This is a genomic window from Oscillospiraceae bacterium, assembly GCA_015067255.1.
Lineage (GTDB): Bacteria > Bacillota > Clostridia > Oscillospirales > SIG519 > SIG519.
Genome location: SVMS01000007.1, coordinates 1 through 57,513 on the forward strand (window position 1 = coordinate 1; position 57,513 = coordinate 57,513).

Genomic DNA, 57,513 nt, shown 5'->3' on the forward strand with positions numbered 1-57,513 from the left:
AGCAAAAACCAATGTTAAATTTGCGGAATGTATAGAGGGTAGATTATTAAATGCGGGGGTAGAGGATGTAAAACTTGCCTTAGAGTGTGAATTACTATGTGCACCTAACAATTACAGACTACCCACCCATTTATGCGGCGGCAAAATCAAGATACAAAGTATTTGTATTTATCCAACCCACAGATTATGGGAAGATTACAAGAAAATATCGTAAAGTTCGTATAATACCACAAATACGAACACCAAAACACAGTAATAAAGCCACTTTAACGGCATTGTGTTAAATAGTTCGTATTTCAATACTTATAAGTTCGTAAAAAAGAGGGTTTTCCAATGAATAAAAAGACAATAGCACTAACCACAGAACAGTACAAAGAAATAATATCAACTATGAAAAAAGGCTTTTGCGGTTGCCGACCAAATGAACGCATAGCAACCGCTTTAATGCTTGAAGCAAATTTAGGGTTGCGAATATCAGATATTATTAAGCTACGGCTTACCGATATTGTAAAAGACGGCGAAAGATACAGACTATCCATAACAGAGCAAAAGACAGGCAAAGACCGTGTTTTTACTGTTCCGCTATCGTTATATCAATTTATCCGTTGTTATTGTTTGGATAACGGTATTAAGGACAATGACATTATATTTCCTTTAACCGAAAGAGCAATACAGAAGCAATTAAAAACAGTATGCGACTTTTTGGACTATAACGGCATAAGCACACACAGTTTTCGCAAATACTACGCAACTGAGATATACAAGAACAACGGTTATAATATCGCACTTGTTCAACAACTGTTACAACATAGCAGTACCGCCGTAACGCAACGATATATAGGCATACAACAAAAGGAAATCGAAACGGCTATTGAAAACCATTTAAAACTTGATATATAAAGAGGTATTACAAAATGAAAACAAAAACATTAACCACTTGGGAATTAAGAGAATTATGCAAACAAATAAAACCCGAAGAAATTACTTACCACTCTGATAACGGAAGTTTTGAGTTTAGTGAATTGGGTATTAAATTCGATTTAAGATTTTCTGATATAGATTTTTGCTTAAACCCCGATATAATTTATTTGATGAATGGTAAATCTTGTTTAATGATAAATAAAATTAAATCTATTCGTGAGCGTAAAACTGTATTCTTAGGAAGATGTTTTGATATTACTTGCACGGGTTTTATTGAAGAAAACAAAGAAACTACACATACATTGTTGATATGCTAAAAAAGCGGGGCAAAAACCCCGCTTTAATCTTAGCCTATTTATTATTTAATTCTTCCAAAACATTGTTATAAAGCTCTAATGCCATATCAAAATCATTTTTTACTTGTGTGTATTTACTCTCGTAATTCTTGTATGTAAAGTTTTGTTCTATGAGTAAATCATACATATTTTGATAAGCATTATAAAGATTTTCGGTTTGCTTTTTTATTTCCTTAATTTTATCATTACTGTATTCAATATCCTTTATACTCTCATATTGAATTTTTATATCTTGCATACTTGTTTTTTCTTTTGAAATTTCTGATAAGCATAATCCTGTTACATAATTAGTAAAATATTCTTCATCCCACGAATATCCGTGATTTGTCTTAGTAGAAGAAGAATAAAGTGTCCCTATAATATTAAAGTTCGATTTAGATTTAGTTATCATTTCACTAAAAGCCTGTGCTTCGGCAACACATACTTTAATATTTTTATTTTCGTTAGCTTTAGTAAAAATAAATGACAAAGAAATGATAAGAGCTATTGCAACTACTGCTATTATAGAAATGATAACAATTTTTTTGTTCTTGCTTATGTTTTTGTAACCACAATTTTGACAAATGTTGCCGCTTATTTCTGCATTACATTCTTTACAAGTCATAGTAACTTACCCCTCAATTATTTTATTTACTTCATCAACTGTTTCATTAAATGCCTTAGCACTATCAGCTACTTTCGATGATAGCGTATTATTAGCATAAGTAACATAATTATTAACGGTTAATTCAATATCAATTTCATCACTCAAAATGGTATTTATTTTCTCAAAACATTTTTTTACTTCGGTAAATTCTGGAATATCACCACATATATCCCTTGCTATACAGGCGGCTTTTTTTATGTTTAATGCTTCGGTTTTGGCTAAATTACAATAATATAATTCTCTTAAAGCTGAAGAAGAACTAACACCAAAATACTCAGCAATATTATCAAAAGATTTTTCTAAGCAAGAAAGACTTTCTTCGATTACAGTAAACTCAATTTCGTATTTATTTACAAATTTAGTGCAACGATTACAAATTCCAATATTCACCGTATGTTCAAGCGGTTTTCCCTCGGTCTGCTTACATTGTAAACAAGTTTTAGGATTGATACAATCCGCTTCTTTCCACTTGTGTTCTAAAGACTTACCTTTTTCCGAATTACATATTGAACAAAATTTGGGTTTATCACAAGTCGCACTTTTCCAATGATGATTACCCAAAACACACGAAAAGTTTTTATCTGCAATCAAGTTAAAATATTGTTTCACACTGACTTGTGATGTAATAAGAGTAACGGCAAACAAAAGAACAACAAGAGCACAAAAGCCACTAATTAAAATAATAATTTTCTTTTTACTTATTTGTTTTTTCTTAAATTCATAACCGCAATTTATACATTTTTTTGTTTTATCAGAAATAGTATGATTGCATTGGGGACAGTTAATTAAAGCCATACTAACACACGCTTTCTTTCATAACCCTAATAGTTCTTTTTTCTTTATTTCAAATTCTTCATTACTAATTATGCCGTTGTCAAGCAGTTCTTTATATTTCTTAATTTCATCAAATCTATCACTTGTATTAACAACTGTTTGATTTGCGCTTACAACATATTCATAATCCTTTTCGGGAAACCATTGTTCTAATAATGGATATGCTTTTGCACTTAATTTTAGTTTGTATGTACTGCCGTTTTGTTGATAATAAACTTCTACATATCTTTCATCAAAATGCTCTGAATAAGAATAAATACGACCTTTATTGTGTTGGCTTCCAATTATGGCACCGGCATCACCGCCTATTATTCCACCGACAATAGCACCTTTAACATTAACACCGTCATTCGTACTTTGTACTTTTGTCTCTGCTCTTTCTTGTCCCGCTAATTTATAGTGTTGTATTTCAGTACGATTTATTTTTATAATTCTAATATCTTCTGAATTAAATTTTGCTTCAATATCTTTTGGTAAATTAGCGTATGTAATATGCTTTTCTGTGATATGTTCTTCTGTGGGGAAGATATATAATATATCGTTTTCTTGCCAACAGTAAAAGTCATTTCTTAGAAGATACGATTTACCTACGGGCGCTTGTGCCGTGTATGAAAAACCAAAAACAGTAGTTTCAACATCTATTTTTTCGCAACCAATAGGTATATTTATCGTGTTGCGAAGTTCATTATACTTTTGTTCCATAATAGGTAAACATTTTGATAATGCACTTGCTTCTTGTTGTTGTGCGTTTTCAACCATTCTTTGATATGCCGCTTTTTCTTCTTGGTCGCTTGAATATTTTTTATAAGCCATATAAAAGCAGAATATGGCAAAAGGTATTGCAAATATAACAAAAATAATAGCACCCATATTATTACCCCTTGCAATTTATTTGACTAATATTATACCACAATTATAACGATAAATCAACATATCATTGACTAAAATCTATGAATTAGAAACCGCTTTTAATATATAATAATAAAAAGGCGGTGATACAATGAATGTCTGCGATTTTGGTGCAGTTTTAAAGCAACTACGCAAAAGCCATAATCTAACACAGGAAGAATTAGGCTTACGAATTGGACTATCCAAAGCGGTTGTTAGCAAATATGAAAATGGTATGGGTTATCCTACATTTGATATGCTAATACAAATAGCGGACTATTTCGGCGTAACTACAGATTATTTGCTCGGTGTAGCAAAGAATAAAACAATAGATGTATCAAGCCTTAACGAAACACAAATTGAAACAGTACAAAGAGTAATAGCAGAATTTAACAGAGATAATAACAGATAGACCACCTTGCAGATTTGATTTGCAAAGGTGGTTTTATTTTTGAAAGTTAATATTCAAAATCGCATATACAAAGAAAGAGCGGTTTTGTCCGCTCTCGCTCTGTGTGCTTGTTGGTGTGGTTGTGCTCTGTGCGGTTGTTTGTGCCCTTTCATAGTGGCAAGGATAACCACCGTTAAATCATTCGTTCCATTTGGAAATGTTTAAATTTTAACTTCTGAAATGTCAACAACAATGGTAACTGAAACAATATTAAACTGCGTGTGCTTGAGTTATCCTTGCAAATATAGTGTATCATAACAAAAACCGTTTGCACACTTCAAAAATCACATACCACCCTTCAAAAATTGCACATTTTAAGCGTTTGTGCAATTTTTGTGCAATTTCTCTTGATTTTATCAGATTTTGAGATAAAAAAAAAGACTTCCGCTTTTTACGGCGGAAGTCCTATAAACCTTGTATTTAAGCCTTTTTCAAAGCTTCTTCAACTGCAACTGCACAAGCAACAGTCATACCAACCATGGGGTTGTTACCAGCGCCGATAAGTCCCATCATCTCAACGTGAGCAGGAACTGAAGAGGAGCCTGCAAACTGAGCGTCGCCGTGCATTCTTCCCATAGAGTCTGTAAGACCGTAGGAAGCAGGGCCTGCAGCCATATTATCGGGATGAAGAGTTCTTCCTGTACCGCCGCCGGAAGCAACGGAGAAGTACTTCTTGCCGTTTTCATATGACCACTTCTTATATGTTCCTGCAACGAGGTGCTGGAAACGGGTGGGGTTAGTTGAGTTACCTGTGATAGATACGTCAACGCCCTCGTGAATCATAATTGCAACGCCTTCAAGAACGTCATTAGCGCCGTAGCACTTAACCTTAGCCTTGTCCCCGTCAGAATATGCTTTTTCACGAACTATTTTAAGCTCGCTTGTTGCAAAGTCATAATCTGTTTCAACATAGGTAAAGCCGTTAATTCTTGAAATAATGAAAGCAGCGTCCTTACCTAAACCGTTAAGAATAACTCTTAAGGGTTCTTTTCTTACTTTGTTTGCTGTTCTTGCAATACCGATTGCGCCCTCAGCAGCTGCAAAGGACTCGTGGCCTGCCAAGAAGCAGAAGCATTTTGTTTCTTCCTTAAGAAGCATAGCTGCAAGATTACCGTGGCCTAAACCAACGTTTCTTGTCTGTGCAACAGAGCCGGGAATACAGAAAGCCTGTAAGCCAAGACCGATTGCTTCAGCTGCTTCAGAAGCTGTTTTAATACCTTTTTTAAGTGCAATAGCACAGCCTAAAGTATATGCCCATACAGCGTTATCAAAAGCGATAGGCTGTACGTTTCTTACGATAGAGTCAACGTCAATTCCTTTGCTGTCGCAAAGTGCTTTAGCATCTTCAAGAGAAGAAAAACCGTATTCAGCAAGAGCTTTATCGATTTGCGCCATTCTTCTCTCTTTACCTTCAAAATTAGCCATTATGTTTTTCCTCCCTTTCTTATTCTTTTCTGGGATCTATGTGCTTAACAGCTTCGCTGTAACGGCCATAGGTTCCTATATTTTTCTCATAAGCTTCTTTGGGATCTGTTCCCTTTTTGATAGCATCCATCATTTTTCCAAGGTGGATAAACTTGTAGCCGATAACCTCGTTATCAGCATCAAGGCCGATATCAAGGATATAGCCCTCTGCCATCTCAAGATAACGAACACCCTTTGCTTTTGTTCCGAACATTGTACCAACCTGTGAACGCAATCCCTTACCCAAATCCTCAAGGGATGCACCAACAGGAAGACCGTCTTCAGAGAAAGCTGTCTGAGTTCTTCCGTATACTAACTGCTTGAAAATTTCTCTCATAGCAACGTTTATAGCGTCACATACAAGGTCAGTATTCAAAGCTTCAAGAATTGTTTTACCCTGTAAAATTTCACATGCCATAGCAGCACTGTGAGTCATACCGGAGCAACCGAGAGTTTCAACCAATGCTTCTTCAATTATTCCGTTTTTTACATTCAAAGTCAATTTGCATGTTCCCTGTTGAGGAGCACACCAACCAATACCGTGTGACAAGCCGGAAATGTCGCTTATCTGATAAGCTTTTACCCATCTACCCTCTTCGGGAATGGGAGCAGGTCCGTGCTTAGGTCCTTTTGCCACACTGCACATATTTTCTACTTCATGCGTGTAGTTCATAATAATCCCCTTTCAAAATTACATAAGTACGTTACCATTATACTATTTTGTCGAAAAAATTTCAACACATAAAAATTACTAAATAAAAATACATTATATATAATTTTTTGGTATCATTTTTTCTTATCCTTTTTAAATTGACTGTTTTTTATTTTTATGCTATTATAATGGTTATAGTTTTCACCCCGAAAGGATTGTTCAAAATGGATATTTTAAAAGCTCTGCAAACTGAATTTAATTTGCGTCCACAGCAAGTGGAAAACACCGTTAAGCTTATTGACGAAGGCAATACTATTCCTTTTATTGCCCGTTACCGTAAGGAAGTTACAGGCTCCCTTGACGATACTGTACTGCGTGACCTTTATGACAGACTCAAATATTTAAGAAGCCTTGACCAACGTCGTCAAGAGGTTGCCTCTTCCATTGAAGAGCAAGGCTTTATGACAGAGGAGCTTGCTCAAAAGCTTGAAAAAGCTGTTACCTTAGCAGAAATTGAAGATATTTACAGACCCTTTAAGCCAAAAAGAAGAACAAGGGCAACTGTTGCAAAGGAAAAAGGACTTGAGCCTCTTGCTCTTAAAATTTATGCTCAGGATGAATTGAAGCTTTCGCCTTTAGAAATGGCTGAAGAATTTATCAATCCCGATTTACAGGTAGAAACAGCCGAAGATGCTTTGGCGGGCGCTCTTGATATAATTGCGGAAATGATTTCCGACAATGCCGACTACAGAAAAGAAATCCGCCGCAAAACCTTTTTAAGCGGTACTGTTAAAACAAAGGCAACAAAAGAAGAGGACAGCGTATACAGCCAATATTACGATTATGAAGAGCCTGTACGCACCTGTGCACCTCATAGAATTCTTGCAATCAACAGAGGTGAGAACGAGGAGTTTCTCAGCGTAAGTATAAGCTGTGATGAGGGCGCAAATGTAGCCTATCTTAAATCTAAGGTAATTACAAACGAGCTTTCCTCCTGTACGCAGGAGCTTGAAAATACCGTTATTGATGCTTATAAAAGGCTTATTTTCCCTTCCATTGAAAGAGAGATAAGAAATGACCTTACAGAAAAAGCTTCTGAACAGGCAATTAAAATGTTTGCTCTCAATCTTAAAAATCTTATTATGCAGCCGCCTCTTAAGGGAAAGGTTGTCTTAGGACTTGACCCTGCATACAGAACAGGCTGTAAGCTTGCTGTTGTTGACGAAACAGGCAAGGTGCTTGAAACCTCAGTTATATATCCCACTCCCCCTCAATCAAAAATTGAAGAGGCAAACAAAAAGGTTACCGATATGATATTGCGCCACGACATTGACGTAATTGCCATAGGTAACGGTACAGCTTCAAAGGAAAGTGAAATTTTTGTTGCTAACCTTATAAAAACACTTTCGAAGCCTGTTTCTTATATTGTGGTTTCCGAGTCAGGTGCTTCCGTTTATTCCGCTTCAAAATTGGGCGCTGAAGAGTTCCCCGAATATGACGTTTCTTTAAGAAGCGCCGTTTCAATAGCAAGAAGACTTCAGGACCCCTTGGCAGAGCTTGTTAAAATTGACCCACGTTCAATAGGCGTAGGTCAGTATCAGCACGATATTAAAGGTGCACGTCTTTCCGAATCTCTTGCAGGAGTTGTAGAAAACTGTGTTAACAACGTAGGTGTTGACGTAAATACAGCAAGCTATTCTCTCTTATCGTATGTAGCGGGAATAAATTCCGCTATTGCCAAAAACATAGTTGCTTACAGAGAAGAAAACGGAAAATTCACATCAAGAAAACAGCTTTTAAAGGTTAAGAAATTAGGCGAAAAGGCATTTTTGCAGTGCGCAGGCTTTTTACGTATTCCCGACAGCGACAACGTGCTTGACAACACAGCAGTTCACCCCGAATCATATGAAGCTGCAAAAAGTGTAATATCCGAATTGTCAATAGACCTTGCTTCAGGAAACCTTTCGGCACTTGAAAATGCAGATATCCCCTCTCTTGCCGAAAAATGTCAGGTAGGTATTCCCACCATGACAGATATTGTAGAAGAAATGAAAAAGCCGGGCCGTGATATACGTGACAGCTTACCTCCTGTTGTTCTTCGTTCCGATATATTGGATATGAAGGATTTAACCGAGGGTATGGTTTTGACGGGAACTGTTAGAAACGTTATTGATTTCGGCGCTTTCGTTGATATCGGCGTTCATCAGGACGGCCTTGTTCACATTTCCGAAATTGCCGACAGATATATAAAGCATCCGTCAGACGTTCTTTCCGTAGGCGATATTGTAAGCGTAAGAGTCCTTTCGGTCGATTTGAACAAAAAACGTATCTCTCTTTCCCTCAAAATGCCGAAAGAAGGGAAAACCTTAGTCTAATATTATCAGTAAAGTGCTGTTTATTCAATTTATTTTTAGCTAATAAAACACTTTGCAAACAGAATATTTTATGGTATCATTATCATATCAATACTGTGTGTAATTATACTGTGGAGGGTATCAAACAATGGCAAGTTTATCATTGAAAAGCATTTTCAAAAAATATCCCGGCGGATTTGAAGCCGTAAAAGATTTCAATCTTGAAATCAAGGATAAAGAATTTATAATCTTCGTTGGTCCTTCTGGTTGCGGTAAGTCTACAACTCTCAGAATGATTGCCGGCCTTGAAGAAATCACCGACGGTGAGCTTTACATCGGCGACAAGTTAGTTAACGATGTTGCTCCTAAGGATAGAGATATTGCGATGGTTTTCCAGAACTACGCTCTTTATCCTCATATGACTGTTTTTGAGAACATGGCTTTCGGACTTAAGCTCCGTAAGGTTCCCAAGGACGAAATCAAAAAGAGAGTTGAAGAAGCTGCTCGTATCCTCGATATCACTCACCTTCTTGACAGAAAGCCTAAGGCTTTGTCAGGTGGTCAGAGACAGCGTGTTGCTTTGGGTCGTGCTATCGTTCGTGAGCCTAAAGTATTCCTTCTTGACGAGCCTCTTTCAAACCTTGACGCTAAATTGCGTGCACAGATGAGAACAGAGCTTTCTAAGCTTCACTTAAGATTAGGTACAACATTTATCTACGTTACTCACGATCAGACAGAGGCTATGACCATGGCTGACAGAATCGTTGTTATGAAAGACGGCGTTATTCAGCAGGTTGATACTCCTCAAAAGCTTTATGACAGACCTTGTAACTGCTTCGTTGCAGGCTTCATCGGTTCTCCTCAAATGAACAACATTGAGGCTGTTATCGTTGAAAAGGGCGGCGAGTATTTCTTCGAGTTCGGAGAGGAAAACTTCCCCATTCGCATCAAGCTTCCTGAGTCCAAGATTAACGATAAGGTTAAGGCTGCTGTTGAGAAGCCCGTTATTATCGGTATTCGTCCTGAGCACATTCATAACGAAGAAATGTATCTTACAACTTTAACAGACGGTATTGTTGATGTTGAGGTTGAAGTTACAGAGCTTATGGGTGCTGAAACCTACTTATATCTTGATTTGTTCGGCAACAAGATTACAGCAAGAGTTAAGCCTACAACTTCTATCCGTTCCGGCGATAAGATTAAAGTTGCTATTGAGCTTGAGAAGATTCACATTTTCGATAAAGAGACAGAGATGACTTTAGTTAACTAATCTCAATAATTCAAGAGCCAGACCTAAAAAGGTTTGGCTCTTTTTTTATGCAATATTGTATTTACTTTTACGCAATTTCGTGTTAGAATATTAAATGGTATATAATTTTTTAAATTTATCGAATTTTAAGCCTGCTTTGAAAGGAATGTATATATAAAATGTCAAATTCTGTCGGAATTTATGCTGCCGCAAATGAAGTTTTCGAAACAAGACGGCAAGAAAATAAAAAAGCGACTCTGCGCAACAGAGAAAAGGCTTATAAAAAAGTGCCTGAGCTTGCAAATATTGAAAAACAGCTTAAAGAGCTTGCTATAAAAGGAATTCGTGCCGCTATAGAGTCATCAAATGAAGCAGAAAGCAAAAAGGCAGTAAAGAAATTAAAATCTCAGAGTCTTGAGCTTCAGGCAAAGCGTGCAGAATTGCTATATTCAGCAGGTCTTAATCTTAATATTCTTGACGAAGTAGTCAGCTGTAAAAAATGTAACGATTCGGGCTATATAGGAGTGCAGATGTGCGACTGCTTCAAAAAGGAGCTAAGACATCAAAGATACAAGCGTTCAAATTTAGGCGCTATGCTTACTGAACAAACCTTCAAAAATTTCGACTTGAATTATTATTCCGACAAGGTTGACAAAAAGCTTGACACATCTCCCCGTGAGCATATGGAGCAGGTATTTAAGTACTTAAAAAAATACTGTGATAAGTTGGAAAAAAATCCTGAAAATTTATTTTTTACAGGTATGCCCGGCTTAGGTAAAACCTTTTTATCAACTGCAGTTGCAAAAGCAGTAATAGATAACGGGCTTGACGTTATTTACGAAACCTCAAACAAAATTTTCTCCACCTATCAGCGTGCTCAGTTTGAACAGGATGAGCAAGCAAGAGCAGATATTGAAGAATATATAAGCACCGATTTGCTTATTATTGATGATTTAGGCGCAGAGTTTACAACCTCTTTTACAGTAACAGCCTTATTTAATCTTATAAACTCAAGGCTTATAGCTAAAAAACCGATTATCATCAATTCAAATCTCACCTTAGACGAAATCGGTGACAAGTATGACGAAAGAATTCTTTCAAGAATAAGCGGAGAATTTACATCTATCTATTTCTTCGGAAGTGATATCCGCAGCAAGAAGCTTGCTACACGGGCAAAAAAATCCTAAAATACGCTATGAAGGGTGGGAACGGGCATAGAAAATTATGCCCTGTCTTTTGAATAAAGGAAAACTTATTGTAATTGACGGAGTTGACGGCTCCGGAAAGCAAACTCAAAGCCTTCTTTTAACAAAGGCATTGGAAGAACGAAAAATAAATGTCAAAAAAATTGAATTTCCCTGCTATGACGATGATTCAAGCGCACTTATAAAAATGTATCTCAAGGGTGATTTCGGAAGCTCTGCTGACGATGTTAATCCTTACGCAGCTTCTACCTTTTATGCGGTTGACCGTTTTGCTTCCTATAAAAAGGATTGGGGTACTTTTTATAATGACGGCGGAATAATAGTTGCTGACAGATATGTTACCAGCAACGCAATTCATCAGGCTTCAAAGCTTTCGGGTAAAGACAGAGATGACTATTTTTCCTGGCTTGAAGATTTTGAATATGTAAAAATAGGACTTCCCCGTCCCGATTTAGTTATTTTCCTTGATATGCACCCCGAATACACAAAAAAGCTTATCGAAAAGCGTTACGAGGGTGATATGAGCAAAAAGGACCTTCACGAAAAAGACGAGGAATATACCATGCGTTGTTATAACGGCGCTGTTTATGCCTGTGAAAAATTCGGTTGGTGCCATATAAAATGTGCTGAAAACGGCATAATAAAATCAATAGATGAAATTCACAGTCAGGTGCTTGAAAAAGTTTTGAATATTTTGGAGTGAACTGTTTTTGGATAAAAAAAATCAGCTTAAAAGTCTTTGGAAAAACTCTTTTTCCGTAACTCAAAGCTATACCAATCTTTTCTTTGACTATCTTTATTCCGATGAAAATGTTAAGTTTTTAGAGCGTGATGGCAAAATAGTCAGCGCTTTATACTCTCTGCCCTATAAAATGCAAGCATTTTCAAAGCCTGTAAAAGCAAGCTATTTATGCGGCGTTTCAACACAGCAGGAGTACAGAGGTCAGGGACTTGTTTCAACCTTAATTAAGGATACTTTAGCTTCTCTTTATAATGACGGTTTTGAGCTTTGCGCCCTTATTCCCGTTTCCGAAAGTCTTTACAGCTTTTATTCAAGATTTGATTTTGCTCCCGTTTACAAATATAAAATTATAAAAAAACCTAAAACACAAAATTCAACTCTTATTTTAAAGCCTATGAAAAACTATCAGCTTTGTTCTGATATTCATAAAAAGCAGCTCTTTTCAAGAGGTTTTTCCTTTGAGCTTGATGCTAATCATTTTGAATTTATATCAAAGGAATGTTTAATGTTTGATGAGCTTCCCTTGGAAATTTATGACGGCGACAAATTTTGCGGATATATTTTCTATAGGGATGAAGATAATATTCCTTTAATAAGAGAAATGCTTTTAGAAAATGCAGACGAGCAGGATGCAATCAATGCTCTTTGCCAGCTAAAAAACATTGAAGAGGTATCTCTTTGCTCTCCCTGTTGCGCTTCAGAAACGGAAGGGCTTGAAAATATGGGTATGATGCGTGCTTTAAATGCCGTAAAGCTTTTAGAAAAAATATATTTTGATAATCAACATATTGAAATTTGCGATAATATAATCAAACAAAATAACGGTACCTATATATTTACAAAAAACGGTGCTGTAAAAACTAACAAAAAAGCAAAAAACGTTATAAACGTGTGCGATATTCCTTCAATGATATGCAAAAACCCCTATATAAATATGTTATTAAACTAAGGAAAAAGAAAAATGAAAAAAGAGCTTCGAGATAAATACAAAAATTTAAGATGCCGTCCTTCTAAAAGAGAAGAGGACGAAAAAATCTTTTTTCATTTGAAAAGCTTTTTAAGCAAAGAAGTCCCTTCAGGTGTTCTTATTTATGTTTCCTCCCCTGCCGAAACAGATACGCATTCTATAATCAACTGGCTTTTGGAAAAAGGAATTTGTGTAGCAGTGCCCAAATGCGTTGGCAAGGATATGATTTTTTGCAAAATTGAAAGTCTTGAAGAGCTCACTCAGGGATATATGGGAATATACGAGCCCAAAGACCTTGACAAAAAGGTTGATACCTCCCTTTATTCAATATGCGTTGTTCCTGCTTTAAGCGTAGCTCTAAACGGAACCCGCTTAGGCTACGGCGGCGGCTTTTATGACAGATTTTTAGCCTCATACAAAGGAACAAAGCTTTCTGTTTGTCCCGATTGTTGCATATGCGACAATCTGCCTACCGAAAAGCACGATGTTAAAATGGATTTATATATTACACAGTCCGGAGTGAAAAAAGTTGTCTAATTCAAAAAATAAAAGCTATGCAAACTTAATAGTTCTTATACTTTTTGTTTTGCTTACAATATTCTCTGTTTTTTCTCACGAAATCCTTTCTAAAATACCTCTTTCAAGATATTATATATTAAGTCTTGTAACTGCTCTTGTTTTTCTTATTCCCGCAATTATTCTCAAAAACAAAGCAAGAAACAAAGCATCCTCTTTTTTCAGATTGAAAAACTTTAAATTGCGTTGGCTGCCTCTTACCTTTTTTGCATCTCTTGTAGCAACAATCGGCGGTGTAGCGCTCAATGCAGTTTCTTTAAAAGTATTACCTGACGGATTTAAAGCCTTATCTCTAAATCCTATTGCATCAGTCAGCTGGGAAAGCCCTTTACCTGCTATTCTTGCTCTTATAATTGTCCCTGCTGTTTTTGAAGAACTCTTTTTCAGGGGTGCTTATCTTTCAAGCTTTGGCAACGAAAAGCGTCCTATCATTATTTTTACAGGTGCAATATGCTTTGCCGTTATGCACTCTACTCCCTATAATTTTCTTGCTCCTCTTTTAGCAGGTTGTATTTACGGCACTCTTGTATATATTTTAGACAGCGTATATCCCGCAATATTTGCCCATTTATTCAACAATGCTATCACCTGTCTTTTTTTCAATCTCAACGAGAAGCTTTCAAACGCAGGTCTTGGCACTTTTCTTGCCGTTGCATCAATTGTTATATTCCTTATAAGTATATATGTTTCTCTTCGTGAAATTGAAAAATTTATAAAAATAACACCAAAAAAAGCACTCACCGTTTCTCAGAGAGTGCAAAAGCAAAAAGCAAAATACGTTATAGCTGACGTGTATTTTTTGATTTTGATTGTTTTATGGGCTTTGAAAATCGTATTGCAGTTATTTAAAATCCTTTAAGAAAAATCTGCCGGCTTATGCCGGCAGATAAAGCTTTATTAATCGCAGAAACAAATAAGGAATACTATAATCGCTACTACGATAAGGATAGTTGTGCAATCATCATCAAAGTTAAATAAATTTCTAAGACACATAAATTATCACCTCACTATTAGTCCTCAATAACATAGTATGATGCTACCATTTCTTTGCTACAAAGAATTTATATATGAAAGGATATCTATGACCTATGGAAAAAACTGTATCCAAAAAGAAAAAAATAATTAAATACATAATAATAAGCTTGTGTGCTGTTATGCTTATAGCTCTTGCCAGTGCTTCATTTTTAATATACGCTGACTATTCAGCCCTTGCAAATTCTTTTCAAAAAGTAACTTTGAACATTCCAAAGGGTGCTAATACCGACGATATTGCACAGCTTCTCAAGGAAAACGGCGCTATAAAATTCCCGAATGTATTTAAAGTTTACGTAAAGCTTAAAAAAGCAGGCGCAGGCTTTATGAGAGGTGAGCACGAAATTTCCTGTGATGCAGGCTATGACGGACTCATACAGGCATTGAGCCAGCCCGCTTCCAACATAATAACAGTTACAATTCCCGAGGGCTTCTGGCAGGCTCAAATTGTTGACAGATTTATCAACAAAGGACTTGGCACTAAGGAAGAATGGGAAAAAGCGCTTTCAGAAGATTACGATTATGATTTTCTGCCTGAAGAAATGGGTGAAAACCGTTTTGAAGGCTATCTTTTCCCCGCTACCTACAATTTTTACAGTGACGATTCACCTCAAATAATAATTGACACTCTTCTTTCCGAATTTGGAAAACGAATTAAAAAAATAGGTCTTGAGGAAAAAGCTCAGCAAATGGGCCTTACCTTGAGCGATGCTATAAAGCTTGCATCAATCATTCAATCGGAAGTACCCTCTTTAAAAGAGATGCAACGTGTTTCAGCAGTTTTTCATAACAGACTTAATATTGATATGAAGCTTCAATCCTGCGTTACCGTTATGTACGCTTTAGGAGAGCATAAAAGCTCTGTTTCTATTGCAGATACAAAGACTGAAAGTCCTTATAATACCTACTATGTCAAAGGATTGCCAAAGGGACCCATCTGCAACCCCGGTGAAGATGCTTTAAGCGCTTGCGTTTCTCCCGACCAGGATACAGTTGAGCAACAGTACTTATATTTTTACACCCCTAACAGCAAAGAGGTTGTTTACTCAAAAACCTATGCAGAGCATAAAAAAGCTATTGCTAAAAACAAAGGCGGAACAGGAACAAGCACTGTTAATTAACATCTTTTAAAATAAAGAAAGGTATTTTGCAATTTTTGCATAATAGGTTTAGTTTATGAACTATGTGAAAACGTCCTTACAAAGCACAGTTGAAATTAAATCTGTAATAAGCTTTCATTATTTTGAATATTGTAAAAAATATTCCTTCAAGGGTGAAAAACATAATTTTTGGGAAATTGTATATGCAGACAAGGGCGACATCAACGTAATTGATGCAAACAATGAATACAAATTAACCCAAGGCAGCTTAATTTTACACGCTCCTAATGTTTTTCACAATGTAATTGCCAGTCAGACAGAGGGTTCAAACACTATAATTTTCTCCTTTGACTCTGACTCCGAAATTCTAAATTCCCTTGCGGGAAAGGTTATTAAAATTTCAGTTGCACACAAAAAAATACTTGCAAAAATAGTTGATGAAGGCATCAATGCTTTTACTCCCCCATATAATGACCCTAATCAAAAAAAGCTTTGCAAGCGTGATGATATAAGCTTAGGTGCTGAACAGCTTTTTAAAATATATATTGAAGAGCTTATTATATCTCTTTTGCGTATGCAAAACAGCGGTGATGTTATATCTCACGGCACTTCTTCAGCTAAATCAGAGGAGCTTTTAGCTGTTAAAATAGAGGAATATTTAAAGGCAAACGTATACTCCTCTCTTTGCTTTGAAGACGTATGCTACCGTTTTTCAAGAAGTAAAACCAGTGTAAAAACAGCTTTTTCAAAGCACACGGGAAAAGGCGTTATGGAATATTATAATCTTTTGAAAATTGAAGAAGCAAAAAAGCTTATACGTAACGAAACGCTTAATTTTACTGAGATTTCAAATCTGCTCTCCTTTAATTCGGTGCATTATTTTTCACGTCATTTTAAAAAACATACGGGAATGACTCCCACACAATACTTAAACTCTGTTAAAGCTATGAGCAGAATTTGAAAACAAATAAGCTATGGGGAGGATTTATTCCTTATTCTCTATTTAGTTTGCTGTTGCAGTATCTGCGCTCTGACAGAGTACAAAGTATTAAAAGGCTGTAAAAAACTTTCGTTTTTTACAGCCTTTTTTTAGAGTATAGGAAAAAGTGTGCAGAATATGTCAATTTACTTATCTAATTTTCGTTTTATAATAACGCCCACGAAAGAAAATATCGCAGTTATAAAAAATCCAATTGCTATAATTATTGCGTCTGTTTTATCGGCTCCGAAATAAGTAAAAATATCAGAGCTTAAAGTATTTTCTTGAGAGGGAGTATAATCTTTTTCTATATAATCACAGCCGCTTCTCGTACATTTTAATACTTTTATATATTCGCCGTTCTTTTTAACGGTTTTTTCTTCAAGCTTATGCCCTAACGCCTTAAAAACCTCTTTCTTTGTATGGGTACTGTCATACTCACAAACATAAAAATTTTCACCATCATTTTCGCAGTCAGCCTTTACTACTATTCCTCCATAAACCCATTTGTGATTACAAACGGTAGTTTGCTGACTTGTTTGACTTTGAACATTCTCTTGCTCTTGCTCTTGTTCTTGCTCTTGTTCTTGCTCTTGTTCTTGCTCTTGACTTGTCTTTTCTTCCTCTTTTGAAGGAGCTTGTGAAGCTGTTTTCTCTTTAATTTCTATTTGTATATTCTCATATTCTACGTTCAAAAATCTATTTGCCGAATATAAGGCATCGCTTTTATCATTATTGAAGCCGCTGCAAGTAATAGTATGCTTACCGATTGCCGCATTTTCTTTAACATTAAGAAAAATAACTGCAAGCTCTCCGTCTGAAGAAAAGGCATACTCTCCCTCTTGAGAGCCGAATTTCAACTCAATATATCCGTTTTTCAAATCACTTGTATAATTTACGTATTCCGGTACATTTTCTCCAAAGCAAGCATTTGTCTGTGTTTTATCGTAGCTAAAGGTTTCAAGAGGAAAGCTTACCTTTAAATGTAAATACACAACAGAGAGGTTTTCTTTTACAGAAAGTGATATCTGCGCCTTTTCCCCAAGGCTTACCGCTTCACCTTGCAAATATACAGTTGTTTTTTCGGCAAAAACCGCAGTGCAAAAAACAATATTTAAAACTATAACAGTCAAAATACAAAATAGCTTTTTCACTTTCAGCAACCTCAATTTTATACATTTTTCGACAAATTTTTTATATATCGTCAGCAAGTATCCTTCTCTTTTTCCATCTTCCCATAAGAAAATAAATCATACTGGGGATTGCAAAGCCGTAGGGCGCAAGACCGTAACCTAAAACAAAGCCGTAAAAGCCCATATTAAAGTAAATTCCAAAAAGCCAGCTAAAGCCTATACGAAGCACAACCCCGTCTAAAATAGCCAGAACCATACCTAATTTTGCGTTTCCTATTCCTTGGATAAAAGCACCCGAGCCTCTCATTATTGTAAAAGCAGGAAACATCCATACAATAGCGGAAATAAAGGTACTTGAAAGCTCATGTACCGCTACATCCTCGGAAAACATCATGAAAAGCTCTTTTCCGAAGCAAATATAAATTGTTAAGAAAATAACTGTAAATATTACTGAAAAAAGCCACGTATACCATACAACGCTTTTTGCTCTTTTAATTTCTTTTGCGCTTATATTTTGCGCTATCATAGGTATTGCCGCATACTGCATTCCTTGAGAAACTTTGTTTGAAATATCGTCAATTCTCATTCCTACACCAAAGGTTGCCGACTGTACAACACCCAAACTGTTTACCATAGAATTTACATACAGCATAGAAATATTGATAAAGCCTGACTGTATTGCCATTGGCGTTCCCAAATCAACTATCATTTTTACATATTTTTTTACAGGCTTTAAGCTTGCAAGCTTAAAATCAAATCCAAAGTCCTCTTTATTTTTATGTAAATAATAAAGAGAAAACAGGAAAGATACTCCCTGACCTATGATAGTTGCCCAAGCAGCACCCGCCACTCCAAAGCCTAAAAAGCCTGTGAAAACAATGTCAAGCACCAGATTTACCACCGATGCAATAAGAATAAATAAAAAAGGCCTTTTACTGTCCCCCATACCTCGAAGCACAGCCGAAACCATATTATAGCCCGCCGTAAAAACAAGTCCTAAACCGCATATTATCATATAATCAGAGGACATTGAAATTGATTCGTCGGGAATTTTCATAATATCAATTACTTGATTTTTTAATATTAAAATCAATAAAGAGAAAATAACTCCTATTGATAAAATAATGGTAAAAAGCGTTCCTATAATTTCATTTAATTCTTTTCTTTTTCCCGAGCCCAATGCCTGCGAAACAACTACCTGTCCCCCATTTGAAAAGCCAAGACAAATCATAGTTGCAAAATTCAGTATAAGACTGCTCTGGGATACTGCAGAAAGCCCCGCTGTACCTACATATTTACCTACAATAATCATATCTATCGTAGAATACAGTACCTGCATAGCATTGGACAGCATAAAAGGTATTGTAAGAAAAAATAATTGTTTTGGAATACTGCCCTTTGTTAAATCCTTTGATAATTTAGCGTTACTCATTATATTACTATCGCCTTTTCTGTCAAGCATTAAATCCCCTTAGAGTAATTCTACCCTAAGGGGATTGTTCAAAAATTATAAATTATAATATTTATCAAACTCAGCGGGATGAGGAATTGCTGCCATTTGCTTACATTCTTCACGTTTTGTTTTGATAAAGTTTTTGATAAGCTCTTCGGGGAATACTCCGCCTTCTGTAAGATAAGCATAGTCTTTCTCAAGAGCATCAAGAGCCGCCTCCAAAGAGGTAGGCAAGCCTTTAAGCTTTGCTTTTTCCTCTTCGGGAAGATTGTAAAGGTTCATATCATAAGGTCCCCAGCCGTTCTCATGGGGGTCAATCTTATTCTTAATACCGTCTAAGCCTGCCATCAAAATAGCTGCATAGCAGAAATAAGGATTACAGGTAGCATCGGGATTACGAAGCTCAAAGCGACGTTTGTCAGCACTCTTAGCATAAGCAGGAATACGGATAACTGCGCTACGGTTAGAGGTAGCATAACCAACGGTAACAGGAGCTTCAAATCCGGGTACTAAACGCTTGAATGAGTTGGTAGAGGGGTTAGTAATAGCACAGAGAGAGCCGATGTGCTTTAAAAGACCGCCCATAAAGTAATGAGCTTCACGGCTTAAATGTGAATATCCGTTATCGTCAGAGAAAACGGGCTGACCGTCTTTAAGTAAAAGCATATGTACGTGCATACCGCTGCCTGCTTCACCATAGATAGGCTTAGGCATAAAGGTTGCAGTTTTACCGTATTTCAAAGCGGTGTTATGAATGATATATTTAATCATCATAGTAGCGTCAGCCATTTTGGACATCTGACCTAACTGAGGCTCAATCTCAAACTGACCTGATGCAGCAACCTCGGGGTGATGATAGTTTAATTTAATTCCTGCATCACCGATAAGCATACACATTTCGCTACGACACTCATAGGAGGTGTCAAAGGGTTTAGCTATATGATAAGCCTTTTGCTTAGCAACAACAACGCCTTTACCTTCAACAGCGCTGTTCCAATAAGACTGATTTGCATCTACAGAAACTCCGATACTGTTAGGCTGAACCTCCCAGCCTACCTGATCGAAAAGATAAAATTCAAATTCAGGAAGAATAAGCATAGTATCAGCTATGCCGCTGTCCTTCATATATTTTTCAGCCGCAAGGACAATATTACGAGGATATTGTGCTAAAGGACGGTTTTCAGGATTGTCGATAATCATAGCATTACCTGTCATCGACAGAGTAGGAATTTCACAGAAGGGGTCAATAACAGCTGTATCGGGGTCAGGAATAAATACCATATCGCTTTTTTCTACTACGGCATATCCATAGTTAGAAGCATCGAAGCCTATACCGCTTTTCATTGTATCCTCAGAAAAATTCTCAGCGGGAATGGTTACATGACGGTACTGACCGTTGATATCAACCATTTTAAAATCAACCATTTTAATATCATTTTCTTTAATTATAGAAATAATATCTTTTACACTTTTTCCCATTTAACAACACCTCTTTATTTTTATACAATTCAGTATATCAGCAATAAAAATCAATGTCAATTGTTAAAATACATAAAAGAAAAGCACTTATATATGAATTATGTTTATTGTTTGTAATTGATTTTCTAAGAAAAATATGGTAGAATATTCAAGGTGATGAATGATGGGTTTTAAAATCAAAGAACTATTGACTCAAATAATAAAATTCGGGTTTACAGGTGTTATTTGTTTTATTATTGACTACTGTGTTTTGCTGTTACTGACAGAGATTTTTGGGGTAAACTATCTTATTTCCTCTGCTATCTCCTTTGCTGTATCAGTTATAGTCAATTACATTTTAAGCGTTAAATTCGTTTTCAGTGTGGATAAAGAAGCTTCTAAGGGGCGCAATTTTATATTGTTTATTGTTTTCAGCGTTATGGGCTTAGGACTTAATCAGCTGCTTATGTGGCTTGGCGTTGACATAATGCTGCTGGATTACAAGCTTGTAAAAATAGGCGCAACTGCTGTAGTTATGTGCTTTAATTTTATTACAAGAAAGCTTTTTTTAGAAAAGAAATAATTTTTGCTCTCCCTGTTTTAAAAGGGAGAGCATTTTTTCTAAATATTAATATAGTAGTTTATTTTCAATATATCAATTTTACAAAAATGAAATTCAACCTTTAAAATTTAACTGTATTGCTTGAAGATTTATTCTTTTTTGATATAATGTTTGTAGTTTGTCGAATTTTATATAAGAAAGAAGAATTTTTGTGGAAGAGATATTTAAGCCTAAAATAATTTCCTGTATTAAAAATTATTCTAAAAGTCAATTGATAAAGGATATCGTTGCAGGAATTATTGTTGCTATTATTGCCTTACCTTTATCTATCGCCCTTGCCTTAGCTTCGGGGGTAAATCCTGAGCAAGGTATTTATACAGCGATTATTGCAGGCTTTGTTATTGCCCTTTTAGGCGGAAGTAATGTTCAGATTTCTGGACCTACCGCTGCCTTTGCAACTATTGTTGCGGGCATAGTTGCCAAAAACGGTATGGGAGGACTTGCCGTTGCTACTATTATGGCAGGTATTATCCTTATTGTTATGGGGCTTTGTAAATTCGGTAAAATGATAAAATTTATCCCCTTTACAATTACTACGGGCTTTACCTTTGGTATTGCCCTGACTCTTGTAATAGGTCAGCTTAAGGATTTCTTTGGCCTTACATATACAAAATCCCCCATTGAAACATTGGAAAAGCTTGAACAGGCTATTGTCTGCTTTAAGACTTTTAATTGGCAGGCTATGCTTATAGGCGTTATTGCTTTAGCTATTCTTATTATTTGTCCTAAATTTTTGAAAAAAATCCCCGCTTCGCTTATTGCCGTTATATTTACTGCTGCCATTGTAAAGCTTTTCAATATGAATGTAAATACTATCGGCTCTCTTTATGAGATTTCCGCAGGCCTTCCCTCTTTAAGCTTGCCCTCAGTTTCTTTTGAAACTGTAAAAAATGTTTTGCCCGATGCTTTTACTATTGCTATTTTAGCGGCTATTGAGTCCCTTCTTTCCTGTGTTGTGTCTGACTCTATGACAGGTACTAAGCACAACTCCAATACTGAGCTTATTGCTCAGGGCGCAGGAAACATTTGCTCTGCTCTTTTTGGCGGTATTCCCGCTACAGGCGCTATTGCACGTACTGCTGCAAACGTTAAAAACGGCGGTAAAACTCCTGTTTCAGGAATAGTTCACGCAATAGTTTTATTTATTATTCTTGCTCTGCTTATCCCTTATGCACAGCTTATTCCTATGCCTGCAATTGCCGCTATCCTTTTCGTTGTAGCTTACAATATGAGCGAGTGGCGTGAGTTTATCCATTTAGTAAAAACCTCGCCCAAAAGCGATATTTTTATACTGATTTTAACCTTCTCCCTCACCGTTATTTTCGATTTGGTTGTGGCTATCGGTATCGGCATTGTTTTGACAGCTATTTTATTTATGGCACGTATGTCTGCGGTAACCAATATCCGAAAATGGACTTATTCTATTGAAGACCAAAAAAACAGCATCAATGTTCCTTCCGATGTTTTCGTATACGAAATAAGCGGTCCTATGTTTTTCGGAGCTGCCGATAAAATTGCAGAGCTTCATACAACCGATGCAAAGGTTGTTATTCTGAGAATGAGCGATGTACCCGCTTTAGATGCAACAGCAGTACATAAAATTCAAGCTCTTATTGAAAAATGCAATAATAAAAATATAAGACTTTTATTCTCTCACGTAAATCAACAGCCTATGAAGGTTTTGAAGAAAGCCGGCATTTACAAGCAAGTAGGCTCTGAAAACTTCTGCAGTAATATTTATGTTGCTCTTGAAGAAGCCGAAAACTTTATAAATACAAAAGAATAATATATATCAAAAAGCTTTATCGGAAAATTACCGATAAAGCTTTTTTTACTGCTATTTTTTATTTTTTAAAACATTGTCGGGAAACACGGAAGCATTTATCAAATCAGCAGGGTCAACATCAAGAGCATCTGCAATATTAAAAAACACTTCAAGAGAAAAAGGACGCACAATTCCGGGCGCTTCGATTGAGCTGATATGCGAGCGACTGACATTTGCCTTTTCAGATAATTGTTCTTGCGACATTCCACGCATTTTACGCAAAGTGGAAATAGCAATTCCCAACTGAATATAACGGTCTCTGTTTTTAAATTGAACTTCTTTACTCATATGTGACTCTTCCTAACAATTATATTTTAAAGTTTTCACATTTATACAAAAACTGTTCGGTTGCTAAGCAGCCGAACAGTTTTTATTATTATAAGTTTACTTAGATAGCACTTACAACGCCGGAACCAACAGTTCTACCACCCTCACGGATAGCGAAACGAAGACCTTGCTCGATAGCGATAGGCTTAATAAGCTCAACGGAAATTGTAACGTTATCGCCAGGCATACACATCTCTGTTCCTTCAGGAAGCTCGATAACACCTGTAACGTCTGTTGTTCTGAAATAGAACTGAGGACGATAGTTGTTGAAGAAAGGAGTATGACGGCCACCCTCGTCCTTAGTAAGAACGTAGATTTCGCCCTTGAACTTGGTAAGAGGCTTAATGGAGCCAACCTTAGCAAGAACCTGTCCTCTTTCGATATCTGTTCTGTTGATACCTCTTAAAAGACATCCAACATTGTCGCCTGCTTCTGCATAGTCAAGAAGCTTTCTGAACATTTCGATACCTGTAACAACAGTCTTCTTAGGAGCATCCTCAAGACCAACGATTTCAATTTCTTCTGAAAGCTTGAGCTGACCTCTTTCAACTCTACCTGTAGCAACTGTTCCACGACCTGTGATTGTGAAAACGTCCTCAACGGGCATTAAGAAGGGAAGATCTGCTTTTCTTTCGGGAGTAGGAATGTACTCGTCAACATTTTTCATAAGCTCAAGGATAGGAGCGTATTTGGGATCGGAAGGATCCTGAGAAGCACACTCGATAGCTTCAAGAGCAGAACCTCTGATGATAGGTGTATCGTCGCCGGGGAAATCATAGCTTGAAAGAAGCTCACGAACTTCCATTTCAACAAGCTCTAAAAGCTCGGGATCGTCAACCTGATCGCATTTGTTAAGGAATACAACAATCTTAGGAACGCCAACCTGACGAGCAAGAAGGATGTGCTCACGAGTCTGAGGCATGGGGCCGTCAGCTGCGGAAACAACGAGGATAGCACCGTCCATCTGTGCAGCACCGGTGATCATGTTCTTAACGTAGTCAGCATGTCCGGGGCAGTCAACGTGAGCGTAGTGACGAACGTCTGTCTCATACTCAACGTGAGCGGTGTTAATTGTAATTCCTCTTTCTCTCTCTTCGGGAGCCTTATCAATCATATCATATGCTTCATACTGAGCCTTGCCCTGGAAAGCAAGAACCTTTGTGATAGCAGCGGTAAGAGATGTCTTACCATGGTCAACGTGACCGATAGTACCGATATTAACGTGGGGTTTACTTCTGTTAAACTTTTCCTTTGCCATTTTCAATATCTCCTTTTAATCAATTTTAATTTTTCAATTTATATTATTTTACATTCTTTTCAAGAAAAAAGCAAGCACTTTTTACAAATTAGTCGTTCTTTTTAGCGCGAGTGCTTATAATTTGCTCCTGAATATTCTTAGGAACTTCAGTATAGTGGCTGGGCTCCATAGAATACTGACCTCTACCCTGAGTCTTGGAACGCATATCAGTTGCATAACCGAACATTCCGGAAAGCGGAACGTGAGCTGTAACTTCCTGAGCTCCGCCTGAAATGGTTTCCATACCCTGTATCATACCACGGCGGGAGTTAAGGTCACCGATAACGTCACCGAGATATTCCTCGGGAGTAATAACAACAACCTTCATAATAGGCTCCATAAGTGCAGGATCTGACTTACGCATAGCCTCTTTGAATGCCATTGAACCGGCAATCTTAAATGCCATTTCTGATGAGTCAACCTCATGGTAAGATCCATCGTAAAGTGTTACTTTACAGTCAACAACAGGATAGCCTGCAACAACACCGGACTGCATAGCGCCGCGGATACCGGCATCAACAGCGGGGATATATTCCTTAGGAATAGCACCGCCGACAATCTTATTGATGAACTCATAGCCCTTACCGGACTCGTTGGGCTCAAGAATAATCTTAACGTGACCGTACTGACCTTTACCACCTGACTGTCTTGCATATTTCATATCTACGTCTGCAGATTTGCGGATTGTCTCCTTGTAAGCAACCTGAGGATTACCGATGTTTGCTTCTACTTTAAATTCACGAAGAAGTCTGTCAACGATAATTTCAAGGTGAAGCTCACCCATACCTGCAATAATAGTCTGGCCGGAATCTTCGTCTGTGTAGGTTCTGAAGGTGGGGTCTTCTTCAGCAAGCTTTGAAAGACCGATACCCATCTTCTCCTGTCCTGCTTTTGTCTTAGGCTCAATAGCAACACGGATAACAGGCTCCGGGAATTCCATTGATTCCAAGATAACAGGATGCTTCTCATCACAGAGAGTATCACCTGTTGTGGTATTTTTAAGACCAACGGCAGCAGCAATATCACCTGCATAAACCTCGGTAATATCTTTTCTGTCGTTTGCGTGCATCTGAACTATACGTCCGAAACGCTCACGGCTGTCTTTAGTAGCATTTAATACTGTTGCACCTGTCTCTACATGGCCGGAGTATACTCTGAAGAAAGTAATACGTCCAACAAAGGGGTCAGTTGCAATTTTGAAAGCAAGTGCTGAGAAGGGTTCATTATCGTCAGCCTTTCTTTCTGTTTCCTCACCTGTTTTCTCATCCACACCTTTGATAGCGGGAATGTCTACAGGAGAGGGCATATAATCAATAACAGCGTCAAGAAGCTTCTGAACGCCCTTATTCTTATATGATGTTCCGCAGGTTACGGGAACCATATCGTTGGCAATAGTAGCCTTACGGATAACCTTCTTGATTTCCTCGATTGTGAGCTGTTCGCCGTCAAGATATTTCATCATAATATCTTCGTCCTGCTCAGCTACACTCTCAAGCATTTCCTGATGGTATTTCTCAGCTAATTCCTTCATATCCTCGGGAATTTCTTCGCAACGGATATCCTTGCCTAAATCATCATAATAAATATATGCTTTCATTTCAACAAGGTCAATAATTCCCTTAAAGGTATCTTCACTTCCGATAGGAAGCTGAATCGGAACTGCGTTACACTTGAGTCTTTCCTTCATCATTGCTACAACTCTGTAGAAGTCAGCACCCATAATATCCATCTTATTTACATAAGCCATACGGGGTACCTGGTACTTATCAGCCTGACGCCATACGGTTTCAGACTGGGGCTCAACGCCGCCTTTAGCACAAAATACTGTAACAGAGCCGTCGAGAACACGAAGAGAACGCTCAACCTCAACGGTAAAGTCAACGTGTCCGGGAGTGTCAATGATGTTAATTCTATGGTTTTTCCAATAGCAAGTAGTAGCAGCAGAAGTAATTGTAATACCTCTTTCCTGCTCCTGCGCCATCCAGTCCATTGTAGCGGCGCCCTCGTGGGTTTCGCCTAACTTATAATTAACACCGGTATAAAAAAGTATTCTTTCTGTTGTGGTAGTTTTACCTGCATCAATATGAGCCATTATACCGATATTTCTATATAAGTCAATCTTATGAGTACGTGGCATAATGTCCTCCTATTAATATCTGTAATGTGCGAATGCTCTGTTAGCTTCAGCCATTTTATGAGTTTCGTCCTTCTTCTTAACGGCTCCGCCAGTGTTGTTAATAGCATCCATAATTTCGCCTGCAAGTCTTTCTCTCATTGTGCGCTCGCTTCTCTCACGAGAATAACGGGACAACCAACGAAGACCCAGGGTTGTTCTTCTTTCGGGGCGAACTTCCATAGGAACCTGATAAGTCGCACCGCCGACACGTCTTGCCTTAACTTCCAATGTAGGCATTATGTTTTCCATAGCCTCCTGGAATGCTTCAAGGCCATCTTTGCCGGTTTTCTCCTTTACGATAGCAAATGCATCGTATACAATTTTCTGAGCAACGCCTTTTTTACCGTCATACATAACGTTGTTGATAAGTCTTGTTACCAACTGACTGTTATACAGCGGATCGGGTAGTACATCTCTTTTTGCTATATTACCTCTTCTTGGCACTTTGCTTCCCTCCTTCATATTCTGATATCATAGGTACTCGAAAGTTTTACTTTCGGCAGTGCTCCGGTAATACAGACAAATATATCTGAATTACAGCAAAGCACATTTTGTCTTTGCGTAAATTTTTACGCTTTAATTTTTGTCAACTAAGCTTTCTTTGCGCGTTTAGCACCGTACTTACTTCTTGACTGCATTCTCTTGGCAACACCTTGAGTATCGAGAGTTCCGCGGATAATGTGATAACGCACACCGGGAAGGTCCTTAACTCTTCCGCCTCTGATCATAACCACGCTATGCTCCTGCAAATTGTGGCCGATACCGGGGATATAAGCTGTAACCTCAATGCCGTTTGTCAGTCTTACTCTGGCAATTTTTCTAAGCGCAGAGTTAGGCTTCTTGGGAGTCATGGTCTTAACAGTTGTACAAACACCACGTTTTTGAGGGGAGCTCTTGTCATTCAAATCCTTTGTTAAGGAGTTAAGACATTTCTGGAGCGCCGGAGCTGTGGATTTCTTTGTAGCTGTTTCCCTGCCCTTTCTAACTAACTGGTTAAAGGTTGGCATCAATACACCTCCTAAAAATTTTTTATATCAAAGGCAAAAGCCTTGATAACAAATTAAATGTTTTTAATATATGCAGCAACGGACGAACCTACTTCAATTTTGAACATTTCACCCAACGCCTGCATTGTAGGTACCTTTTCAACAGGAACTCCCTTTTCGTTGCAAAGAAGAACTATCGGCTCGGTATAGCCTTGCGCCGCATCCTCCGCTATAAAAACTTTAGTAGCTTCATTCTTCTTAAGCGCCCGAGTTACCTGCTTAATTCCTACCACGTGTTTTTCATTAAGCATATCTCTCTGTTTCCTATATAAAAAAGTAATTTTGGGCGCAAAAATCTCGTCTTTGCGCAGATGTAATTGATTTTATCGCATTTATTCTCATTTGTCAATAGTTTTAACAAAAATAATCTATAAATTCCTTTTTATCCCTTTTTTTCTTATTTGATATCCCAATCGTAATATTCTACCCAGGTTGCCGAATTAAGAATCAGGTCTTCATTTATTCCGTGAGCGTAATAGAAAAGCTGATATTCAGCACTTTCCCCGCCGCCCACAAATTTGCAAGTATCCAGCTTGTCATCGTATGTAATTGTCTGACGGTTGATTTCCTTGCCGTCACGCTCCACAATCATTCCCGTTCTACGATAAAACCCGTCATATGTATAACGGTACACATTTTTAGGCTCACCGACCCACTCAGAAATATCGGACAGCTTCTCCCCGTGCTCACCGTATGCGTAAGTATGGACAACAGTTCCGTGTGAAAAAACTTTTTTATTCTCCACGCATTGTCCTTTATCATTGTAGATGCGCTCTACTGTTTCAGTTTTACGACCATCGTTGTAGGTAGTAGCCTTATAGGTAAGCTGTCCCGCCGCATTGTAAGAATATGTAGAATCGGCTTGATAACCCTTTGAACCGTTTACTTTTTGTGATACTTTGTTACCCTTTTCATCGTAGGAACAGGTTGTGGTACTGTCATCGTCATCATACGACGAATCATATACACGCTTAATCATATTACCCTTTGCATCGTAGGTGCGGGTTTCTGTTTCCCCGTTACCATATTTATTTGTTCTTATTCTTGTTTGTAACAAACCATTAGCGTAGGTGGAGTCATACTGCTCCCAATACTGCGCATCACTGTTTTCTTCCGAGCGCTGAACTAAAAGCCGTCCCTCATTATCCCAGGTAAAATATATGGTGTGAATACCCCATACTGACGTCGCAGGATAGCCCTTGGCATCGTAAGTATGCTTACCCGGGTTTTCCCCTTTTGACCAAAGCGGTTGCCACACAAAATGGCGCAACAGCTCAGGGGCACGTTCATCATTGGTAGAACAAAGCAAACGGTAGGCTTCTCCGACCTTTCCCTCTTTAATAGCAGTAAGCGCCTGTTCATATTTTCCGTCCTTCTGCACAGTAGGACTGCTTGTATCTTCGGATACAGTTGACGACACATCGCTGATATCCGATGTGGTACTTGTAATATCACTGTTAATACCGTTATCAGAAGGCTTCTCACAGCCTGCTAATGCTGTAATTATCCCGCATACCAACAAAATCAAAAAAATTCGTTTCATCTCTTCATCTCCGAAATCAGACAATAGAAGAATTATAACATATTTTTACAAAATTAGCAAATAAAAAACGGCGGAAAATCCGCCGTTTTATTTAAAGCATAAGCTCACATATTTTATTGGAAAATTCAAGAGGATTGTCAATGGGTAAGCCCTCTATCAAAAGAGCTTGATTGTATAAAAGCTCTGCGTAGGTTTTGAGCTTTTCTTTATCTGAGGTATAAAGCTTTATAAGAGCTTCAAATACAGGGTGATTTGCATTGAGCTCTAAAACTCTGTTTGCCTTTGCTCCCATACCCTCTGTGGCATTGGGCATAGCGTTTAAAACCTTTTCCATCTCTAAGGAAAGCTCGCCCTCGGCAGTAAGACATACAGGGTGAGTTTTGAGTTTGTTTGAAACTGCTACCTTGCTTACCTTTTCCCCTAAAGCTTCCTTCATTTCTTTGAGCATATCGGCATTGTTTTCAGACAGCTTCTTTTGTGCCTCTTTTTCTTCCTCTGTATCTAAATCAAGATTATCACTGCTTACTGATTTAAACTCCTTGCCGTCGTATTCGTGAAGCACCTTAACGGCAAATTCGTCAATATCGTCTGTGAGATATAATACCTCAAATCCTTTATCCTTAATAAGCTCTATCTGAGGAAGCAAATCAATTTTAGCTACGCTCTCGCCTGTAGCGTAATAGATATATTTTTGTTCTTCCTTCATTCTTGAAGCATATTCTTCAAGCGTTGACATTTTATTCTCGCTTGAAGAGTGGAACAAAATTAAATCCTGAAGCAAATCCTTATTCATACCAAAGCTGTTATATATGCCGAATTTCAAATTAAGACCGAAGCTCTTATAGAATTCTTCGTATTTTTCTCTGTCATTTGCTAACAGCTTTTTAAGCTCTGTCTTTATTTTCTTTTCAAGGCTTTTAGCTATTATCTTGAGCTGTCTGTCGTGCTGAAGCATCTCTCTTGAAATGTTGAGGGATAAATCCTCAGAGTCAACAAGACCTCTTACGAAGCTAAAGCAATCGGGCAATAAATCGGCACACTTTTCCATTATAAGCACACCGCCCGAGAAAAGCATAAGTCCCTTTTCAAAATTCTTTGTGTAATAATCATAAGGAGCCTTTGAGGGAATAAAGAGTAATGCGTTGTAGGTTGCAGTACCCTCTGTTTTAGAGTGAATTACCTTTACAGGCTTTTCAAAATCAAAGAATTTTTCTCTGTAAAAATTGTTGTAGCTTTCTTCGTCAACCTCGTCTGCGCTCTTTTTCCAGATAGGCACCATACTGTTGAGTACGGTATCCTCTACAACCGTTTCAAATTCTTCCTTGTTATCCTCTTTAGGTCTTTGTGTTTCAATATACATTTTAATAGGATAACGGATATAATCGGAATATTTTTTAATTATACCTTGTAAACGGTAGCTTTCCAGATATTCGTCATAGCTTTCGTCCTCGGTATTTTCCTTAATTGTAAGTGTTATCTGTGTTCCAGCTTCTTTCATTTCACAGGGAGTAATTGTATATCCGTCCGCCCCGTCGGATTTCCATAAATAAGCTTCGTCAGAGCCGTATGCCTTTGATTTTACCTCTACCGTTTTACTTACCATAAAAGCAGAATAAAAGCCTACACCGAACTGACCTATTATATCAACAGCGGAATTTCCGCCGTTTTCATTTTTAAATGCAAAGGAACCGCTTTTTGCGATTGTTCCCAAATTGCTCTCCAATTCTTCCTTACTCATTCCGCAGCCGTTATCGGAGATAGTGAGTGTTCTTTCGTCTTTATTTGCAGCTATTCTTATATACATATCCTCTTTGGAAAGAGTTACGCTTTGGTCTGTCAAAGAACGAAAATACAGCTTATCAAGCGCATCGCTTGAATTACTTATAAGCTCACGAAGAAATATTTCTTTATGAGTGTATATTGAATTAATCATTAAGTCCAACAGTCTTTTAGACTCTGCCTTAAACTGTTTTTTTGCCATTTGTTATACTTCCTTTATATGAGTATTAGCACTCATAATATCTGAGTGCTAATACTCATTATAGTATGATTTTATTTTTTGTCAAGCCTAATTTTGTTAACTTTTGTTAACATTTACTCTTCAAAATATTTTTTCAGGCAGGTCATTATTTTCTTTTCTCTTCTTGAAACCTGTACCTGTGTCATATTAAGTATTTTAGCAGTTTCACTTTGAGTTTTTGCGCAAAAATAGCGCAGAGAAATAAGCTTTCTATCCTGCACATCAAGGGTATGTATGGCATTTTTTAAGGTTAACAGCTCTGTATTTTCATCACTTTTATCAATGCCTGTTGTTTCAAACAAGCTTCTTTCATCTTCATTATTGCTACTGTCAAAGGATAAGGGCGCAGTTGTTGCTTCAAGAGCTTCAATTATTTCGTCTGTTGAGTCTTTTGTAAGCTCAGATATTTCAGAAACGGTAGGCTCTCTGCCAAGCTGCTTTAAAAGATTGTTTTTTGCTTTGAGAGTTCTCATCTGAACCTCTTTAAGCTTTCTTGAAACCTTAAGAGCGCTGTTGTCCCTGATATATATTTTTATTTCTCCTGTTATCACAGGAAAGGCATAGGTTGAAAATTCGACCTCTTTTGAAAGGTCAAAGCCTCTTATTGCCTTTAAAAGACCTATTGAGCCTGCCTGTATCAAATCTTCTCTTTCAAAGCCGTAAATATTAAGTCTTGTCGCCGCACTGTAAACAAGCCCCATATTTTCACATACAAGCGTTTCCTCTGCCTGCGAATTTCCCGACTGTGCAAGAAAAATAAGCTCTCTTGTTTTATCTCTTGTTATCATTTAAGCTTCAGCTGCTTCGAAAGGGTTACGCTTGTCCCCTTGCCTAAGGTTGAGCGTACCCTCATTTTATCGGTAAAGCTTTCCATAATAGTAAAGCCCATACCTGCTCTGTCTCCTGTTTCACTGCTTGTGTAAAGAGGCTCTCTGGCTTTTTTTATGTCTTCTATTCCGCAGCCTCTGTCCCTTACAGTAACTGTTAAAATGCCGTTTTCGAAAAGGCGTGCCCTTATGTAAATTACTCCGATACCGTCCTTATAGCCGTGTACTACACAGTTGGTAACAGCTTCTGATATAGCTGTTTTTATTTCCGATATCTCATCAAGGGTAGGGTCAAGCTGAGAGGCAAAGGCTGCAACTGTTACCCTTGCTAAGCCTTCATTGGCAGAACGGCTTAAAAATGACATTTTCATTTCATTTATACATTTCATTTGTTTTTCTCCTTAATCTACCTTCATATATTTATTAACACCCGAAAGCACCAATACTTTTTTTACCTGCTTTGAAGTGTTTATAATTTTTACTCTTCCGCCTATGCTTTGCATATGCTTATATCTCCCTATTGCCACAGCTATTCCCGAGCTGTCGCAGAAAGGAACCTGCGCAAAATCCATAATAAGCACCTCGGGTTTAATTCTTGATGCTGTCGTATCTATTTGTTCCTTTATTCCTTTTGCGTTATGGTGGTCAAGTTCTCCCTGTAAAGCCACAGTAAGATTTTTTCCGCTATGAGAAAATTCAAGCTTCATAATTACGGCCTCCGCCTTTCTTTTCCTATACAGTTATTTTTATCCAATATAGCATATCTTATTCAAAAATTTTGTCGAAAAAATTGCATAAAAAAAGAGGACAGCTTTTTCTGTCCTCTAAATTTAGTCTATTGTGTATTTTCCTCTTATCAAAAGCACACAGTCCGAAGCGGCTCTTATTCCTCTGCCGTTTCTGTCAAACACGTAATAATGCTCGTTTGTAAGCCTTGCTCCGTTGGCACAGAAGCTACCGTCAGTATAATCGTAAATTCCTATTGAGCTTGAAGGTGAAACACAGCTTGCCGCTCCGCTTCTTATAATAATTTCCGTACCTTCGGAGGCACTCAACAGCTTTCCTTTTTGAAGATTTATAACCTTATATCCATACTTTTCGTCATTGTTTATGTAATTATCAAGCTTATCCTCTATATTTTGCAAAGCGCTCGAAGTACTTTGAGCGTTGCTTTGAGCTTGTTCAGCTGTGCTTTGAGCTTGATTTGCAGAGCTTTGAGCCTGATTTGCAGTATCCTGAGCCTGACTTGCTGTATTTTGAGCAGAAGATACATCTTGCTGAGCTTGCAGTATGCTTTGCTTGATATCTGTGATAGCCTGTGCAGAAGAAAGCGCAGAATTCAAATCCGAATTTTTGATATAGTTCTCTAAGGCTGTGGTAATGGCATTATCCACATAGCTTTTTGTAACTATCGGGTCCTCTGCAGAGCCGGGGTCAGCGGCAAAGCCTATGTATACCGCCGATACGGTTATAACAGTACAAACCGCAGCGGTGGTAATAACTCTGAATTTTCCTTTTAACAATCCGTATCATTCCTTTTCTTTTATTTTACGTTGCTGTTTCTATACCTGTTTCACATTTTAATCCAAAGCTTACATACAACGCATTGTCAACAAAAAGCATCGCATTACTGTCTAAAAAACCTATTTTTTCGCGAAGCCTTTTTTTATCAACTGTTCTTATTTGTTCCAAAAGGATTACCGAATCCTTTGCTATTCCGTATTTTTTGGCATTGATTTCAATATGCGTAGGCATTTTTGCCTTGTTAATCTGACTTGTAATTGCAGCCACAATAACAGTAGGACTATATTTATTGCCCACGTCATTCTGAATAACCAATACGGGACGGAGACCGCCCTGCTCACTTCCCACAACGGGGCTGAGGTCAGCGTAAAATATATCCCCTCGTTTTACTGTCAATTTGTTCACTCTCCGCTAAATTTAACTCGATGCGTCTGAGGGCTTCGTTGTCAACACAGAGTCCCTCTTCGGCTAACTCTGTATTTAGTATTGCCATTTTTTTATAGCCTTTAATCATTGAATTGATATTTTTTTTCATTTTCAGCAAATTAATAATCTTCATGGCAATCCCTCTCTACTATTTTATTTTAAATTCAGCTTTTTGACAGTATTTATATTAGTATTTATATTAGTATTATATTAAAAATAATCTGTTTTTTCAATAACAAAAATTTACCTTAAGGTGACAAGACTAATCCGAATCTGCCTCAAAGGAGCACATTTCAGTTCTTTTCACCCTATTTATTCTTGCAAGACTCAAGCCTTACTTTGCCTAATCTCCATAAAAAACTCTCGAAATCTTCTCCCTTTGAGGTCGAAGATTTTAAAAAGAGAGGATTTTTGTTCAAACAAGGCATAAAACGGAGTTAATCCTCAATGGATTAACGAGTATTTTAACGTAGGATGAGCGAAAATCCGCCTTTTTAAAACAAGTTCGGATTATTCTTGTCACCTTATATAACTTTCCTCCTCTATTACTTTGTCGTCTTTTATATAAATTCTCGGTATACGCTTTGAAATACAGCACACCGTTTCATAATTGATAGTTCCCAAAATATCGGAAATTTGCTCTACGGGTAATATATTTCCGTTCTCTTTTCCGAAAATCAAAACGTTGTCATCGTTGCGTACATCTTCAATTTTGCTTATGTCAGCCATTGTCATATCCATACACACAAGACCTATGATATTAGCAGGCTGTCCCTTTATAAGAACCTTTATTTTTCCCGAAAGACCTCTTGCAAAGCCGTCTGCATAGCCTATGGGAAGCACGGCAACCTTTGTTTTATCAGTTGTTTTATATGTTCTCGAATAGCTTATAGATGTATCTTTTTCAAAGCTTTTTATCTGTGCAACTCTTGTGCAAAGGCTCATTACCGGCAAAAGACCTATATTCTTTGTCTTTGAGCTTGGCAAAAGTCCGTAAAGGATTATTCCGGGACGCACCATATCAAGCTGCATTTCGGGGAAATTTATTATTGCCGCACTGTTTGAGCAGTGCTTATATTTAAAGCTGTAGCCTATTTTTTCAACAGCCTTCATAAAATATGAAAACTGCTTTTGAGTATAGTCACTCTCAGGCTTATCAGACTCTGCAAAATGAGTAAATATACCCTCAAATTCAAGATTTTCAAGCTCTAAAACTTTTTTTATTTCACTTACTGTTTTTTCAATATCCTCATCACTGCTACACATAAAGCCAAGCCGTCCCATTCCCGTATCAAGCTTTAAATGTATTTTCATTGTTTTGCCTTTTTTTATACAAAAGTCAGAAATTGTTTTTGCCTGCTCATAGGAAAAAACAGTCTGTGTTATTGAATATTCCAATAGCTCGTTGTAGCTTTCGGGATTTGTATAGCCTAAAACAAGGATAGGTATTTTTATACCGTTTACTCTGAGCTGTACCGCCTCATCGTTTGAAGAGACCCCAAAGCAAGTAACTCCTTGAGCTTCAAGCTCTCGGGCAACTGTTATGGCACCATGTCCGTAAGCATCTGCCTTTACTATTGCCATTACAGCGGTATCACTTTTAAGTCCTTTTTTTATTTGAATGTAATTATGCGCCAATGCCGATAAGTCTATTTCAGCTCTCGTTCTTTTAAACATTATTCTCTTCCTTAAACAAATTTGAATTGAGTGATGCTTACTGAAATTTTTTGAGAGTTAAGCATAAGCTCCGCCGTCAAGGGCATCAAGGTAGAAATATCAAATTTCAGCTCTGCATTTACTCCGTAAAGCTCACCCGCCAAGGTAATCTGAGTTTCATTTTTATTTTTAACAGGTAATTCTCCCACCGCTTTTTCCAATGACATAAGCATTTGAGAAACTGTGTCCATTCCTATACCTATTTCAGAGGGTAAAAACTGTGAAGGGATATTTAAGTTTTTATATTTGATTATCTTTTCACTGCCGTTTGTTTCTATAACTAAGCCCTTTAACGCTTCGGGAGTTATAAACTCTGCTTTGCAATATTCATTTCCACGTCTTTCAAACAAAAAGCTGTATTTAGTATCCTCAGCAGTAATACTTATACAAGCATCAAAGCCCGAGGCATTTTGATATTTTTTTGTTAAGTCCGTATTTTTTTCAACTACCCTATTGCAAGAGCAAAGCAAAACTAAAGTTAAAATAAGTATGTATACTGACCTTTTCACCAATATTACTCCTCCGCAAGCGGAAGAGCATTAGCCATTCGCTTTTTCAAGCTCAACCGCCTTAAATATCAGCGGAAGCTCATTTATAATATCGGTAGGTGTCATAGAATACTGTGAAAGCTTTTGAGCAGCACTGTCTCCCGCTGCGCTGTGAATATACGCAGCACATAAAGCACTGTCGAACCCGTCAAGTCCTTGAGCAAGCAAAGAAGCAATTATTCCTGCAAGCACATCTCCGCTGCCGCCCTTTGCCATACCCGAATTTCCCAAATAATTTATACACACCTGTCCATTCGGCTCCGCTATTATCGTATATGCGCCCTTCAGCACGGTTATTACATTTTCTTTTTGACAAAATTCTCGGACAATTCCTATTTTATCTTTTTCTATTTCTTCAATTGATAAGCCCGTAAGCCTTGAAAACTCAGCCATATGGGGAGTTATTACCGTTGCTTTGCTTCTCTTTAAAGAAATTTTATTTAAAGATGCAACGTTTAAAGCATCAGCATCAAGCACAAGAGGAATATCACTTTTTAAAAGATATTCAAGAATTTCTAAGCTTGTTTTAGCTTGACCGCTTCCGCACCCAAAAACACAGGCGTTGCTTTTTTCAAGCTGTTGTTCAAGCTTTTCTTTTATATTTTCATTTGTATATGAGCTGAAAACAGCTTCAGAAACCTTTATTTGCATAACGGGAAGAATTTTTTCGGGCAAGAGCATATTGAGTAAGCCCACTCCGCTTTTCAAAGCTCCGTTTGCACAAAAATACGCCGCACCGGTCATATACTCAGACCCGCAGATTTCAAGTAATCTTCCATAGTCGCCCTTATGAGTATTCCTTTTTCTCGAAGGTATTCTTTCTACAATGTCAGGCATATCAGAAAGAAATATATCAAGCTTTTGTAAATCTATAATTTCTTGTGGAATTGAAATATCCGCTACAATAATTTTTCCGCAATAATCCGCCGCAGGAAAAAGATAATGACAAGGCTTTGGCAGAGCAAAGGTTATTGTATAATCACATTTAATACACTTTCCGCCCAAAACTCCCGTATTACATTCTATACCGCTGGGGATATCCACAGCAAATTTAACAGCCTTTGAATTGTTTACAGCCGCAAACAGCTCTTCAAAAGCACGTTCAAGCGCTCCGTGAAATCCAGTCCCGAAAACTGCATCTATAATAATATCCGCTTCTTCAATATGCCTATAGCTTATCTCTTTAGCAGCAACATCTTTGGGAAGCCTTTCATATACTGATTTAGTAACCTCAGGCAAATTTTCAGCTTCCCCGAAAAAAAGAGCCTTTGTATATGCACCTTTATAAAAAAGCTGTCTTGCCGCCGAAAAACCGTCTCCGCCGTTTTTGCCGTTTCCGCACAGTATTATTATCTTTTTTCCGGAAACATTACCAACTGCATTTTCTACCTCACGGCAAATAGCATTTCCTGCGCTTTCCATAAGATAAGAGACGGAGGTGTTTGCTTTTTCTATAGCTTTTTTTTCTATTTCAAGCATCTGTTCCTTTGTGGCTATTTTCCTGTTCATAAAAGCCCTCTTTTACAATAGTTGTAATATATTAAATATCTGCTAAAAATTATACGAACAAACCGAGGAAACCTCGGTTTGTTCAGCTTTCAAATATTATTTATCCATAACCTTTCGGGGAATGTAAGTCTTAAAGCTTTCTATCATTCTCTCGTCAGGCTCGAAAACAAGAAGAGTTCTTCCTTTTTCGGTATCGTTAAAAATACCGAAATACTGACCCTCGGACTGAGGATGGCTTACAGCAAAAATCTTATTTTTTATGCCGGGTGCCTCTATCTCTCTTTTATGTTCATTGTTTACAGGAGCAATAATTTCAAACTCTCGACAATTCAAAGATGCGAGCTTCTTTCTTTTTCTTTGAGCAATTATGCAGTCAACATCAAGCTCACCGTTAGTGAGAGAATACTCATATTCAAGGCTTCTGGAGCTAAGCAAATACCACGCTCCGTAAAGCTCAGCAAAGCCAATAAAAATACCTAATGCGCCCAGGTATGCTGTTGCAAAAACAGCAATAACCAAAAACAAAATTATTGCCGCAACAACCAGCAAAAGATTGATTGCTATATCAACTGCGGTAGCTCTTTTTTTAACTATTTTTTCAAGAAAAACGTCCATCGTTTTCCACTCCCCTATCGACTGTCAAAACTTAATTATCAAGATAATTTCTGAGAAGCTCCTGCAAAAGCTCGTCACGGTCTATCTTACAAATAAGGCTGCGAGCGTTCTTATGATTTGTAATATAAGTCGGGTCCTCGCTGAGAATATAGCCTACCATCTGATTGATAGGATTATATCCCTTTTCCTTAAGAGCGTCATAAACCGTAGTTATAGCTCTTCTTAGCTCATTTTCCTTTTCTTGATTTATTTTAAATACAACTGTATTTCCGGACATTAAAAAAACCTCTATTCAATGATTATATAGATATTTTTTGTTACGGTTTAATAATAATACATTTTTTCTTAAATAGCAAGTATTTTTTACTAAATATACGTTAGCTTCTCAAAAATGCTCCTATTTTTTCAAGCTCCTTGAAAATTTTCTTCATAGCGCTGTCAACCTCTTCGTCAGAGAGTGTTTTTTCCTTATTTCTGAAAACAAGAGAATAAGCAACGCTCTTTTTGCCCTGTTCAATTTGCTTGCCCTTATATACGTCAAAAAGCTGTGCCTCTTCAAGAATATTATTAGCTCCCTTTCTTATAGCTGCTTCAATAGCGGCAACGGGAAGCTCGTCCTCACATACAAGAGCAAGATCTCTTGTTAATGCAGGGAATTTGGGAAGTCCTGTATAAACAGCCTTCTTTCTTTCGCAAGCATATAGCTCTTCAACATCTATTTCAGCGCAGTAAAGCTCTGCTTCAACGCCGTAGTTCTTAGCAATAAAAGGATGTACCTGACCTACTACACCTACGTACTTGCCGTTTACATATATTCCTGCGGTACGTCCGGGATGATAGTAGCTTATATCTGATTTTGCTTCGTAGCTTACCTTAACTATATTAAGCTCGTCAAAAATCTCCTGTAAAACGCCCTTGATATCAAAGAAGTCCATTTTATTTTTATACATTCCCACACAAAGAGTTGTTCTCTCATCGGGAAGCTTGTTGGAATCCTCATCGGGAATATATATCTTTCCAAGCTCAAAAAGTGCGGCGCTTTCATTTCTGAAATTGTAGTTTCTCGTCAGAGTTTCAAGCATTGAAGGAAGCATCATACGGCGCATAATACTTGTATCCTCGCCCAAGGGATTTAAAATTACAACGCTTTCTTTTTTAATCTGTTCCCCGTCAAGACCTATTTTGTCATAGAATTTGGGGCTTATAAAGGAATAGGTTGCTATTTCGTAAAGTCCGTTTGCAACAAAGCTGTTTATAATATCCTTTTCAAATTTCTGACGTTCGTTAAGACGTCCGCACAAAACCTTTCCCGAAAATACATTTGAAGGAATTTTATCATAGCCGTAAAATCTTGCTATTTCCTCAGCAATATCAGCTTTGTGCTGTAAATCGGAACGGAAGGTGGGAACATATACCTTGCCGTCTTTAACCTCTACGTCAATATTTTTAAGGTACTGAGTCATTTGCTCTGTTGAAATATCTATTCCCAAAAACTTGTTTATCCACTCTGCTTCAAGAGGGAAGCTGTTTCTCTCGGAAGAAGAATTATTTATATCTATAAGTCCGCTTACTACCTCACCTGCATTTAAAAGGTTTACAAGCTCGCAGGCACGGTCGAGGGCAGGGAGAGCGTTGTTGGGGTCAAGTCCCTTTTCATAACGGCTTGATGACTCTGTTCTGAGTCCTACTTTTTTTGCGCCCAGACGAACACAGGGAGCGTTAAAGCAAGCAGACTCAAATACAACAGTTACGGTAGAATCCTTAATTTCGGAATTTTCTCCGCCCATTATACCTGCAAGACCTATGGCACGCTCATTGTCTGCAATTACAAGAATAGAGTCCTGAAGAGTTCTCTCTACACCGTCAAGAGTATTCATTTTCTCGCCGTTTGATGCACATCTTACATTTATTTTCTTGCCTGTGATACATTCATAATCAAAGGCGTGCATAGGCTGACCATATTCAAGCATAACATAGTTTGTTATATCTACTATATTATTGATAGGACGTACTCCGCAGGAACGAAGTCTTGCTCTTAGCCAGGAGGGAGAAGGCTCAATTTTAACGTTTTTAACCACTCTTGCACAGTATCTTGTGCAAAGTGTAGGCTCTTTAACCTCAACGTCAATATAATCGGAAATTTTTCCGTCACTTTCCTTTACAACAGGTGTATGCAATTTCAAGGGCAGATTATAGGTTGCCGCTGTTTCTCTTGCAAGACCGATAACGGAAAGACAGTCGGGACGGTTTGAGGTTATTTCAAATTCCACAACAGTATCGTCAAGACCTAAAACCTCTGTTATATCCTGTCCTATACTGCACTCCTCCTGCATTATGAAAATGCCGTCCTCAATAGCATAGGGGTAATCATTTTTAGTAAGTCCAAGCTCCGAAAGAGAGCAGAGCATACCGTTTGACACTACTCCTCTGAGCTTTCCTGCTTTAATTTTTCTTCCGTCAGGCAAAACAGCGCCGTCCTTACAAACGGGAATTATATCACCCTCGGAAACATTGTTGGCACCTGTAACTATCTGAACAGGCTCATTTTCACCCACATCTACCTGACAAACTATCAGCTTATCTGCGTCGGGGTGCTTTTCTATTTTCAATATTTTTCCTACTACGATATTTTTTATCGTATCTCCAACACACTCAAAGCCTTCAACCTTTGAGCCTGTTATTGTAAGAGCCTCAGAATATTCTTTAGGGTCGGGGTTTATATCAACATAATCTTTAAGCCACTTTATTGATAATTTCATAGCTTTTTATCCTCTCTGTAATTTAATTAAAACTGCTTTAAAAATCTTACGTCATTTTCATATAAAAGACGCATATCGTCAATATTATAATGACGCATTACAATTCTTTCGAGGCCTAAGCCGAAAGCAAAGCCGCTGTACTCTTCGGGGTCAATTCCGCAGTTTTCAAGCACCTTAGGATGTACCATACCTGCTCCTAAAATTTCTATCCAGCCTTCGCCCTTACAAAGACGGCAGCCCTTACCGCCGCAAACGTAACAGCAAACGTCAACCTCTGCCGAGGGCTCGGTAAAGGGGAAATGGTGAGGACGGAAGCGCACCTTACTGTTCTCTCCGTAAAGACCTTTTATAAACACCTCAAGCGTACCCTTAAGGTCAGCCATTGTAATACCCTTGTCAACAACAAGCCCCTCTATCTGATGGAACAGAGGTGAATGAGTTGCGTCAACGGCATCGGAACGGTAAACTCTTCCGGGCGCAATTATTCTTATGGGCGGCTTTTTCTTTTCCATAACTCTTATCTGCATAGGAGAGGTCTGCGTTCTGAGAAGAATCTTATCATTTATATAGAAGGTATCCTGAGTATCTCTTGCAGGGTGCTCAGGAGGAATATTCAAAGCTTCAAAGTTATAGTAATCGTATTCTACCTCAGGACCGTCTGCCACCTCAAAGCCCATTCCCAAAAAGATTTCCTTTATTTCATCCATAACAGTTGTCAACGGATGTGGTTTTCCTGTTTTATTTAATTTTCCGGGCATAGTTACGTCAATTTTCTCGGAATTTATTTTTTCTTCAAGAGCTTTTGAAGAAAGCTGTTGCTTTGCTTTTTCAAGCTCTGTTTCCAAAAATGAACGGACTTGATTTGCCAGCTGTCCCATAGCGGGGCGCTCCTCTGCCGAAAGAGTACCCATCTGCTTTAAGATAGCGGTCATTTCTCCTTTTTTACCTAAAAATTCAATTCTGATGTTTTCCAAATCTTCAAGACTTTGCGCATTTGAAAGAGCCTGCTCGCCCTTTATTCTGATAGCCTCAAGCTGTGCCTTCATAAACTTCAACCTTTCAAATTTAATAAAAAAGCCTTTTCATCCCAAATGGGACGAAAAGGCTGAATTTCCGTGGTACCACCCAAATTCCTGCTTAAAGCAGGCACTTTAAAAGCTTTTAACGGAGCCAAACCGTTGCCGCCTACCAGAAAACCTTCAACAGCACCGTTCACGAGCGAACTTCACTTAAAGCTCATATATGAATGCTCACAGCCGACGACATTCACTCTCTGAATATTCCTTCTAAGCTACTTTCCCGATCACAACGTTTTTTTCATTTTAACACTATTTTTAAAAAAATGCAAGTCTTTTCTTTACAAAAGAAAATAATTATGTTACAATAGTAATATTAAGTGAAGAAAGATATGGTGAGCTATATGGCTGAAAAATCAAGTATAAATTCCCTTATGTACCGTGGTTTCCCTTTGGTACGTTGCGGAAACATATTATATTACGGCAATCTCAGTGATAAATATATTATTATGCTTCAGGTGCTTGACTCCAAGAAAAATGACGACCTTGAGATAAGCGGAAAGGTTTCCGTTGAGCTTCAGTATACCGACCCTGACCTTAAGGCTAAGGACAGAGTTGTTAAGCGCAGTGAAAAATTAGGTCTTTACAATGCTATTGATATAGGCTCTATATGGCTTGAAAGAGCTCTTAAGGGGAAAATTTAAGTGAGGTTTGCGGCTGTCATTTTTTGACTGCCGCCTTTTTCATTATGAATGTATACGATTTTGATAAAACTATTTATAGGGGCGACAGCTCAACTCAGTTTTACTTTTTTGCTTTAAAAAAGAAAAAAAGAGTACTCCTTTATCTGCCTTTGCAGTTTTTTGCCTTTATTATGATGTCTTTAAAAATTTTCAGCAAAACCAAAGCAAAGGGATATTTCTTTTCCTTTTTTAAATGCTTTAAAGACATTGATGCTCTTGTAGCTGAGTTCTGGAAAGAAAAGAAGGATAATATTTATAAGCGTTATTATGTATCCCACAGGGCTGACGATGTTATTGTTTCCGCATCTCCTCAGTTTTTGCTTGACCCTGTAAAAAGCATTTTAAACGTAGAGCGTATTATTGCTTCCCCTGTCGATAAAAAAACAGGCAAGTTTTTCGGTCCTAACTGTTACGGTGAAGAAAAGGTTACAAGGTTTGAGGAATTTTATAAAAAATCAGAAATCGAAACCTTCTATTCCGACTCTTTTTCCGATACTCCTTTAGCCAAGCTTGCAAAAAAAAGCTATATTGTCAGAGGCGAAGAGGAAATCCCCTGGGAATACGCAAGATAGAAATGTGTTTATATAACAACGTTAATTTTTAAGTCGATATGCAGACTAAAGTCTGCCCGATATTTTTACTATCGTAAAATCGACATGTTTAAGCATAGCTCAAACTCGATATGATATAAATCTCGCTTTTGCATTTTGCAAAAGCATATCGAGCAAAAGGCAGTATCTACCGCACCGCCCCTCTCCGTCCCTAAAAAAATGCAGTATTTCCCTCTATTTTAAGAGGTTTTGCGAAAGTTATGACTTTTTGCGAGAAATTTGCGAGATAGGTGTGAGAAGCATTAAAACCCTCCCCAAGAAGACTTGGGGAGGGTTTGTCTTCGGTTTAGGTGGTCACTAATTTTCTAAACGAATATAGTCCAATTTGCATAGTGCATAGCGATATTTGTAACCATTGTCAATGACATAAATGGAGCCATTTTCAATATCAACGATATGACGTGCTCCATCTTTTGTTGTAATCTTAACTTCGTCATAAGACCAATGGTGTGATATTGAAATAGATTGAATATTGCTTCGATCCAGTATCCCGTTTGAAGTGGTGAATCTTAACGAATTATCACATACAATGCAGTGCAAAGATTTCCCCCACGAATTACTGTGAAGATAATCAGCGGTGATGCATTTCTCAAAAAAGGCGCTTGCATTATTTCCCAATGTAACTTTACCGTCACTTACAATATGGGATATAAGCTCGTCTACGTTGTCAAACCACACGTTATCACTTTCGGTTTCGATATATTCCGATTCTTCGAAAAACACGACAGTGTTAATCCAAGCATAATCCGGAATTTGTTTTCGGAGTAAGTAAACAGCTCGACCAAGCTGTTTGAATGGTGACTTGTGGACTTTGGTATGTATTTCATCCGTCCAACGGTCGCGTTTATATTGGATGAAGTTGCCGTTGCGGTCAACAAGTCTACCTTTCCAGCACTTGATCTCTATAGCAAATAGCTTATTCTTATAAAGAATCAAGCAGTCGATTTCCGCATTACCCTCTATTGTCTGAATAATAATATTCTTTTTGATTTCGCAATCAGGCAAACGAGATTGAATGGCATAGACGAATTCGTCCTCACCCAAATCTCCGTACTTTTTTGCCTGCGTTGTATGCGGAAGCGAAGGTTCACCCATTCTCGCAAAGCCTATTTTGATTTTATGAAAAAAGCTTCTAAGTCCCATACGATCAACCTAACTAAAAATTTTTACATTTTATTATATCATATTCTTATCTGTTTTTCAATGGCGATGCAATTATCTCTGGACTTATCAGATCTTTGTGGTATCCTTTGTGTTAAAAAACACAAGGAGAATAAAAATGAACCAAGAAAAACAAAGAGAAGCATATCAAAAGATGCTCAAAAAACGCCCCGATATCTTAACTCCGATGAAAGCGGCTCGTTGGTCACCCGTAGGCAAGAATACAATCTACGCCGCACTCAAAAACGGTGAGATAGAATCCTATACCTATAAAGGCGGTTATATCTTCACCAAAGATGCTCTGATTGATTACCTCGTCAGGACCACAAATGATAAAGGCAAATGATATACCCTCCGAGGTGATAAGAAATGTTGAGTAGCTTACTGTAAGTGCTGTCGGGCGAATAGGTGCGGTGTGTCTTGCATATTAGTAAACGTAAATGCGCGTGGATGCTAAACAACGGCTTCATCAAATGTCAAAACACTGGCAAGCACATAAGACTAACGCAAAAACTCTTCAAACAGAGCGGTGGCAAGTAACCCTTACCGCCAATTAAATTTAATATGGTTTAAAAGAAAATTTGCTATTTGTATTCAAATATGATATAATGATTATATGAAATGGGGTGATGCTGTGAACGATATTTTTGAAGAATATTTGCGCGAAAAAGAACCGCAAAAAAAAGAAAAAAGTTATGCTTGGCATACCGCAATCGGTCTTCAAGCAGTTGATGGACTTAACACAAGTGAATACTTGATTGAAACCGCCAAAAAGAACATTGACGGCGATATAACTTTTGAAGAAGCTAATGATTTAATTCACAGTTATTATAAAGAAAATATTGCGCATACAGATACTGACAGAACCGAAGAAGCTGACAAGGTTTCGGTTCGCATAGCGCAGTTATTATCAGAAAAATCTTTCGTTTTTTCACCGGCGCAGTATATTTCAATTCATTCACAGTTGTTTAGGGATATTTATAAACACGCAGGCAAAATCAGAGATTATAACATAACTAAAAATGAATGGGTACTTGACGGTGATACCGTTATGTACGGTGGCGCTTTGGATTTAAGAGCGACCTTGGATTATGATTTTTCGGTTGAAAAAGAGTTTTCGTATAAGAATCTTGGGGTGGAGGAAATCATAAAGCATTTAGCAACTTTTGTCTCTCGCCTTTGGCAAATTCATATCTTCTCCGAGGGTAACACAAGAGCGACCGCGGTTTTCTTTATAAAATACCTTCGCACGTTAGGCTTTGACGTTACCAATGATATCTTTGCTGAAAATGCTTGGTATTTTAGAAATGCTCTGGTACGTGCAAACTATACCAATCTTAAAAAAGGAGTACACGAAACAACCGAGTATTTGGAACTATTTTTGCGAAACCTATTGCTCGGTGAAAACAATCCGCTCAAAAACCGCGATATGCACATTAGTTGCTCGTTATCTTCCCCAAAGTGCAACGAACGAAACGAAAATTGCACTTTGAATTGCACTTTGGACGAAACGACAGTTTTAAATTTACTAAAATCTGATGGCAAACTAACACAAAAGAAAATTGCCGAAAGCATTAAAAAATCTGAAAGAACCGTTAAAACAATTACTGCTTCTCTTGAAAAGAAAGGCTTAATCACCAGAGTAAACGGTAAACGTTTCGGATATTGGAAAGTGAATATCGATTAACATCTTCTATTTCTCGGCTTCGAAACGAACTAAGATCTCAAAACACACGGATAACCCAAAACCTCGGCCAAAATGTGAAACTTTCATATTTTAGCCGAGGTTCTATTTTATCAGTTAAAAGCATTGCGATATTTTTACGAATATGATATATTTTTTTATTATATATTAACTTTCTATAATTTCGGATATTAAGAAATTGGAGATTTATATCGATGCGTTACTGCGTAACGCAAAAAAAGAGACCTTCTCACAGCAAACACTGTGCGAAGGTCATTTTTTAATCGACATCAATAAATTAAACAGCTCTCTGTACCTTATTTGAACGAAGGCAACGGCTGCAAGCATGGATGTGCTTAACTTCTCCGTTTACAACAGCACGTACCCTTTTAACATTGGGCTTCCATGTTCTGTTACTTCTTCTATGTGAGTGAGAAACTTTGATACCGAAAACAACGCCTTTTCCACAAATATCACATTTAGCCATTATTTAACCCCCCTACTACTTTTCAATAACGATGCAAGTTGTATTATAACAGATAAATTATCAAAAAGCAAGCATTTTTTTATTCCCAAATAAAATTTTTCAAAAAACACTTGCAAAACGCTTAAATGTATGCTATTATTATAGGGCTGATTTTGTGCTTTTAGGCATTTATCTGCATCATTATTAAATAAATTATTATTTATATATTATTTTGGAGGTTTAAAAAATGACTGTTTGGCAGTGGGTTTTAGGAATAATTGATATTGTACTTTGTGTGGCGCTTGTTGTTGTTGTTTTGTTCCAGCATGGTAAGTCTGCAGGTCTTTCCGGTACAATTTCGGGAAGTGCAGAAACTTTCTTTGGTAAAAACAAAGGCAGAAGAATAGATGCTGTTCTTTCAAAATTAACAGGTATTTTGGCATTCCTTTTCGTTGCTGTAAGCGTTATTCTCGCCGGAGTTTCAATGCTTTCTTAGTCAACGCTCGGTTATAAGCCGAAAAAGATTTATAATTCCTTTAATATTTAAAAAGATTTCTGTCGGATACTTTTTTGTGTCCGACAGATTTTTTTGTGTATCACTTTTCTGTGAATTGTTTAAAAAAACATTGATTGCTGAATCTCCCATATATCCTGCTATATCTTTTGTCTGCACATCTACTGCAACCAAAGCAAAGCTCAGTACCATAAGCATAAAGCTTATTGTTAAAGAAAGAAGATACGCTTTTATTTTTCCTTTCATTTTTCACATCTCTCTTTTATCTCTTCAGAAAGTGCTTTGCCTATCAGCACAGCGCTTCTTTTTGTTTCCTCTAAAGTGTTTCCGCAGGATCCTATCTCAAGTAACAAATATCCTTTGGAAAGATGCATATTGTATCTGCTGTCCCTCAGCATAATAGGTCTTGTCAGTCCTGAACAGCTTTTATCAAGCCTGCCTTGAAGAGATACCGCAAGACGCAAATTATTTTTCCAGTTATCGTTGGGAAGCGAAGCTGTTCCCGTACCTATAACAATCATAACCTGTGCCATTGTAATACCGTCCTTTTCTATAATGGGGCGGTATTTTGTTTTATTCTGAGCTATTAAAGAATCCCTGTGGACATCAAGAACAACTTTAATAGTGGGATTTTTCTTTAAAATTTCCTCTGCTGTTTTAAGCGAACGGCCGTATGCCCCCGAATAGCTTTCGCTGTCGTGTAAAACGGTGGAATGAATAACTCCTATGCCGTTTTTCTCAAGCTCCTGCGCCAATACAGCACCCACCGCAACTACATTTTCCGAAGTATCTTCACTGCGAAAGCTTGCAGCTGCATCATATTTTTCAGCTCCGCTTAAATTAAAGCTTTCTGTTGCGTGAGTATGCAAAATCAAAACCTGCGGACCTTGCTCAGAAGCCTTCAGACCCAAATCCAGCTTTCTTTCAAAAATAGCCTTAATATCAGGCTTTTTAGTGCTGTTATCCTTTATTAAAACATCGTTATATATTAAATAGCCATCACTTGAGGAAGGCTTAAGGGTAACAACAGATACGGGCAGTTCTGTCTTTTGGTCGTCATATTTTTTAAAATACGGCTGTGAAAAGCTTTGCTGTGCATAAGTAAAGCTTTCTGCTTCTTCATAAAACCTAAGCAGTGAAAAAGCAGACTCTGCTAAAACCTTCGGCAAAGGAGCTTTTGATATATTCCCCGTCAGCCACGCTCCCGGCAAATTGCAGTAAAATCCGTTTAATACAATATTTTTTAATGTTTGTATTTTCATTCCCGAAATGAGTACAACAACAGGTAAAATTAACGTAAGTGCATAAAATAAAACTTTTTTCAAATTATATCTCTTCCTTTATTTTAAATAATATATAATATGAAAAAATTTTATTCTTATGCCAACAAGCTTTCCATTTCTTCAATTGAAATATCGCTGTTTACAGCCTTATTTATACTAAAGCCTACTATTTTCGAGATTTCCGTAATAATAAAATCTATATCCTTAGGTGTTACAAAAACGTTTTCATCGTAAGGTGTAAGTGCTTCTCTTATCGCCTCGTTTTCTTTTTCATCGGGTTCTTTTCCGCTGAGCCTCGACATAACATCTGCCGTCAGAGTTGCGGCATCTACAACTGTGGGCACTCCTACCGAAATAACGGGTACGCCTAAGCTCTCTTTTGATATTTTTGCTCTTTGATTGTCCACTCCGCCGCCGGGAACTATTCCGCTGTCGCTAAGCTGTACTGTTGTAGCAAGCCTTGACATTCTCCCCGAGCATAGAGCATCAATAACAATAACTGCCGCAGGATTTATTTTATTTACTATTCCCTTTACTATTTCCGCGGTTTCCACTCCTGTCTGTCCTAAAACTCCGGGCGAAATTGCGGCTACGCTTCTTAATTTCCTTTGTTCATAATATTCCTTTGCATAAGCTTTAAGATGTCTTGTAACAATAATATTCTCTATTGCTTCGGGACCTAAGGAATCGGGAGTAACCTTACTGTTTCCCAAGCCTGCTATAAGCACGGTGTCATCTTTTTTCAGCTCTATAAGCTTCGAAAGCTCACTTGCAATAAGCTCAATAAGCTTTACAAATCTTTCACCGTCGCTGAAAACATCATCAAATTCTATTGTTATATAATTACCAACAGGCTTATTTAAAAGCTCTGCTCCCTCTTCATTTACTATTCTGACTCTGTTTATTTTAAAACCGTCAAATTCCTCGCAATCGTTCTCAACACCCTTGAGAGTCCCTTGTCTTTGAACTCTTTCCTGTTCTTCTAATGCAAGGTCGGTACGTGAAACCACATTTTTTTTGCCCATTTTAAAGCCCTTTCTTTATATAGGTAGTTTTTTGTTTAGTTTTCACTATTTTACAAGCAATTATTCATATAATAGTGATAAATTTATAGTAGATTTTATTATTTTAAAGTGCTAAAATATTCCCAATTAAAAACTTTTATGACAGGGAAGGATAAAAATGGACAAATTTAAAAAATGGTTATCTAAGTTTTTTATTGACGGATTATCAGGTATGGCGTTAGGTCTTTTTTCGACGCTTATCGTAGGCACAATAATCCAGCAGATAGGAACTCTTATAGGCGGAAATATAGGTGACATTATTTTCACCTTAGGTAAGGTTGCCGCTTCTGTTACAGGTGCAGGAATAGGTATAGGCGTTGCTTATAAGTTTAAAGAGAGCGCTCTTGTTGTTTTCTCCTCTGCCACTGCAGGTATGATAGGCGCTTTTGCATCAAAAATAATTGCAGGTACTATTGTTGAAGGCTCCGTTGTTGCTTTTGCAGGTCCCGGTGAACCCTTGGGCGCATTTATTGCGGCATATGTTGCTATTGAAATAGGTCATTTAGTATCGGGTAAAACAAAGGTTGATATTCTTATTACCCCTCTTGTTACAATAGCGGCAGGCTCTGTGGTAGGCCTTTTGTTAGGACCTCCTATTTCAGCTCTTATGAATGGTTTAGGCTCAATTATAAACTGGGCTACTGTTCAACAGCCCTTTGTTATGGGTATTGTTATTTCAGTTTTGATGGGTATTTTCCTTACTCTTCCCATAAGCTCTGCGGCAATCGGCGTTGCTCTCGGTCTTTCGGGTATTGCGGCAGGTGCGGCTACTGTTGGCTGTTGCTGTAATATGGTAGGCTTTGCAGTTGCAAGCTTCCGTGAAAATAAAACCTCAGGTCTTCTTGCTCAGGGAATAGGTACCTCAATGCTTCAAATGCCAAACATTGTTAAAAAGCCTATTATTTGGGTGCCTGCAATTGTTGCCAGTGCAATTTTAGGTCCTGTCAGCACTATGCTTTTCAATATGACAAGCAACAGCGTCGGTTCAGGAATGGGCTCTGCAGGCTTTGTAGGTCAGATTATGAGCTTCCAGACAATGATTGCTACAGAAAATATCTGGATAGTTCTTATTAAAATTGTTGTAATTCAGTTTATTCTGCCCGCTGCTATCTCTCTTTTAGTAAGTGAATTTATGAGAAAAATGAACTGGATTAAATTCGGCGATATGAAGCTTGATATGCAATAAAATTATTTACAAAAATTACTTATAATAAAAAATTAACCTTTGCAAAAAATACTATTGCAACGAAAAAATCGTAGCAACAGTTTAACGCAAAGGAGTGTAAACAATTATGTCTAACAAATCATTAGTTCCTCAGGCTAAAGAAGCCCTTGACAGATTTAAGATGGAAGCTGCAAATGAAGTAGGCGTTACCTTGAAGCAAGGCTACAACGGCGACCTTACAGCAAGACAGGCTGGTTCTATCGGCGGTCAGATGGTTAAGAAGATGATTGAATCCGTTGAAAACGGAATGAAATAATAAGATAACAAAAATCGCAGTTTCGATTTCGGAACTGCGATTTTTCACGTTGCCGAACTATAAGTGTACAAACTATTGTTTTTTGAAATAAATCCAATTGACTTTTTTGAATAGCAATAATATAATTAATAAAAAGAAAATATGTATATTCAAGCGGTAAACAAAGGAGATAAAATGGAAAAGTTAAGAACAACAATTATAGGCTGCGGCAATATATTTACAATGCATTCAACCTCTGTTGCAAATTTGAAAAACGTTGAGCTTGTAGGTGTGTGCGACATCAAAAAGGACAGAGCCGATGCCGCCGCAAAAAAATATAATACTAAAGCCTTTTACGATTACAAAGAGATGCTCGATACCTTAAAGCCCGATATAGTGCACGTATGCGTACCTCATTATCTGCATCCCATCATCTCCCGTTATGCCCTTGAAAAAGGAATAAACGTTTTATGCGAAAAGCCCATGTGCATAAAATATGAGGACGGCATAAAAAACATTGAAATTGCCGAAAAGAATAATATCCTTTACGGAATTATCTTCCAATGCCGATACAATGATGCTTCCGTGCTTGTTAAAAAAGCTTTGGAAAGCGGAAAATTGGGAAAGGTTATTTCCGCAAGATGCGTTTTAACCTGGTGCAAGCCTGACAGCTACTATTCTCTTTCCGACTGGAAGGGCACCTGGGATAAAGAGGGTGGCGGCGTTATCATTGACCAGGCAATCCACTCCCTCGACTTAGCAAACTGGTTTATAAACGATGAGCCTGTTACGGTGCAGGCAAGCCTCTATAACAGAAACCACGAAATAATGGAGGTTGACGACTGTGCCGAAGGCTTTATAAAATATAAAAACGGCGCAACCTTAAGCTTCTGGGCGATGAACAACTATGGCTGTGATGAGGATATAGAAATCCGTCTTTGCTGTGAAAACGGAAAGGCTACCCTTTCCTATGACGATGCAACAATAACATATAATGACGGAACTGTCGAAAAAACAACTCAGGATATGACAGATGCCCTTGAATACGAAAACGGAAAAGATTACTGGGGCTTCCAGCACTATAAGCAGATAAAGCAATTCTATGAAAGTGTAAGAGGCAACGAAAGGCTTGAAATAAGCGCAAAAGAGGCTTTGAAAATTCAAAAGCTTGTATGCGCAATTTATGATAACGGCAGTTTTACAAAGAAAAGCGATAATAAAATATAAGGAGCTTTATTATGATTTTTGAAAAAAATGACAAAATAGTTTTTGCAGGCGACTCGGTTACCGATATGGGAAGCGTTTGCCCCTGCGGTGAAAGACTGGGAAAAGGTTTAGGAGAAGGCTATCCAAATATAATTGACTCTCTTCTGGCAAGCTGTTATCCCGAGCTCAATATAAGAGTTATCAATTCGGGAATAAGCGGCAACACAAGCCGAGACCTTCTTGCACGTTTTGATACTACTGTGCTTAATCACAAGCCCGATTGGATAAGCATCTGCATAGGAATAAATGACGTATGGCGTCAGTTTGACTCTCCTTGTATTCTTGATTTTCATATCAGCCCTGAGGAATACGCTGAAAATTTAGAAAAAATGATAGTTTCATCAAAAGCAGAGTGTAAGGGCGTTATAGTTTGTACTCCCTATTACATAGAAAATCTCAGAGAAGATAAAATGCGTGCCCGTATGGACGAATACTCTGCAATTTGCAAAAAGCTTGCAGAAAAATATGGCTGTATTTTTGTAGATTTTCAGACAATGTATGAAAACTACTGTCAGATATGCCACTCTTCAAGTGTAGCTTGGGACAGAGTGCATCCCAATCAGATAGGTTCAACTCTTATGGCAAAGGAAATTCTGAAGCATTGCGGCTTTGATTTCAATCACAATTGAGGCTGCTTTTATGACTAACCAAATTGACATTCTTATATTTGCAGGTCAAAGCAATATGCAAGGACAAACGGAGTGCTGTCCTACGCCAAACGAAGCAGGAAACGCACTTGCAAAATTATAAACTAAAGAGCTGTTTTTTACAGCTCCTTTCTTTTATTAAAAATAGTGAAAATTTTTAAAATGAACTATATTCAAAGAAAGTATGCAAACAAAAAACAGCACCTGATTCCATAAATGGACTCGGGTGCTGTTAATTTTCGATTTCTAATATATCGTCTATGCCGCAGTTAAGAGCTAAACATATTCTTTCCAAAACATAACTATCATATCTCTTCACCTTGTTTTTATAATGATTGTAGTTTGTCGAAACGCTGAAAAGCGTTTCAATAAGCCGATTTTATCGGCTTTGTGAAATCAAATTCTATAAAATTTAATTTCACAAGACAATCATTGCAATGGTTATTGTCAAATTTTCTTTGAAAATTTGCTTCCAAATCATTGATTTGGTGTCGAAACAGTATTTCGTATTACTGTTTCGACTAACTATAACCATTATAATAGTTATCAATAATTTGATACTGTATTCCCGTGCGTTTTGAAAGCTCATAGCGACTAATATTAAAGTTTGCAAGTGCTTTATCCAAACAAATTCTAATCACAAAATCACCTCACATATATATTTTAACCAATATATATGCACTTGACAATTTTCTTATATAAATATATACTTATATAAAGATATAGGTAAAAAATAATAGAGCGGTAATAAAATGATGTTTGTTGGAATAACCCGTCGTATTGACGAGCTTGGTCGCATTACAATTCCTTCGGAGATACGCAAAACTTATCAGCTGGGAAAGAATGATGAAGTAGAAATCTTAGGGACCGAGGATGGTATTCTGTTACGTGTCCCCAATATACAAATAACAAAATTAAATGAAGAAAAAGACTAAAGGAGAAGGCTCAAAACGAGCGCTTCTCCTTTTTATTGTGAATTTTCTATTGGTTTTCCGTGTTGTTTTTTCTTTTTTGATTTTTTTCTTTAGGCTTTTCAACCTTTAAAAGTCTGTAAGGGTGAGCCTCGGTGCAATCCCCGTAATCCTGAAACTCAAAATCTCTGTCAAATTCCGTTTCATAATTTCTGTTTATTCTTTTCATTGTAAAGCCTCCCTTTTAAACCTATTCTATGTTGTTGCAAAAAAAATATACAGTTAAATACAAAAATTTGCTTCTTAAATTAGCTAATCGAATTGAAACAACGCTATTTGCTTGTTCAACTAACGATATCCTTTTCGTATACTTGAAGTAAAGAAATAATGCTATACGCTTAGGAGTGACGAAATGGACAAGAAAGCATTGGGCAGTAAATTGAGAGAAGCCCGTAAGTCTAAGGGGTATACACAGGAAGTGCTTGCAGAAAAGGCAGATATCGGTGTTATGTACCTTGGAGAAATAGAACGTGGTATTAAGATGCCGAGTATGAATATCTTTATTAAGCTAATCGAAGCTTTGGATATTTCAGCAGACTACGTGTTAAGAGATGAGCTTTCCTCGGGTAAAGAGTATGTGTTTGACGAGATTACAAATAAACTGGCAGGCTTAACTCCGCAACAGAGAAAGACCGCTGCGGATATTTTAGATGCATACCTACGCAATTTATAGAAGATGCCGTTGAAAAGATGCCGACAACGGCATCTTTTTTTATCTTTTTCAAGAAATTTTTATTTAACAACACAATTCGACAAAATTTTCATTATACAAGTGATAACATTGGCGTAAAGCATATAAAATATGCTATTAGCTAATATGAAAGAGGTAATAAAATGATGTTTGTTGGAATATTCCGTCGCATTGACGAGCTTGGCCGCATTACAATTCCTTCAGAAATACGCAAAACTTATCAGTTGGAAAAGAATGATGAGGTTGAAATTATAGGAACTGAAGAGGGTATCCTATTACGCGTTCCCAATATACAAATAACAAAATTGAATAAAGAAAATTTTTAATTCAAATAATGCATAGATGTATCGAAATTTCACAAGGCTTTTACTTATCTTTTTCATTGTAAAGGTTATATACCCGTAGCAATTTTTAAAAAAGCTATTGATTGTTTTAAAAATAGGAGTATACTTATTATATAATGTCGAAAAGAGGTGGCGTGTGCTTGTATACATTTTCTGTATTCAAGCTATTAAAATGAGCTTAAGTGAATTTTTCGGTTTCGGCGGATATTCCCGTGAGGCAGAGGGCTATATGTCCCCGGAGCATCTTATATCTGTTACCGTGCTTGTTGCAATAATGATTTTATGCGCCATAATTTTTGGACTGAAATATAAAAATAAAGAAATAAAGCAGAAAAACAAGGTTCTTATAGTGTCTGCTTTTCTCATTGATGCCTTTGAGATATTTAAAATAGTTATCCTTTCCGTAAGACACGAGGACGCTTTCTATTTTGTTCGTGTTCTTCCCTTATTTTTGTGCAGTATTCAGCTTATAACTATTCCGTTGGCGGCATTTTCAAAGGGCAGAATAAAGGAAGCTTCTCTTGATTTTGTAACCGTGTTCGGAGTTTTGGGAGCAATACTCGGTACATATTGTGCAGGAAATAACTACTCTGCATACCCTGTATTTTCTTTTGACAATCTCATTTCGGGAATTACTCACTGCATTTCCGGCTTTGCCGCCCTGTATATTATTATTTCGGGTATGGTAAGTATGCAAAAGAGAAATATCGTCATTACAAGCGGCATTTTAGGCGCCTTTTGCGTTGCCGCCTATATTGCCAATATTTTTGTAGACTGTAATTATATGTTCCTCTCCCGCGGCGACGGCACCCCTTACGATATCGTCTTTAATTTGGTTAAGGGTAATCAGATACTCTATCCGCTGTGCGTAGTGCTTTTGTTTGTAATATATATCATAGCTTTCTATTATATATTCTATGCACTCACCAAAAAGCCAAAGGCTAAAGAAACAAAAGAAGCTCAACCCAAAAAAACTGAGCGTGAATATTCAAATGTATAAATACTTTGCGGTGGTGTTTCGCCACCGCTTTTTTATTGTGGAAAATTTTTTCAAAAAAACTCTTGACAGCAGTATTTTTTTATGTTATTGTCTTAGTGTACTATCTGTAGTAGTACACCTGTTGCAACGGGAAGGAGATATTTAATGATTAAAATAGATAAGCAGAGCCGTGTTCCTATTTACGAACAGCTTATAGAGCAAGTAGAACAGCTTGTTCTCAGCTCAATATTGGAAGCTGATATGCTTATACCGTCAGTGCGTTCTTTGTCTCTTGAGCTGTCGGTCAATCCCAACACAATACAAAAAGCGTACAACGAACTTGAGCTTCGGGGAATAACCTACAGTGTCCCAGGTGTTGGGCGTTTTGTATCGAAGAATGCCATTGAAATTCTGAAAAAAGATAAGCTTCAAAGCTTTGAAAAGCTCAGAGCGACGGTTGAGGATTTAAAGCTATCGGGAGTAGCCTTGGAAACGGTTATAGATAAGATAAAAGAATATTACGGAGGTAATGACAATGATTAAAGCTGTTGATGTAACCAAAAAATTTGATAGCTTTGTAGCTCTTGATAATCTCAGCTGTGAAATCCCTGAGGGCTGTATTTACGGTCTTGTGGGCAGTAACGGCGCAGGAAAAAGTACATTTTTAAGACTTATAACAGGCATTTATAAGGCTGAAAACGGATACATTGAAATAGACGGACAAAAGGTTTTTGAAAATCCTCTTGCCAAAAGCAGCTTTGTTTTTGTGCCTGATGAGCTTTATTTTTTGCCGCAGGCAAATATGAAAAGAATGGCAAGGCTTTATTCTAATATTTATGACAGCTTTTCCTATGAGCGTTTTAATAGCTTAACAAACAGCTTCGGACTCAATCCCAAAACACCCATAGGCTCATTTTCAAAGGGTATGAAAAGACAAGCGGCAACTATTTTAGCTCTTTCCTGTATGCCTAAGTATCTTTTCTTTGACGAAACCTTTGACGGTCTTGACCCCGTAATGAGAAACCTTGTAAAAAATGTTATTTATTCAGATGTCTGTGAAAGAAAAACAACTGCAGTTATAACAAGCCACAGCTTACGTGAATTAGAGGACACCTGCGACCAGTTAGCTCTTTTGCATAAGGGCGGCATAGTTTTCGAAAGTGATGTTCAAAACCTTAAAACTACACTCTTCAAGGTACAGGTTGCCTATGAATTTGAATATGATAAGAGCTTTTTTGACGGCATAGAAATTCTTGACTTTTCCAAAAAAGGAAAGGTATCAAGCTTCATCGTAAGAGGAGACAGACAAGAAACTCTTGACAGACTTACAAAGGACAAGCCTTTACTTGTTGACGTTTTACCTCTTTCCTTAG

The 57,513-nt window shown here is 37.5% G+C and carries 64 protein-coding genes and 1 pseudogene (1 of these 65 only partly in view); 30 read left to right on the plus strand and 35 right to left on the minus strand.

Annotated features, from left to right (window positions below; all coding sequences use genetic code 11):
• The first annotated feature begins 333 nt into the window (after window positions 1-333).
• Together E7480_02665 and E7480_02670 are read left to right on the plus strand one after the other, a co-directional pair.
• Window positions 334-900 (plus strand): integrase, encoded by a 567-nt coding sequence (locus E7480_02665; GenBank protein ID MBE6903489.1) that lies wholly within the window; start codon window positions 334-336, stop codon window positions 898-900.
• A 14-nt stretch (window positions 901-914) separates the two neighbouring features.
• Entirely contained in the window at window positions 915-1,238 is a 324-nt protein-coding gene (locus E7480_02670) for a hypothetical protein (protein ID MBE6903490.1), read from the plus strand.
• 34 nt (window positions 1,239-1,272) lie between these two features.
• Here E7480_02670 and E7480_02675 read toward each other — a convergent pair whose 3' ends face one another.
• The 3 genes from E7480_02675 to E7480_02685 are packed head-to-tail and all read right to left on the minus strand — an operon-like array spanning window position 1,273 to window position 3,627.
• Entirely contained in the window at window positions 1,273-1,881 is a 609-nt protein-coding gene (locus E7480_02675) for a hypothetical protein (GenBank protein MBE6903491.1), read from the minus strand.
• Between the two features lie 6 nt (window positions 1,882-1,887).
• A complete protein-coding gene (locus tag E7480_02680) occupies window positions 1,888-2,718 on the minus strand; it encodes a hypothetical protein (protein MBE6903492.1) in 831 nt (276 codons plus the stop codon).
• An 18-nt stretch (window positions 2,719-2,736) separates the two neighbouring features.
• A complete protein-coding gene (locus E7480_02685; protein ID MBE6903493.1) occupies window positions 2,737-3,627 on the minus strand; it encodes an SHOCT domain-containing protein in 891 nt (296 codons plus the stop codon).
• 130 nt (window positions 3,628-3,757) lie between these two features.
• On the opposite strand from E7480_02685, the gene E7480_02690 reads away from it, so the two are divergent.
• Window positions 3,758-4,057: a helix-turn-helix transcriptional regulator gene (locus E7480_02690; protein ID MBE6903494.1), complete on the plus strand. Its 300-nt coding sequence runs from the start codon at window positions 3,758-3,760 to the stop codon at window positions 4,055-4,057.
• Between the two features lie 459 nt (window positions 4,058-4,516).
• Here E7480_02690 and E7480_02695 read toward each other — a convergent pair whose 3' ends face one another.
• Window positions 4,517-5,521 (minus strand): GGGtGRT protein, encoded by a 1,005-nt coding sequence (locus tag E7480_02695; protein ID MBE6903495.1) that lies wholly within the window; start codon window positions 5,519-5,521, stop codon window positions 4,517-4,519.
• Window positions 5,522-5,540: 19 nt separating this feature from the next.
• Window positions 5,541-6,233 carry a hypothetical protein gene (locus E7480_02700; GenBank protein ID MBE6903496.1) on the minus strand — a complete coding sequence of 231 codons (693 nt, stop codon included), beginning with the start codon at window positions 6,231-6,233 and terminating at the stop codon, window positions 5,541-5,543.
• A 203-nt stretch (window positions 6,234-6,436) separates the two neighbouring features.
• Between E7480_02700 and E7480_02705 the strand changes: the two genes are divergently transcribed.
• The 9 genes from E7480_02705 to E7480_02745 all read left to right on the plus strand — a co-directional run bounded on the left by E7480_02705 (window position 6,437) and on the right by E7480_02745 (window position 16,398).
• A complete protein-coding gene (locus E7480_02705) occupies window positions 6,437-8,587 on the plus strand; it encodes an RNA-binding transcriptional accessory protein (protein ID MBE6903497.1) in 2,151 nt (716 codons plus the stop codon).
• A gap of 127 nt (window positions 8,588-8,714) precedes the next feature.
• Complete coding sequence (gene ugpC, locus E7480_02710; GenBank protein MBE6903498.1) at window positions 8,715-9,836, plus strand: sn-glycerol-3-phosphate ABC transporter ATP-binding protein UgpC; 1,122 nt, start codon at window positions 8,715-8,717, stop codon at window positions 9,834-9,836.
• Between the two features lie 158 nt (window positions 9,837-9,994).
• Complete coding sequence (locus tag E7480_02715) at window positions 9,995-11,002, plus strand: AAA family ATPase (protein ID MBE6903499.1); 1,008 nt, start codon at window positions 9,995-9,997, stop codon at window positions 11,000-11,002.
• Window positions 11,003-11,039: 37 nt separating this feature from the next.
• Window positions 11,040-11,723, plus strand: a complete 684-nt coding sequence (locus E7480_02720) for a thymidylate kinase (protein ID MBE6903500.1) — start codon at window positions 11,040-11,042, stop codon at window positions 11,721-11,723.
• Between the two features lie 7 nt (window positions 11,724-11,730).
• A complete protein-coding gene (locus E7480_02725; GenBank protein MBE6903501.1) occupies window positions 11,731-12,711 on the plus strand; it encodes a GNAT family N-acetyltransferase in 981 nt (326 codons plus the stop codon).
• Between the two features lie 12 nt (window positions 12,712-12,723).
• A complete protein-coding gene (locus E7480_02730) occupies window positions 12,724-13,266 on the plus strand; it encodes a 5-formyltetrahydrofolate cyclo-ligase (protein ID MBE6903502.1) in 543 nt (180 codons plus the stop codon).
• Window positions 13,259-14,164 carry a CPBP family intramembrane metalloprotease gene (locus E7480_02735; GenBank protein MBE6903503.1) on the plus strand — a complete coding sequence of 302 codons (906 nt, stop codon included), beginning with the start codon at window positions 13,259-13,261 and terminating at the stop codon, window positions 14,162-14,164. Before E7480_02730 ends, E7480_02735 begins: the two co-directional genes overlap by 8 nt.
• 229 nt (window positions 14,165-14,393) lie before the next feature.
• Entirely contained in the window at window positions 14,394-15,458 is a 1,065-nt protein-coding gene (gene mltG / locus E7480_02740) for an endolytic transglycosylase MltG (GenBank protein ID MBE6903504.1), read from the plus strand.
• Window positions 15,459-15,513: 55 nt separating this feature from the next.
• Window positions 15,514-16,398 (plus strand): helix-turn-helix transcriptional regulator, encoded by an 885-nt coding sequence (locus E7480_02745; protein MBE6903505.1) that lies wholly within the window; start codon window positions 15,514-15,516, stop codon window positions 16,396-16,398.
• A 572-nt stretch (window positions 16,399-16,970) separates the two neighbouring features.
• Here E7480_02745 and E7480_02750 read toward each other — a convergent pair.
• From E7480_02750 to glnA, 3 genes and pseudogenes are all read right to left on the minus strand, one after another.
• Window positions 16,971-17,111 (minus strand): annotated as a pseudogene (locus E7480_02750) (sanA protein).
• 499 nt (window positions 17,112-17,610) lie between these two features.
• The gene (locus E7480_02755; protein ID MBE6903506.1) at window positions 17,611-19,011 is read right to left on the minus strand and encodes an MATE family efflux transporter; all 1,401 of its coding nucleotides are present in this window, start codon (window positions 19,009-19,011) and stop codon (window positions 17,611-17,613) included.
• Between the two features lie 45 nt (window positions 19,012-19,056).
• Entirely contained in the window at window positions 19,057-20,481 is a 1,425-nt protein-coding gene (gene glnA, locus E7480_02760; GenBank protein ID MBE6903507.1) for a type I glutamate--ammonia ligase, read from the minus strand.
• A gap of 160 nt (window positions 20,482-20,641) precedes the next feature.
• Between glnA and E7480_02765 the strand changes: the two genes are divergently transcribed.
• Window positions 20,642-21,043 carry a GtrA family protein gene (locus E7480_02765; GenBank protein ID MBE6903508.1) on the plus strand — a complete coding sequence of 134 codons (402 nt, stop codon included), beginning with the start codon at window positions 20,642-20,644 and terminating at the stop codon, window positions 21,041-21,043.
• Between the two features lie 190 nt (window positions 21,044-21,233).
• Window positions 21,234-22,868 (plus strand): STAS domain-containing protein, encoded by a 1,635-nt coding sequence (locus E7480_02770; GenBank protein ID MBE6903509.1) that lies wholly within the window; start codon window positions 21,234-21,236, stop codon window positions 22,866-22,868.
• A 51-nt stretch (window positions 22,869-22,919) separates the two neighbouring features.
• Here the strand turns inward: E7480_02770 and E7480_02775 are convergent, their stop codons facing one another.
• The 21 genes from E7480_02775 to pheS form a co-directional block, all read right to left on the minus strand.
• On the minus strand, window positions 22,920-23,195 hold the full coding sequence (locus tag E7480_02775; protein MBE6903510.1) for a helix-turn-helix transcriptional regulator: 276 nt from the start codon (window positions 23,193-23,195) through the stop codon (window positions 22,920-22,922).
• Window positions 23,196-23,295: 100 nt separating this feature from the next.
• Complete coding sequence (tuf, locus tag E7480_02780) at window positions 23,296-24,492, minus strand: elongation factor Tu (GenBank protein MBE6903511.1); 1,197 nt, start codon at window positions 24,490-24,492, stop codon at window positions 23,296-23,298.
• A gap of 88 nt (window positions 24,493-24,580) precedes the next feature.
• Window positions 24,581-26,668, minus strand: coding sequence for an elongation factor G (fusA, locus tag E7480_02785; protein MBE6903512.1), 2,088 nt, complete (start codon window positions 26,666-26,668; stop codon window positions 24,581-24,583).
• Between the two features lie 12 nt (window positions 26,669-26,680).
• Window positions 26,681-27,169, minus strand: coding sequence for a 30S ribosomal protein S7 (gene rpsG / locus E7480_02790; GenBank protein ID MBE6903513.1), 489 nt, complete (start codon window positions 27,167-27,169; stop codon window positions 26,681-26,683).
• 128 nt (window positions 27,170-27,297) lie between these two features.
• A complete protein-coding gene (locus E7480_02795; protein MBE6903514.1) occupies window positions 27,298-27,714 on the minus strand; it encodes a 30S ribosomal protein S12 in 417 nt (138 codons plus the stop codon).
• 53 nt (window positions 27,715-27,767) lie between these two features.
• On the minus strand, window positions 27,768-28,004 hold the full coding sequence (locus E7480_02800; GenBank protein MBE6903515.1) for a 50S ribosomal protein L7ae-like protein: 237 nt from the start codon (window positions 28,002-28,004) through the stop codon (window positions 27,768-27,770).
• A gap of 146 nt (window positions 28,005-28,150) precedes the next feature.
• Entirely contained in the window at window positions 28,151-29,296 is a 1,146-nt protein-coding gene (locus E7480_02805; protein ID MBE6903516.1) for a hypothetical protein, read from the minus strand.
• A gap of 91 nt (window positions 29,297-29,387) precedes the next feature.
• Window positions 29,388-31,277 (minus strand): molecular chaperone HtpG, encoded by a 1,890-nt coding sequence (gene htpG / locus E7480_02810; GenBank protein ID MBE6903517.1) that lies wholly within the window; start codon window positions 31,275-31,277, stop codon window positions 29,388-29,390.
• Between the two features lie 113 nt (window positions 31,278-31,390).
• Window positions 31,391-32,104 (minus strand): sigma-70 family RNA polymerase sigma factor, encoded by a 714-nt coding sequence (locus E7480_02815; protein MBE6903518.1) that lies wholly within the window; start codon window positions 32,102-32,104, stop codon window positions 31,391-31,393.
• Window positions 32,101-32,532: an anti-sigma F factor gene (locus tag E7480_02820; protein MBE6903519.1), complete on the minus strand. Its 432-nt coding sequence runs from the start codon at window positions 32,530-32,532 to the stop codon at window positions 32,101-32,103. Before E7480_02820 ends, E7480_02815 begins: the two co-directional genes overlap by 4 nt.
• A gap of 12 nt (window positions 32,533-32,544) precedes the next feature.
• Complete coding sequence (locus E7480_02825) at window positions 32,545-32,850, minus strand: STAS domain-containing protein (GenBank protein ID MBE6903520.1); 306 nt, start codon at window positions 32,848-32,850, stop codon at window positions 32,545-32,547.
• 123 nt (window positions 32,851-32,973) lie between these two features.
• Window positions 32,974-33,666 (minus strand): hypothetical protein, encoded by a 693-nt coding sequence (locus E7480_02830; GenBank protein MBE6903521.1) that lies wholly within the window; start codon window positions 33,664-33,666, stop codon window positions 32,974-32,976.
• A 25-nt stretch (window positions 33,667-33,691) separates the two neighbouring features.
• The gene (locus E7480_02835) at window positions 33,692-34,063 is read right to left on the minus strand and encodes a type II toxin-antitoxin system PemK/MazF family toxin (protein ID MBE6903522.1); all 372 of its coding nucleotides are present in this window, start codon (window positions 34,061-34,063) and stop codon (window positions 33,692-33,694) included.
• Window positions 34,029-34,226 (minus strand): hypothetical protein, encoded by a 198-nt coding sequence (locus E7480_02840; protein ID MBE6903523.1) that lies wholly within the window; start codon window positions 34,224-34,226, stop codon window positions 34,029-34,031. The genes E7480_02835 and E7480_02840 overlap by 35 nt, the downstream gene beginning before the upstream one ends.
• Window positions 34,227-34,612: 386 nt before the next feature.
• Window positions 34,613-35,770, minus strand: a complete 1,158-nt coding sequence (alr, locus tag E7480_02845) for an alanine racemase (protein ID MBE6903524.1) — start codon at window positions 35,768-35,770, stop codon at window positions 34,613-34,615.
• Between the two features lie 11 nt (window positions 35,771-35,781).
• Window positions 35,782-36,318: a hypothetical protein gene (locus E7480_02850; protein ID MBE6903525.1), complete on the minus strand. Its 537-nt coding sequence runs from the start codon at window positions 36,316-36,318 to the stop codon at window positions 35,782-35,784.
• 30 nt (window positions 36,319-36,348) lie between these two features.
• Window positions 36,349-37,866: an NAD(P)H-hydrate dehydratase gene (locus E7480_02855; protein ID MBE6903526.1), complete on the minus strand. Its 1,518-nt coding sequence runs from the start codon at window positions 37,864-37,866 to the stop codon at window positions 36,349-36,351.
• Window positions 37,867-37,962: 96 nt separating this feature from the next.
• Window positions 37,963-38,481 (minus strand): hypothetical protein, encoded by a 519-nt coding sequence (locus E7480_02860; protein ID MBE6903527.1) that lies wholly within the window; start codon window positions 38,479-38,481, stop codon window positions 37,963-37,965.
• A gap of 31 nt (window positions 38,482-38,512) precedes the next feature.
• Window positions 38,513-38,758, minus strand: a complete 246-nt coding sequence (locus E7480_02865) for an IreB family regulatory phosphoprotein (protein ID MBE6903528.1) — start codon at window positions 38,756-38,758, stop codon at window positions 38,513-38,515.
• 100 nt (window positions 38,759-38,858) lie between these two features.
• Complete coding sequence (locus E7480_02870) at window positions 38,859-41,240, minus strand: phenylalanine--tRNA ligase subunit beta (GenBank protein ID MBE6903529.1); 2,382 nt, start codon at window positions 41,238-41,240, stop codon at window positions 38,859-38,861.
• A gap of 26 nt (window positions 41,241-41,266) precedes the next feature.
• Window positions 41,267-42,286, minus strand: a complete 1,020-nt coding sequence (gene pheS / locus E7480_02875) for a phenylalanine--tRNA ligase subunit alpha (GenBank protein ID MBE6903530.1) — start codon at window positions 42,284-42,286, stop codon at window positions 41,267-41,269.
• A gap of 374 nt (window positions 42,287-42,660) precedes the next feature.
• On the opposite strand from pheS, the gene E7480_02880 reads away from it, so the two are divergent.
• Both E7480_02880 and E7480_02885 read left to right on the plus strand, forming a co-directional pair.
• Window positions 42,661-42,960: a hypothetical protein gene (locus E7480_02880; GenBank protein ID MBE6903531.1), complete on the plus strand. Its 300-nt coding sequence runs from the start codon at window positions 42,661-42,663 to the stop codon at window positions 42,958-42,960.
• Between the two features lie 44 nt (window positions 42,961-43,004).
• Entirely contained in the window at window positions 43,005-43,571 is a 567-nt protein-coding gene (locus E7480_02885; GenBank protein ID MBE6903532.1) for a phosphoserine phosphatase, read from the plus strand.
• A 336-nt stretch (window positions 43,572-43,907) separates the two neighbouring features.
• Here the strand turns inward: E7480_02885 and E7480_02890 are convergent, their stop codons facing one another.
• Window positions 43,908-44,753 carry an NERD domain-containing protein gene (locus tag E7480_02890; protein MBE6903533.1) on the minus strand — a complete coding sequence of 282 codons (846 nt, stop codon included), beginning with the start codon at window positions 44,751-44,753 and terminating at the stop codon, window positions 43,908-43,910.
• A gap of 136 nt (window positions 44,754-44,889) precedes the next feature.
• Here E7480_02890 and E7480_02895 point away from each other — a divergent pair, with 136 nt between their 5' ends.
• Window positions 44,890-45,117 (plus strand): helix-turn-helix domain-containing protein, encoded by a 228-nt coding sequence (locus E7480_02895; GenBank protein ID MBE6903534.1) that lies wholly within the window; start codon window positions 44,890-44,892, stop codon window positions 45,115-45,117.
• A gap of 288 nt (window positions 45,118-45,405) precedes the next feature.
• Complete coding sequence (locus E7480_02900; protein ID MBE6903535.1) at window positions 45,406-46,458, plus strand: winged helix-turn-helix transcriptional regulator; 1,053 nt, start codon at window positions 45,406-45,408, stop codon at window positions 46,456-46,458.
• Window positions 46,459-46,753: 295 nt separating this feature from the next.
• Here E7480_02900 and rpmB read toward each other — a convergent pair whose 3' ends face one another.
• Window positions 46,754-46,942 carry a 50S ribosomal protein L28 gene (rpmB, locus tag E7480_02905; GenBank protein MBE6903536.1) on the minus strand — a complete coding sequence of 63 codons (189 nt, stop codon included), beginning with the start codon at window positions 46,940-46,942 and terminating at the stop codon, window positions 46,754-46,756.
• Between the two features lie 226 nt (window positions 46,943-47,168).
• On the opposite strand from rpmB, the gene secG reads away from it, so the two are divergent.
• Complete coding sequence (gene secG / locus E7480_02910) at window positions 47,169-47,417, plus strand: preprotein translocase subunit SecG (protein MBE6903537.1); 249 nt, start codon at window positions 47,169-47,171, stop codon at window positions 47,415-47,417.
• Here the strand turns inward: secG and E7480_02915 are convergent, their stop codons facing one another.
• Genes E7480_02915 through E7480_02925 form a run of 3 tightly spaced genes read right to left on the minus strand, consistent with a single transcriptional unit; the run spans window position 47,418 to window position 49,743 of the window.
• Complete coding sequence (locus E7480_02915; protein ID MBE6903538.1) at window positions 47,418-47,681, minus strand: hypothetical protein; 264 nt, start codon at window positions 47,679-47,681, stop codon at window positions 47,418-47,420. It lies immediately after the preceding gene.
• Window positions 47,678-48,760 carry a hypothetical protein gene (locus E7480_02920; GenBank protein MBE6903539.1) on the minus strand — a complete coding sequence of 361 codons (1,083 nt, stop codon included), beginning with the start codon at window positions 48,758-48,760 and terminating at the stop codon, window positions 47,678-47,680. Before E7480_02920 ends, E7480_02915 begins: the two co-directional genes overlap by 4 nt.
• Window positions 48,761-48,813: 53 nt before the next feature.
• Complete coding sequence (locus E7480_02925) at window positions 48,814-49,743, minus strand: GPR endopeptidase (protein MBE6903540.1); 930 nt, start codon at window positions 49,741-49,743, stop codon at window positions 48,814-48,816.
• 157 nt (window positions 49,744-49,900) lie between these two features.
• Between E7480_02925 and E7480_02930 the strand changes: the two genes are divergently transcribed.
• From E7480_02930 to E7480_02950, 5 genes are all read left to right on the plus strand, one after another.
• A complete protein-coding gene (locus E7480_02930) occupies window positions 49,901-50,968 on the plus strand; it encodes a PTS sugar transporter subunit IIC (protein MBE6903541.1) in 1,068 nt (355 codons plus the stop codon).
• 106 nt (window positions 50,969-51,074) lie between these two features.
• Window positions 51,075-51,263, plus strand: a complete 189-nt coding sequence (locus E7480_02935) for an alpha/beta-type small acid-soluble spore protein (protein ID MBE6903542.1) — start codon at window positions 51,075-51,077, stop codon at window positions 51,261-51,263.
• 174 nt (window positions 51,264-51,437) lie between these two features.
• Window positions 51,438-52,469, plus strand: coding sequence for a Gfo/Idh/MocA family oxidoreductase (locus tag E7480_02940; protein MBE6903543.1), 1,032 nt, complete (start codon window positions 51,438-51,440; stop codon window positions 52,467-52,469).
• 11 nt (window positions 52,470-52,480) lie between these two features.
• Window positions 52,481-53,137, plus strand: a complete 657-nt coding sequence (locus E7480_02945) for a GDSL family lipase (protein ID MBE6903544.1) — start codon at window positions 52,481-52,483, stop codon at window positions 53,135-53,137.
• 10 nt (window positions 53,138-53,147) lie between these two features.
• The gene (locus E7480_02950) at window positions 53,148-53,258 is read left to right on the plus strand and encodes a sialate O-acetylesterase (protein MBE6903545.1); all 111 of its coding nucleotides are present in this window, start codon (window positions 53,148-53,150) and stop codon (window positions 53,256-53,258) included.
• A 129-nt stretch (window positions 53,259-53,387) separates the two neighbouring features.
• Here E7480_02950 and E7480_02955 read toward each other — a convergent pair whose 3' ends face one another.
• Complete coding sequence (locus E7480_02955) at window positions 53,388-53,525, minus strand: helix-turn-helix transcriptional regulator (GenBank protein MBE6903546.1); 138 nt, start codon at window positions 53,523-53,525, stop codon at window positions 53,388-53,390.
• A 382-nt stretch (window positions 53,526-53,907) separates the two neighbouring features.
• Between E7480_02955 and E7480_02960 the strand changes: the two genes are divergently transcribed.
• The 6 genes from E7480_02960 to E7480_02985 all read left to right on the plus strand — a co-directional run.
• Window positions 53,908-54,090 carry an AbrB/MazE/SpoVT family DNA-binding domain-containing protein gene (locus E7480_02960; GenBank protein MBE6903547.1) on the plus strand — a complete coding sequence of 61 codons (183 nt, stop codon included), beginning with the start codon at window positions 53,908-53,910 and terminating at the stop codon, window positions 54,088-54,090.
• Window positions 54,091-54,478: 388 nt separating this feature from the next.
• On the plus strand, window positions 54,479-54,799 hold the full coding sequence (locus E7480_02965; GenBank protein MBE6903548.1) for a helix-turn-helix transcriptional regulator: 321 nt from the start codon (window positions 54,479-54,481) through the stop codon (window positions 54,797-54,799).
• A 161-nt stretch (window positions 54,800-54,960) separates the two neighbouring features.
• Window positions 54,961-55,143 (plus strand): AbrB/MazE/SpoVT family DNA-binding domain-containing protein, encoded by a 183-nt coding sequence (locus tag E7480_02970; protein ID MBE6903549.1) that lies wholly within the window; start codon window positions 54,961-54,963, stop codon window positions 55,141-55,143.
• Between the two features lie 154 nt (window positions 55,144-55,297).
• Window positions 55,298-56,161, plus strand: a complete 864-nt coding sequence (locus E7480_02975) for a hypothetical protein (protein ID MBE6903550.1) — start codon at window positions 55,298-55,300, stop codon at window positions 56,159-56,161.
• Between the two features lie 144 nt (window positions 56,162-56,305).
• Window positions 56,306-56,683: a GntR family transcriptional regulator gene (locus E7480_02980; GenBank protein MBE6903551.1), complete on the plus strand. Its 378-nt coding sequence runs from the start codon at window positions 56,306-56,308 to the stop codon at window positions 56,681-56,683.
• Window positions 56,676-57,513, plus strand: the 5' portion of a protein-coding gene (locus E7480_02985; GenBank protein MBE6903552.1) for an ABC transporter ATP-binding protein. Its footprint extends 62 nt past the window's final position; 838 of the gene's 900 nt are visible here — the first part of the coding sequence; the start codon lies at window positions 56,676-56,678; its stop codon lies off the right edge, out of view. The genes E7480_02980 and E7480_02985 overlap by 8 nt, the downstream gene beginning before the upstream one ends.

Excerpts from the sequence above, each read along its gene's own strand:
- E7480_02680 (MBE6903492.1), bottom strand. The coding sequence starts at position 2,718 with ATGGCTTTAATTAACTGTCCCCAATGCAATCATACTATTTCTGATAAA.
- E7480_02890 (MBE6903533.1), bottom strand. The coding sequence starts at position 44,753 with ATGGGACTTAGAAGCTTTTTTCATAAAATCAAAATAGGCTTTGCGAGA.
- E7480_02965 (MBE6903548.1), top strand. The coding sequence starts at position 54,479 with ATGGACAAGAAAGCATTGGGCAGTAAATTGAGAGAAGCCCGTAAGTCT.
- E7480_02715 (MBE6903499.1), top strand. The coding sequence starts at position 9,995 with ATGTCAAATTCTGTCGGAATTTATGCTGCCGCAAATGAAGTTTTCGAA.
- E7480_02935 (MBE6903542.1), top strand. The coding sequence starts at position 51,075 with ATGTCTAACAAATCATTAGTTCCTCAGGCTAAAGAAGCCCTTGACAGA.
- E7480_02915 (MBE6903538.1), bottom strand. The coding sequence starts at position 47,681 with ATGAAAGGAAAAATAAAAGCGTATCTTCTTTCTTTAACAATAAGCTTT.
- E7480_02820 (MBE6903519.1), bottom strand. The coding sequence starts at position 32,532 with ATGAAATGTATAAATGAAATGAAAATGTCATTTTTAAGCCGTTCTGCC.
- E7480_02840 (MBE6903523.1), bottom strand. The coding sequence starts at position 34,226 with ATGAAGATTATTAATTTGCTGAAAATGAAAAAAAATATCAATTCAATG.
- E7480_02870 (MBE6903529.1), bottom strand. The coding sequence starts at position 41,240 with ATGAAATTATCAATAAAGTGGCTTAAAGATTATGTTGATATAAACCCC.
- E7480_02690 (MBE6903494.1), top strand. The coding sequence starts at position 3,758 with ATGAATGTCTGCGATTTTGGTGCAGTTTTAAAGCAACTACGCAAAAGC.
- secG (MBE6903537.1), top strand. The coding sequence starts at position 47,169 with ATGACTGTTTGGCAGTGGGTTTTAGGAATAATTGATATTGTACTTTGT.
- E7480_02925 (MBE6903540.1), bottom strand. The coding sequence starts at position 49,743 with ATGGGCAAAAAAAATGTGGTTTCACGTACCGACCTTGCATTAGAAGAA.
- alr (MBE6903524.1), bottom strand. The coding sequence starts at position 35,770 with ATGTTTAAAAGAACGAGAGCTGAAATAGACTTATCGGCATTGGCGCAT.
- htpG (MBE6903517.1), bottom strand. The coding sequence starts at position 31,277 with ATGGCAAAAAAACAGTTTAAGGCAGAGTCTAAAAGACTGTTGGACTTA.
- E7480_02970 (MBE6903549.1), top strand. The coding sequence starts at position 54,961 with ATGATGTTTGTTGGAATATTCCGTCGCATTGACGAGCTTGGCCGCATT.
- E7480_02685 (MBE6903493.1), bottom strand. The coding sequence starts at position 3,627 with ATGGGTGCTATTATTTTTGTTATATTTGCAATACCTTTTGCCATATTC.
- pheS (MBE6903530.1), bottom strand. The coding sequence starts at position 42,286 with ATGAAGGCACAGCTTGAGGCTATCAGAATAAAGGGCGAGCAGGCTCTT.
- E7480_02940 (MBE6903543.1), top strand. The coding sequence starts at position 51,438 with ATGGAAAAGTTAAGAACAACAATTATAGGCTGCGGCAATATATTTACA.
- E7480_02950 (MBE6903545.1), top strand. The coding sequence starts at position 53,148 with ATGACTAACCAAATTGACATTCTTATATTTGCAGGTCAAAGCAATATG.
- fusA (MBE6903512.1), bottom strand. The coding sequence starts at position 26,668 with ATGCCACGTACTCATAAGATTGACTTATATAGAAATATCGGTATAATG.
- E7480_02755 (MBE6903506.1), bottom strand. The coding sequence starts at position 19,011 with ATGCTTGACAGAAAAGGCGATAGTAATATAATGAGTAACGCTAAATTA.
- E7480_02795 (MBE6903514.1), bottom strand. The coding sequence starts at position 27,714 with ATGCCAACCTTTAACCAGTTAGTTAGAAAGGGCAGGGAAACAGCTACA.
- E7480_02960 (MBE6903547.1), top strand. The coding sequence starts at position 53,908 with ATGATGTTTGTTGGAATAACCCGTCGTATTGACGAGCTTGGTCGCATT.
- E7480_02745 (MBE6903505.1), top strand. The coding sequence starts at position 15,514 with ATGAACTATGTGAAAACGTCCTTACAAAGCACAGTTGAAATTAAATCT.
- E7480_02675 (MBE6903491.1), bottom strand. The coding sequence starts at position 1,881 with ATGACTTGTAAAGAATGTAATGCAGAAATAAGCGGCAACATTTGTCAA.
- E7480_02895 (MBE6903534.1), top strand. The coding sequence starts at position 44,890 with ATGAACCAAGAAAAACAAAGAGAAGCATATCAAAAGATGCTCAAAAAA.
- mltG (MBE6903504.1), top strand. The coding sequence starts at position 14,394 with ATGGAAAAAACTGTATCCAAAAAGAAAAAAATAATTAAATACATAATA.
- E7480_02720 (MBE6903500.1), top strand. The coding sequence starts at position 11,040 with ATGCCCTGTCTTTTGAATAAAGGAAAACTTATTGTAATTGACGGAGTT.
- E7480_02880 (MBE6903531.1), top strand. The coding sequence starts at position 42,661 with ATGGCTGAAAAATCAAGTATAAATTCCCTTATGTACCGTGGTTTCCCT.
- E7480_02945 (MBE6903544.1), top strand. The coding sequence starts at position 52,481 with ATGATTTTTGAAAAAAATGACAAAATAGTTTTTGCAGGCGACTCGGTT.
- E7480_02860 (MBE6903527.1), bottom strand. The coding sequence starts at position 38,481 with ATGGACGTTTTTCTTGAAAAAATAGTTAAAAAAAGAGCTACCGCAGTT.
- E7480_02980 (MBE6903551.1), top strand. The coding sequence starts at position 56,306 with ATGATTAAAATAGATAAGCAGAGCCGTGTTCCTATTTACGAACAGCTT.
- E7480_02930 (MBE6903541.1), top strand. The coding sequence starts at position 49,901 with ATGGACAAATTTAAAAAATGGTTATCTAAGTTTTTTATTGACGGATTA.
- E7480_02815 (MBE6903518.1), bottom strand. The coding sequence starts at position 32,104 with ATGATAACAAGAGATAAAACAAGAGAGCTTATTTTTCTTGCACAGTCG.
- rpsG (MBE6903513.1), bottom strand. The coding sequence starts at position 27,169 with ATGAAGGAGGGAAGCAAAGTGCCAAGAAGAGGTAATATAGCAAAAAGA.
- E7480_02665 (MBE6903489.1), top strand. The coding sequence starts at position 334 with ATGAATAAAAAGACAATAGCACTAACCACAGAACAGTACAAAGAAATA.
- glnA (MBE6903507.1), bottom strand. The coding sequence starts at position 20,481 with ATGGGAAAAAGTGTAAAAGATATTATTTCTATAATTAAAGAAAATGAT.
- E7480_02800 (MBE6903515.1), bottom strand. The coding sequence starts at position 28,004 with ATGCTTAATGAAAAACACGTGGTAGGAATTAAGCAGGTAACTCGGGCG.
- rpmB (MBE6903536.1), bottom strand. The coding sequence starts at position 46,942 with ATGGCTAAATGTGATATTTGTGGAAAAGGCGTTGTTTTCGGTATCAAA.
- E7480_02695 (MBE6903495.1), bottom strand. The coding sequence starts at position 5,521 with ATGGCTAATTTTGAAGGTAAAGAGAGAAGAATGGCGCAAATCGATAAA.
- E7480_02705 (MBE6903497.1), top strand. The coding sequence starts at position 6,437 with ATGGATATTTTAAAAGCTCTGCAAACTGAATTTAATTTGCGTCCACAG.
- E7480_02865 (MBE6903528.1), bottom strand. The coding sequence starts at position 38,758 with ATGTCCGGAAATACAGTTGTATTTAAAATAAATCAAGAAAAGGAAAAT.
- E7480_02775 (MBE6903510.1), bottom strand. The coding sequence starts at position 23,195 with ATGAGTAAAGAAGTTCAATTTAAAAACAGAGACCGTTATATTCAGTTG.
- E7480_02765 (MBE6903508.1), top strand. The coding sequence starts at position 20,642 with ATGATGGGTTTTAAAATCAAAGAACTATTGACTCAAATAATAAAATTC.
- ugpC (MBE6903498.1), top strand. The coding sequence starts at position 8,715 with ATGGCAAGTTTATCATTGAAAAGCATTTTCAAAAAATATCCCGGCGGA.
- E7480_02805 (MBE6903516.1), bottom strand. The coding sequence starts at position 29,296 with ATGAAACGAATTTTTTTGATTTTGTTGGTATGCGGGATAATTACAGCA.
- E7480_02825 (MBE6903520.1), bottom strand. The coding sequence starts at position 32,850 with ATGAAGCTTGAATTTTCTCATAGCGGAAAAAATCTTACTGTGGCTTTA.
- E7480_02730 (MBE6903502.1), top strand. The coding sequence starts at position 12,724 with ATGAAAAAAGAGCTTCGAGATAAATACAAAAATTTAAGATGCCGTCCT.
- E7480_02700 (MBE6903496.1), bottom strand. The coding sequence starts at position 6,233 with ATGAACTACACGCATGAAGTAGAAAATATGTGCAGTGTGGCAAAAGGA.
- E7480_02885 (MBE6903532.1), top strand. The coding sequence starts at position 43,005 with ATGAATGTATACGATTTTGATAAAACTATTTATAGGGGCGACAGCTCA.
- E7480_02855 (MBE6903526.1), bottom strand. The coding sequence starts at position 37,866 with ATGAACAGGAAAATAGCCACAAAGGAACAGATGCTTGAAATAGAAAAA.
- tuf (MBE6903511.1), bottom strand. The coding sequence starts at position 24,492 with ATGGCAAAGGAAAAGTTTAACAGAAGTAAACCCCACGTTAATATCGGT.
- E7480_02670 (MBE6903490.1), top strand. The coding sequence starts at position 915 with ATGAAAACAAAAACATTAACCACTTGGGAATTAAGAGAATTATGCAAA.